We start from the raw sequence: 56,581 nt of genomic DNA, 5'->3' as shown, positions 1-56,581 counted from the left end.
CTTCGCCAACACGGTCTCAGCAATGCGCCCCGCCACTGTCTCGATCAGCTGCAGAGGCGGCCCCGTCACAATATCCGAAGCGATATCGCACAGCGTTCCGTAACAGACGGCCTGCTCGTAATCATCGCCCGCAATCGCGCCTGACAGATCGGCCCGGATCTCGATATCGACCACAAAGCGCTGCCCGATCCGCGTCTCCTCCGGCAGCACGCCGTGATAGCCAAACAGGCACAGATCCCGCACGAAAACGGAAGTCAGGACAGGAACGATCATCGGACATCCTTCAGAATCTGGCGCATTTTCAACGCATCCACATGCTCGCGCACATCATGCACCCGCAGGATCGCGGCCCCCTGCTCTACCCCATAGAGATTGGTCGCCAGCGTTCCCGCCAGCCGCTCGGACGACGCGCGCCCCAGAAAATGCCCGAACATCGACTTGCGCGACACCCCCAGCAGAACCGGCAGCCCATATTCGGACCGCAACTCCCCAAGCCGTGCCACGGCTTCAACATTCTGCGTCTGCGTCTTGCCAAATCCGACACCGGGATCGAGCACGATCCGCTCTTGCTCCAACCCGGCCCGCTCCGCCAGCTCCAGCGAGCGGTCAAAAAACCGCCGCCAGTCCGCGCGCAGGTCGAGCGCCGCATCCACCTCATGCCGGTTATGCATCAGCACGGCCACGGCATCCGAATCCGCCACCACGAATGCCATTTCCGGATCGGCCTGCAGCCCCCACACATCATTGATAACGTCAGCCCCGGCCTCAAGCGCCCGCCGGGCCACGAACGCCTTGGTGGTATCGACCGAAATGACGGCCCCTTCCGCCACAAGCGTCCCCACCACAGGCGAAAGCCGCGCCCATTCCTCTTCCGCCGGGACAGGCTCAAATCCCGGTCGCGTGGATTCAGCTCCGACGTCCAGCAGGTCGGCCCCATCTGCCAGCAACGCGCGTCCATGGGCCAGAGCCGCTTCAGGGCGCAGAAAACGGCCACCATCGGAAAAGGAATCCGGCGTGACGTTCACGATCCCCATCACTGCCACCGGCCCGTTTCCAGCCAGCTTCATCCGACTTTCCTTCATCCGTGCCGTTATCATACGGAGAGCCTCAACATCCCTTTCGGGAACTGCGGCAGCATGATCGTGTTTTCAGTTCTGCCCCAACCCAATCGCGCCCCCAGAAAGAAGGTACGCTTCATGTCCATCATCGATGACACTCCCTTCGAAGGCGAAGACCGCAAATACCAGGTCGCGACCGAACAGGCCGAGGCTGCTCTCCGCGCCCGGCAGATCGGGGACGACGCCTTGGCCGAACGCCTTCTGGACGCTGCCGAACGCACGGATCCCGAAGCGCTGGCCAATGTGCTGCAGCGCGACATTGACAGCCCCAACAGCCGGTCCCCAAACCACAGAACGCCTCCTGCCGCATCCGATGACGAAGTCGCCGCGATCACCCGCACGGTTCAGCCGGGTTCGGATGCTCCGTCCCGCGCCGGTATCCTTGACGGCAACGGGGACGCGGATGGCTCAGGCGCAGACAGCGAGAAACGCTGACCCCTTAAAGTGCCCCGATCAAAGTGTCCGGAGGCTCACGCCTTTCGGGCACGCTCCAGAAACGCATCCATCTGGTCCGCTTCGAGCGCACCCGGAGCCACGGCCGCCGTACCGAAAATGAACGTCGGCGTTCCGTCCAGACCAACGGCGCGCCCCTGATCCAGATTGGTGTTGATCAGCGCCACGGTCTGGGGAGAACTCATGTCGGCCGTCAGCTTCTTCACGTCGATGCCATTGGCCTGAGCCAGTTCGACGATCCGCTCCATGCTCGGCTTGGTGGTGTCTGCCATCAGCGCCCGACGCATGGCCTCATACTTGCCCTGTGCGCTCGCAGCGAAAATCGCCCGCGTATCGAGAACGCTGTTGTTACCCAGAACCGGCACGACCTTTTCGACCAGCCGGACATCCGGATGACGGCTGAGGAAACTGTCCACCTCGCCCATCATGGACCGGCAGTACGAACAGCGCGGATCATAGAATTCCACCACCGTGATCCTGCCATGCGGGTTGCCCCGAATGGCGAAATCGGGCGCAGTCTGAAGCTCGGACTGATGCGCCTTCACGGCAGCAAGCGTCGAATCCTGCTTCTGCTCCTCGGCCTTTTCACGGATCGCGCGGATGGCGTCCGTCAGGATGCTCGGATCGTTCTGCAGCGCATCACGCATGATGCCGACGATCTCGGCCCGCTGGGCAGGTGTGAAGGATGTCGCCGGAGCTGCCAGAGCCTGACCGCCCACAAGAAAGGCCATTCCGGCAACAACGGCAGACGCTGTGGCAAGCAGAGGGTATCTCAACGGAAAGCTCCGGATCAGCTGAAGGAAAGACAGGACATCAGGTCCATACGGCATAAAGAAGGTCTGTGGCAAAGAGAAGACACCAACTCGCCTCTCCCACAAACAACAGATTCCCGTTATGAGGGAACAACAACCGGACCAGGACCCACGGCGCAGACCCGTCTGCCCGCGCCCGCCATCCGCGAAGGCCACGAGGCCGGACAGTCGTGACCAGACATTGGAGAAACGCCAGGTGGCGCATCGACAGCACCAGATTTCCACCCCGGACGCCACACAGGCCCGTCGCGTCTCTTCCCGCCTGCCCGCCTCACTGATGGCGTCGGTCGCCTCGGGCCTTCTGCTGAGCGCCTGCTCGTGGATCCCGGGCTCCCATCTCGTCGGCATCAGCGAAACATCCGCTCCTGCAGGCGGCAGCATCGGCACGGTCGTCGCTGACGAACCGCAGGCTGCCCTGGTCGGCCATGACGTGCTGGCCCGTGGCGGCAACGCAGCCGATGCCGCCACCGCGACGGCCCTGGCGCTCGGCGTCACCCTGCCGTCCCGTGCATCTTTCGGCGGCGGCGGCGCCTGCCTCGTCAGCCGTCCCGGCGAAGTGGCACAGTCCATCACGTTCCAGACCCGCGCCGGCACCAGCAAGGGCGCCGATCGTCCGGCTGCCACACCGGCCGACTTCCGTGGCCTGTATCTGATGCAGCTCCATTACGGCACGGTCGATTTCAATGATCTGATCGCCCCGGCCCTCAATCTCGCCAGCACGGGCATCACTGTCAGCCGCACGCTGGCAGCCGATCTGGCCGCCGTGCGTCCGGCCCTTCTGGCCGATGACGGTGCCCGCGCCATCTTCGGCCGCGGCGACGCCTCCACTCTCGTGGCCGGTGACAGCCTGGCCCAGCCGCGCCTCGCAGGCTTCCTGGAGCGCATCCGGGTTGCCGGCGTCGGCGACCTCTATAACGGGGCTCTGGCTGACGTCTACGTGACCGCAGCCCAGAAAGCCGGGGGTGGCCTGAACGATGACGACATGCGCCAGACCCTTCCCCTCCAGACAGAAGCCCTGACGACGCGACAGGGCGGTGTGGAAGCCTCGTTCCTGGCCCCGCCAGCCGATGGTGGCCTTGGAGCAGCCGTCCGCTACACGACCGGCGCCTCCGCTCAGGGCACCGTCGCGGCATGGCGCGCCTCCGGCAACACATCGCTCGCCGCCGCCCAGGCGGCTCTCAACAGCGGCCGTTCCGGTGGTGGCTCCCTTCCGGCCCTTCCGGCTTCGACGTCCTTTGTCGTGACCGACCATTCCGGCATGGCCGTGGCCTGCGTCCTGAGTGACAACAACCTGTTCGGAACCGGCCGTATTGCGGGCAGCACCGGCGTCGTGCTCGGCGCATCTCCCGCCCGTACACCCCAGCCGCTGCTCTCCGCCGCCGTCCTGCGTGACCAGCGCAACCTGCGCGCTGTCATCGCGGCCTCCGGCCAGAACGAAGCCGCCGATGCCGTCGGAGACGCTGCCCGCGCTGCCGCACATGAAACCCCGATTCCGCATGAGGGCGCTGGCCGCATCAACGCCATCCTTTGCCAGGGCAACGATTCGTGCCGCGGCTCCACGGACCCCCGTGCCGCTGGCCTCGCCGCGGGCACGACGAACGACAGCAGGAACTGACGAAAAAAGCCCCGCCGATCTTCTGACCGGCGGGGCTTTTTCCTGACCGGGGCTCTACCCGGTAAAACTTCGCACCAGACTTCCCGCCACCAGCGACCAGCCGTCCACCACGACGAAAAAGATCAGCTTGAACGGCAGGGATACAGTACTGGGGGGCAGCATCATCATGCCAAGGCTCATCAACACGCTGGACACCACCAGATCGATGACCAGAAACGGCAGATAGAGCAGAAATCCCATCTCAAAACCGCGACGCAGTTCCCCGATCATGAAGGCCGGAACCAACACGCGCCACGGCGTATCCCCGATCTTCGCGGGTGGCTTCTCATGCGCGATGTTCAGGAACGTCGCCACATCCGCAGGACGTGCCGTCACCGCCATAAAATCATGGAACGGCTGGGCCGCGGCCGTAAGACCTTCCATTTCGCCGACACGCCCGGCCATCATCGGCTCGATCCCCGCATCCCAGGATTTCTGAAGCGTCGGCTGCATCACAAACAGCGTCAGAAACAGAGCCAGCCCGATCAGAACCGTATTGGGGGGTGTTCCCTGCGCCCCCAGCGCACTGCGCAACAGGGACAGGACGATCACGATCCGCGTAAACGCCGTGATCATTACCAGCAGGCTCGGCGCCAGAGACAGAACAGTGATCAGAGCCGTCAGCTGCACCAGCCGACTAGTCGTCCCCGCGCCACCAGAAGCACCATTCTGCCCCAGATCGATGCTTACGGCCTGAGCATGCGCCAGATGCGGAAAAGCCAGACAGGCCAGCAATACGAAAACCGGGACCAGCCCCCGAAGTACGGACAGACCCTTCCTCATGCCACGTCCTCCGCGCCAGAAGCGTCGAGCGCCGAAGCAAACGTGTCTCGCTCTGTCCAGTCCATCAGGATGTCCTGATTCCCACCCGTCAGGATCAAAACCTCCCGTGCGCCATAACGCACAACCGAAAGACGCCGTGTCCGGTCCAGCGCCATCTGCCCCACCAGCGAAAGTCCCGCCTGCCCCTCCCGAGCACCGCCCCTTTTCTGTTCCAGAAAACGCAGCAGGGGTCGGGCACAGAAAATCAGCACGATAATAAAAATCAGAGCGGCAATCGCGTTCACGCACTCATGCAGGGTCATAGGTCAGTCATCCTCATTCCCCTACATGATGCCCAAGACCGATTAACGACCGCTTAATTGCCCCTCGGTTTTGCCAAAGATGCTGTCCAAAAAGCAGAAAACCCCTGTCCTGAGCATGCTGTCCCTGTCAGAAATATTTTTCTGAATGTTTCTGCGCAGGACCAGACGTCGTGAACGCCCATCCCCAGACGATCCAGATTTTCCTTCCCTCCGGCGATCCACAGGGAATCCGTACTGCCTCCATCACCACCCGGATCGTGCAGGTTGTCGAAATTCCCCGCCTGCGACTGGAGGAATTTCTGAAGCGGCCCGAAGCCAACTCGGTCGGCATTTACATCCTGTTCGGTGAAAACGACGAAACGGAACGGCCGAAAGCCTATGTCGGACAGACCGGAAATTTCGGAAACCGCCTGAAGCAGCACAACGAGAAGAAGGGCCTCTGGTGGAACCGGGCCGTCGTCGCCTTCTCGCTCACCCAAAGCCTGACCGTCACACACGCGCACTATCTGGAATGGCTCGCCCTCAGCCATGCCGCACAGGCCCAGCGCTTTGAAATGGACAACGGCACAGGCGGCACAAAACCCCACACCCTGCCCGCGCTGGAAGCAGAATGTCGTGAAATTTTCGAAACAATCGACATCCTGCTGACGACCCTGGGATACCCGATTTTCGAACCCCTCATCCGCAACCGGAATCCTGTTACTCAGACAACTGAACCTGTTCTGGATTTACAGAAACAGTCCATCCCAACCGAATTTTATTGCCGTGCATCCGGCGTGGACGGACGTGCCCAGTATACGCAAGAAGGACTGGTGGTACTGGCAGGCTCTTATGGCCGCGCTGAAGTTTCTAGCAGTTTTAATTATGCTCAGAAGCGACAGGCCATGCTGGAGCAAGGTCTGTTACGTATTGAAGGCGACCGCATTTATTTCACCCGCGACGTACTGTTCAAAGCCCCAAGCCCCGCGGCCACCGTCCTGCTGGGACATTCTGTCAACGGCTGGGCGAAGTGGAAAGACAGCACCGGAAAGACTTTAGAAGAGGCTATGGATCGCTCTACGCCCGGTAACGACTGCGAAGCCTGACAAAGTCCCCTCACACCCCTCTCCCACAGCAGAATCGACGGCTCAGGCAACCATTTATTAAAGATTTCACGCCATCATGCGCTTCACCGGGATTTTTCCGGCACCTGCATGATGGAGACTGTCTCGATGCGTAACATCGACCCAACCAGCGCAGGCGGCACCGACCTTTTTTCTCTGGGCCGTGACCGCATGAACTGGCTTCAGGCGCGCCAGCAGGTGCTGGCCGGCAACATCGCCAACTCCGATACACCGGACTACCAGGCCAAGGACGTCTCCCCTTTCGAGGCGGCGATGGGCGAATTCGACATTACGCCCACCGTCACCCAGCCCGATCATATCGGTTACAACGCCTCAGGCACCCACACCATCGAGACCACATCCGAACAGTCCCTGGATGGTAATCAGGTTTCTCTGGACCAGCAGATGGAACAGGTCGCAGACGTGAACGACCAGCAGCATCTCGCCGTGAACGTCTATTCGAAATACCTGAGCATGTTCCAGACGGCACTCGGCAAGTAAGGAGCCTGACGGATGAACCTGTCCACCACCATCGGCATTTCCGCAAGCGGCATGGACGCACAGGCCCAGCGCCTGCGCATCGTCGCGGAAAACCTCGCCAATCAGGATACGACCGGCTCCCAGCCCGGCGCAGATCCCTATCGTCGCAAGACCATCACCTTCGCCGAACATGTAGACGACGAAACGGGTGCCTCGACCGTGGATGTCCAGAATGTCGGACAGGACATGTCGGACTTCGACACCCGCTACGACCCATCCCATCCCGCCGCTGATGAACGCGGCTACGTCAAGGTTTCCAACGTGGATTCCATGACCGAGATGATGGACATGCGTGAAGCCGAACGTTCCTACGAAGCCAACCTTAATGCCCTGTCGAGCACCCGGACCATGCTGTCCCGTACACTCGACCTGCTGAAGTAATCCAGATGCTCACATCCCTCACCCAGGCCCATAATGCCTACGCCGTCCAGAGTCTCCAGAGCCGCCTGCAGGGGCTTACGGACAATGTCGATGACGGGATACAGTCGTCCGCAGCGACCGCCAGCAGCAGTTCCGGTACGGATTTCGGCTCCATCCTCTCCCAGTCCGTCAGCAGCGTCATCGACAGCGGTCATGATGCCGAAGCCAAGGCCGCACAGGGCCTGACAGGCGGCGAAGACATGACGCAGATCGTCACCGCGGTGTCCAACGCGCAGCTCGCTCTCCAGACCACGACCGTGATCCGCGACCGCATGGTACAGGCGTATCAGGACGTGATGAAAATGACGATCTGACCATGCAGGCCATCGATCTCGGCGCCATTCTGGAACAGACCTTTCTCGTCGCTCTCAAGCTGAGTGCCCCCGCCCTCCTGACTGCCCTCGGGGTCGGCCTTCTGGTCTCGCTGGTGCAGGCGGTCACCCAGCTCAACGAGGCCACACTGTCCTTCGTCCCCAAGGTGCTGGCGATCGGGGCCGTCATGGTCATGGCCGGCTCCTTCATGACCGCAACGCTCATCAGCTTTACCCGACATCTCTTCGACCAGCTCATCCTCGTCGGTACCACCTGAGCCCTCCCCTTCCGGATTCGGAGTTGACTGACATGCCTGTGTCCGGATTTTCCGGTCTGAAAGACGCTCTGCTGTGAATGCTGGTCTTGCCGGTCCGGGCGGAGCAAGCGCGTTACAGGGGCTGGATCTCAGTGGACCGGCCCTGAGCGTCTGGGCCCTCGCCTTTGTTCTGGTCCTTTCCCGCACCGGGGCGGTCGTCATGGTCATGCCGGGTCTTGGCGAACAGTCCATGCCCATGATGATCCGTGCGGGATGCGCCATCACCCTCACGGTTCTCCTCCTTCCACTCGTCGCCCCCCTGCTGATGCAGGACCACCTGGATGCATTGGCCCCGCTGGGGCTCTGCGGCATGATCGCCGTCGAGCTCTTTGCCGGAATCCTGGTCGGCTGGATGGCGCGTCTGATCTGCATGGCCCTGCCGATTGCTGGGCAGATCATCGCGGTCTGCATGGGGATTTCGAGCGTTCTTCAACCGGACCCGGATCTGGGTTCGGGCAGTTCCGCGCCTGCCCGCTTCCTGAACCTGCTGGCGCCTCTCGTGCTTCTCGTGACCGGCGCATATATCCTGCCCGTCCGCGCGATCCTCGGCAGTTACAGCATCATTCCGCCGGGAGGAGCCCTGCTTGCCGCTGCTTCTCACGCACACTGGAACCTGCTGGGCGATTCCACCCAAGGCATCATCCAACTCACGGAACGCAGCTTCGCCCTCGGACTGGAGCTCAGTGCGCCATTTCTGATCCTGTCGCTTGTCTGGCAGGGCATGCTCGGCATCATGACGCGCCTGCTCCCCACCCTGCAGATCTATAATGCCGCCAGTCCCCTTCAGCTTCTCGGCGGCATCGCTCTTCTGGGCCTCACGCTGAGCACCATGGTCACCATCTGGCAGGGACAGGCTTTCGACGTCCTCCGCGCTCTTCCAGGACTTTGAAGCATGTCTGATTCCGACGACAAGACAGAAGCCCCGTCCTCACAACGCCTTCAGAAGGCGCGTGAGGACGGGCAGATCGTCATGTCACGCGAGGCCATGAATTTTGTGGTTCTTCTGGGCGGATTTGCAGGAATTTTCATGGTTCTGCCGTATCTGGTGACGGACTTTGTACACGTCATGCTGGTCCTTATGGCCAATGCCGGCACGGTCCCCATGGCACAGGGGGGCCTGCTCAACAGTACGGACCACGCCATTGAAGCCGGGCTGAAGCTGGCCGTGCCAATGGCAGCGACCGTCGCCGTGCTCTGCCTTGGGAGCGGGTTCCTGCAGACAGGGTTCCTCATCCATCCTGAATCCCTGCTTCCGAAATTCGAACGGATCTCTCCTCTGGCGGGTTTCAAGCGCATCGCCGGTGGCGGAACGCTTCCCGATACGTTCAAGGCCCTCGCGAAATTTGCGATTTTTGCCGTGGTCCTTTGGAATATCTCCAAAGGTGCCATCCCGAGCGCACCGCGAATGGTCGGGATGGAACCCGGCCCCCTCCTGAAAATGATGACGGATCTCGGCTTCAGGGCCGCATCCGCCATGATTCTGGCGCAACTGGTCATCGCCGGCTTTGATATTTTCTGGATGCGTTTCCGGCATATCTCCAAACTGAAGATGAGCCGCGAAGACCTCAAGGACGAATACAAGAACACGGAAGGCGATCCGCACGTCAAAGGCCGCCAGAAAGCCCTGCGCGCAAAAGCGGCCAGGCAGCGCATGATGGCGGCCGTCAAGACAGCGACCGTTGTCGTCACCAATCCGACGCATTACGCCGTCGCACTTGTTTACGAGAAGGGCAGCGGTGGCGCGCCAAAAATCGTCGCAAAGGGCATGGACGAAGTGGCGGCCCGCATCAGGGAAATCGCACAGGACAACCGCATCCCGATTGTGGCCAACCCGCCGCTGGCCCGCACACTTTTCACCCTTCCTCTCGAAAGCGAAATCCCTGCTGAACATTTCAAGGTCGTCGCGGCCATCATTGCCTATGTCTGGAAACTCAAACGCCCTGCCAGCCGTTCTGCTCCCCTGCGATAGACACAGCCGCCGGTCCTGAAAAAATCTTTCCTGGAAGCGACCAGCCCCCTTGGCGAAAGGGGGGTCAGGCATGATATGTCTGCACGAGAACATTTTGCGAACACAGGAAGCACAGGAAGCCGGCAATCGCGGAAATCGCGGCTCTTTGCGAGAGTGGCCGCCCGGTCTATCGTATCCTGGAAACGCCAGCCCCAACCTATTGCGAGGATTGAATGGACAAGACCAAGGCGCTTGAAGGCGCACTCAGCCAGATTGAGCGCGCCTTCGGCAAAGGCTCGATCATGCGCATGGGCCAGCGCCCGAAAGTGGAAGCCAATGTGATTTCCACGGGATCCATCGGGCTGGACATCGCTCTCGGGATCGGTGGCATGCCCCGCGGCCGTATCGTCGAAATCTACGGACCGGAAAGCTCGGGCAAGACCACTCTCGCCCTGCATGTGCTTGCCGAAGCCCAGAAAAAGGGCGGCACCGTGGCCTTCATCGATGCCGAACATGCGCTCGACCCGGGCTATGCCCGCAAACTCGGCGTCAACATCGACGATCTTCTCCTGAGCCAGCCGGATGCCGGCGAACAGGCACTGGAAATTGCTGACACGCTGGTCCGCTCCGGCGCCGTTGACGTGCTGGTCGTGGACTCTGTCGCCGCACTTGTGCCCCGCGCCGAACTCGAAGGCGATATGGGCGATAGCCATGTCGGCCTACACGCCCGTCTCATGAGCCAAGCCCTGCGCAAGCTGACTGGAACGGTCTCGCGCTCCAACACGCTCGTCATCTTCCTGAACCAGATCCGCATGAAGATCGGCGTGATGTTCGGCAATCCGGAAACGACGACCGGCGGTAACGCGCTGAAGTTCTACTCTTCCATCCGTCTCGACATCCGCCGCATCGGCTCCATCAAGGACAAGGACGAGGTCGTCGGCAACCAGACCCGAGTCAAGGTCGTGAAAAACAAGATGGCGCCCCCGTTCCGCCAGGTCGAGTTCGACATCATGTATGGCGAAGGCATCAGCAAGATGGGCGAACTGCTCGATCTGGGCGTGAAGGGCAACATCGTCGAGAAGTCCGGCGCATGGTTCTCCTTTGACAGCCAGCGCATCGGACAGGGTCGTGAAAACGCCAAGCAGTTCCTGCGCGAGCATCCGGAGATGGCCTCCGAAATCGAGCGCCGCATCCGCGCAGAAGCCGGCGTCCTCTCCGACGCCCTGATGACGGATCCGGAGCCCGACGCCGAAGGCACCCCGGAAGACTGAAACAAAAAAAGGGCTCCTTCCGGAGCCCTTTTTTATGCCGTTTGACTATCGAGAAGAGGATCGCTCAGGCGGCGATCTTGCTCCGGACCCGATCCCAGAGCTTTGCACCCTTGATGATCGCACGCGCTATCGCCGGCGTCGTCGTCGGCCGTAGCAGACGTGGATCATAACCGGAGAACCGGCGGTCATCCTCGTCCAGACAGAGCTGCATCAGGTCTGGAAGACTGATGTCCATCGTCGTCATGTCCTTGGCACCCGTGACCGTGAAATTGTTGTCCTGCGTGTGTTCTTCACCGTTCTCGTCGATCGAACGGGCCAGACCCATGCGCTCATAGGCCAGGAACAGCCACACTGCGATCACACGCAGCTCGAACCAGGGCCGCTTCCAGAACGGCATGGTCGCCCGGTGCCAGGCCAGCCAGTTCGCGAACAGCAGGATATGGCGGCACTCTTCCTGCATCACCGGCTCGAACGTCTCGATCAGTTCCTGCGGGAACAGCCCGGCCCGCTCGGCAAGCGCGAACAGACCAAACGCGAAGAAGCTGTCCACACATTCCGAGAAACCCGTGACCAGATACGCCCATTCCGTATCCTTCGGCGTCACATACGGAGGCTCCGGCGCCATCGGAATGTTGTAGGCCTCGACCAGCTTGGTCAGGACTTCCTTGTGCCGGTTCTCTTCCCAGGCATTACGCGACAGCGCATCCTTCATGTCCGGGTCGGTGATCATGTCCGCATAGGCGGCCATGCGCAGGCGGGCCTTACCCTCGGTCTGGACCGCAATATCCCAGATCGGCAGCGACGTGATGCGATGCAGCGTCTCCGGATCCAGCTTCGGCCAGTCGATCACGGACGGCTTGTACGGATTGAACGTATCACGGAACATCGCGGCGACGGCCCGTTTGTGCTCTTCCGTACCCGGCTTGAGCGGCCCCTGGATCGGGCTGCTCCAGTGGCGCGCTTCGTAATCAACGCGCTCGAGCGTCTTCTCCGACGGTGCGTCGGGAAGATGGGAATAGATTTCGGCCAGACTTTTCATAACTGTGTTCGCGGCATGCCGGAAAGGCACGCCGTGCCCCTTGGAGCTTGTAGTTTTTACTTGAGTTCGGTTGCCGAGTGGATGATGCGGTTCACGAGGCCATAGGCAATGGCTTCATGGGCCGACATCCAGTAGTTGCGGTCCGTATCCTTGGCGACCTTTTCGTAGGTCTGCCCGGTTTCCTTCGCAAATATCCGGTTCAGGCGCTCGCGCATCTTGATGATCTCGCGGGCCTCGATGTCGATATCCGTTGCCGGACCACGCACGCCACCCATCGGCTGGTGCAGCAGAAAGCGCGTGTTCGGCAGGCAGACCCGTCGTTCCGGACGGCCGGCAGCGTAGATCAGCGCACCAGCGGAGGCGACCCAGCCGGTCCCGATCATGTTGATCGGCGCAATCGAATCCACGAAACGGATCATGTCATGGATGGTGTCACCACTCTCCACATGACCGCCCGGGGAGTTCACATACACGTCGATCGGCTTGTCGGACGTCCCGGCCAGCGCCAGAAGGCGACCGGTGACATCACGGGCGATCTTGTCGTTGATACCGCCGAAGATCAGGACTTTCCGCTGATCGAACAGACGGCCCTCAAGCTCGCTGATCGGGCTGTTCAGCGTCTTGTTGTCGTCTTCTTTGGTTTCGGGCTCCGGAGCATCCGGCTCGTCGTCCAGATGGATCGGGTCCAGGCGGGTCGGGGTCATTCTGGTGATATCCATATCGTTTCCAGATCCAGCATGCATCTTCATACTCCCTATCCTGCGCTTCGTTTTCGTCGGTGCCAAGTCCTCCTTCGGATCGGGCTTCCGATCCGGACCGACAGGAACTCTCGCCATCCCTGCCACGAACCGCTAGTCTCCGCCGCATTTGGACATTCTACAGACGGCAGGAACGGCACAGTGGTCCCAGGGAACAGCAGGCAGCCCATGACAGCGGCGACACGCAGGACTGCGAGAAAAATCCCGTTTCTCCTGCTGATGACCGCGCCGCTGCTGGCGGCCTGCCAGCATCAGGACGCAACGGATACCGTAACCGGCTGGTGGCACAACTTTGAAGGCGGCGAGATTGCCAAGCTGCGCGCCCCACCGCCGGGCGAGAACCTGCGCTATCCGCATGTCGGCCGTACCCCGACGCAGGCCCCCGACCTTCCGACGCCCGAGGCACGTCTGTCACTGACGACACAGCTTGAAGCCCAGCGGAACCTGGCCCAGCGCGAAAGTGCGGCCCAGGGTGCCCTGCCGACCATTCCCCCGCCGCCCAAACCTGCCCCGGCCGCCACGACAGCCAATACGGAACAGAGCGGCATGACCATGACGACAGTCGGACAGCCGGAACCGGAGAGCCCTTCCGCCATCAATCCGGCTCCCGATCTGACGACGACATCGGTCCCCAATGCTTCCGCACCAGCAAAAAAGACGGCTCCCTCCGCCCCGGCGGCGGAAGCGGAACTTCCCGCCGTCGTTGCGAAATCCATCCCCCCGACCCCGCCGGGCCAGTTCCCGAAAATCGGCGATCTGCCTCCACCTCCGCCGCAGTTTCCGGGGTTCGACCTGCCGCGTGATGCAATGGTCAGTGATCCCGTCCGCCCGGATATCGACACATCCACGCCCCAAGGCACCCTGATCCGCTTCCAGCCCGCAACGGACCACGTCACGGGTGATCCGCAGGGTGATTACCAGCACATCGTTTCCCTGCGCGGGAACAAGCGCCTGACCATCCTTGGCTTCGGGGCCTTCATGAGCGCGGATGCAGCCCTTGCGCCCGCGGACCAGAACCGGGAAATCGCGCTGGGCCTGCTGCGCGCCCGCGTGGTCGCCCGCGCTCTGATCGCGCGCGGCGTGCCCGCATCCGCAATCATTCTCAAAGCCGAAGCCATTGGCGATGGCGTCCGGGTTACGATCAACCACTGACACTGCGAGCAGCCCGGAAGAGATCCCCTGGAAGACGACATTGTGAAATCAGGCGCAGTCAGGCTGTTCCACTCCTGAAAAAACCTGTCTATCGTCGCTGCTCCCTTTCACCCTCTGTCCCAGAGCTGGTCATGACCGAAGAGTTCCACCGCATCCGCCGCCTGCCGCCCTATGTGTTCGCTGAAGTGAACAAGGCCAAGGCCGCCGCGCGAGCCGCCGGTGACGACATCATCGATCTGGGCATGGGCAATCCCGACAGCGCGCCCCCGGCTCACGTCGTACAGAAACTGATCGAGACGGTCGGCAATCCGCGTGCGCATGGCTATTCCGTCAGCCGCGGCATCCCGGGCCTGCGCAAGGCCATGGCGAACTATTACGAGCGCCGGTTCAACGTCTCGCTGGACCCGGAAACCGAGGTCATCGCGACCCTTGGCTCCAAGGAAGGCCTGGCCAATCTGGCCGCCGCCATCACGAGCCCCGGCGACACGATCCTGGTCCCGAACCCGTCCTACCCGATCCACCAGTTCGGCTTCATCATCGCCGGTGCCTCCGTCCGTTCGATCCCGGCCACGCCGGATGAGGACATGCTCCGCGCGCTCGAACGTGCCGTCCGGCACTCGGTCCCCAAGCCGACGGCCCTGATCGTCAACTTCCCGTCCAACCCGACAGCCTTTGTCGCGAACCTTGATTTCTACAAGGAACTCGTGGCCTTCGCGCGCCGGGAAGAGATCTGGATCCTGTCCGATCTGGCCTATGCGGAAATCTATTTTAACGAGAACGAACCGCCCCCGTCCCTCCTCGCCGTTCCGGGCGCAAAGGATGTGGCCGTCGAGTTCACGTCCATGTCCAAGACCTATTCCATGGCAGGCTGGCGCATGGGCTTTGCGGTCGGCAATCCGCGTCTGATCCAGGCCCTCACGCGCATCAAGTCCTATCTGGACTATGGCGCCTTCACTCCCATCCAGGTCGCGTCCGTCGCCGCCCTGAACGGCCCGCAGGACTACGTTTCCGAAATCCGCGCCATGTACAAGGACCGCCGCGACGTGCTGCTGCGCGGCCTTCAGAGCGCAGGATGGGACGTCCCCGCACCGGCAGGCTCGATGTTCGCCTGGGCACCCATCCCGCCCGCTTTCGCCGAGATGGGCAGCGTCGCCTTCTCCAAGCTGCTTCTCAAGGAAGCAGGCGTGGCGGTTGCGCCGGGCCTCGGATTCGGGGAATACGGCGAGGGCTTTGTCCGGATCGGACTTGTCGAAAACACCCAGCGGCTGCGTCAGGCGACGCGGGCCATCAAGGGCTTCATGACCCGGCACGGCGCCGGGGCCGGAACCGCTGATCTTCTTGGAGCTGCATCATCGTGAAACCACTGCGGATCGGACTGGCTGGACTCGGGACTGTCGGGATCGGTGTCATTCGTCTCCTGCGTGAGAACGCTGACATGATTACCGCCCGGGCCGGCCGGCCGATCGAAGTCGTGGCCATCACGGCCCGGGACCGTACCCGCGACCGCGGCGTGGACCTGTCCGCCATGCGCTGGCACGACAGCGCCACCGCCGTGGCGCAGGACCCGGAGATCGACGTCGCCGTCGAACTCATTGGCGGTTCCGAAGGCCCGGCGCGCGACATGGTGCGCACTGCGCTTGAACGCGGACTGCCGGTTGTGACCGCCAACAAGGCACTCGTGGCCCTGCATGGCGACCGCCTCAGCCGCCTGTCCTCCGACAAGAACGCTCCCCTCCTGTTCGAGGCGGCCGTGGCGGGTGGCATCCCCGCCATCAAGCTCGTCCGCGAAGGGCTCGCAGCCGACCGTCTGCTCAGCGTGGGCGGCATCCTGAACGGGACCTGCAACTACATCCTGACCGAAATGCGCGCCACGGGCCGGGACTTCACCGAAGTCCTGACCGAAGCGCAGGCCAAGGGCTATGCCGAAGCCGAACCGTCAACGGACGTGGACGGCTGGGACACGGCCCACAAGCTGGCCATCCTCGCCGGTCTGGCTTTCCAGCCCGTCGCGTTCGACACCCTGTCCGTGCAGGGTATCCGCGACATCACCGCGACCGACCTGAAATTCGCCGATCAGCTCGGATACCGCATCAAACTGCTCGGCATGGCCCGGCAGGCTGAAAACGGCACCGTCGCCGCCTGGGTGCGTCCGTGCCTCGTCCCCACCGGCGCGCCCATTGCGAGCGTTGAAGGCGTCTTCAACGCTGTTTCCACGCAGGGTGTGTTCAGCGGCCCGATGACCATTTCCGGTCGCGGTGCCGGAGAAGGCCCGACAGCCAGCGCGGTCGTCGCCGATCTCATCGATCTGGCGCGGGGAACCGCCATTCCTGTCTGGGGCAGGAGCACCGTTCCGGCAGCCATCGACTGTGCCGATCTCGCTGATTTGAACAGCGCATTCTATTTACGTCTGAACGTTCAGGACCGTCCGGGCGTAATGGCTGACCTGACATCGGTTCTTCGGGACCACAATGTCTCTGTCCACTTTGTTTCCCAGCACGATGCTGCAACAGGATGTGCCGACCTGGCGATCGTAACCCATCAGGTTCCTGAAAAGGCCATCCACGCAGCTGCCACAGCGCTCGCCGTCCTTCCTGTCGTGACAGGAAAGCCGCTTGCGCTCAAAATCGAGGATCCCCTTGCGTGATCGACCCTCAGAATGTTCTCCCGTACCGCGTCACTGACCGCAATCTTGCTCTCGAGCTTGTCCGTGTAACGGAAGCCGCCGCAATCGCTTCCGCGCACTGGACCGGTCGCGGCCAGAAGAACGAAGCGGACGGCGCTGCCGTACAGGCCATGCGCGCCGCTTTCGACACAGTCGCCATCGATGGCGTCGTCACCATCGGTGAAGGCGAGATGGACGAAGCACCGATGCTCTACATCGGTGAGAAAGTCGGCTCTGGCGGCCCGGCCATGGATATCGCGGTCGATCCGCTCGAAGGCACGAATCTCTGCGCCAAGAGCCTGCCCAACGCCCTGACCGTCGTGGCCCTCGCCGAGCGCGGCAAGTTCCTCCATGCGCCTGACATCTACATGGAAAAGATCGTCGTCGGACCGGACCTTCCGGACGGGGTGGTGGATCTGGATGCCTCGATCGGCAACAACCTCCGCTCGCTGGCCAAGGCCAAGAAGCGCGACGTCTCGGACATGGTCCTCTGCGCACTTGACCGCGAAAGACATGAAGAGATGATCGCCCATGCCCGCGAAGCCGGTGCCCGCGTCATGCTGCTGAGCGACGGTGACGTGGCGGCCGCCATCGCCACCTGTATCGACGGCGGTGGTGTGGATCTCTATGCCGGTTCCGGTGGCGCTCCCGAGGGCGTGCTGGCCGCAGCGGCCATCCGCTGCATGGAAGGCCAGATGCAGGGACGCCTCCTGTTCGAGGACGATACCCAGCGGGAACGTGCACGTGAAATGGCCAACGGGCTCGATCCGGCCCGCAAGCTCTTCCTGCACGACATGGCTTCCGGCCACGTCCTGTTCTCCGCAACGGGCGTCACATCCGGCCCGCTGCTGAAGGGCGTGGAGCGTCCGAGCCCGACCAAGGCCCGCACACATTCCATCGTCATGCGTTCAAAATCCGGCACGGTGCGCTATATAGAAAGCCACCATACCTTCAAACCGAAGGCACAAGCCGCTTCCTGAACGGAGAACCATGCTCGCAGATGATACGGGTGCCGTCCTCGGCGTAACCCGAAGTGCAGGACACCGCCGCTGGATCTGGCGCGATCCCCGCCTGGCGGAAGCAGACAACCGCCTGGCTCTCGCCCTGGCCCAGCAGGCCGGTATTCCCGAACTTCTGGCCCGTATCCTCTCGGCCCGCGGCGTCGCTCCCCACGACGCCTCTTCGTTTCTCAATCCCCGTCTGCGCGATGCCATGCCCGACCCGTCCTGCCTGCAGGACATGGACCGGGCCGCCGAACGCCTCGCACAGGCCGTGCGCAACCACGAGCATGTCGGCCTGTTCGGCGACTACGACGTGGATGGCGCCTGTGGCACCACCCTCGTCTGCGACACGCTGCGCGAACTCGGCTGCACCGTCAGCACCCACATTCCGGACCGCCTGACCGAAGGCTACGGCCCCAATGCCGCAGCCCTTGAGAACCTGCTCTCCCAGGGCGCCACCCTTCTGGTCTGCATCGACTGCGGCACAGCGGCGATCGACATCCTCAATGGCCTGTCGGACCGCGCCGACATTATCGTGCTCGACCACCACAAACCCGACGGCGCGGCCTTGCCGAAAGGCATCGTGGTCAACCCGAACCGTCTGGACTGCACCTCCGGGCTGGGCAGCATCTGCGCCACAGCCGTCGCCTTTCTCACGATGGTCGCCACAATCCGCCACCTGCGCCGCACCAACTGGTTCGATGAAGGCCAGGCCATTCCCGACCTGCTCAAACGCCTCGACCTCACCGCGCTGGCCACCATCTGCGACGTCATGCCCTTGACCGGCCTGAACCGCGCTCTGGTCATGCAGGGCCTGCGCGTTATGTCCCGCGGCGAGCGTCTGGGACTGGCCACGCTGTCCTCTGTCGCGGGTGTGAAGGAAGAGGCCAGCGCCATGGCCTGCGGCTTCGCCCTCGGACCACGCATCAACGCTGGCGGCCGCATCGCACAGGCCGATCTGGGCCTGAAACTCCTGCTATCTGACGATGTCGTGGAAGCCCGCGCCCTTGCCGAACAACTCGACCGCGTCAACCGACAGCGTCAGACCGTCGAATCCACAATCCTCGATTCCGCCATGGAACAGGCGCAGCAGCAGCTCGATGCGGGCCACGCCGTCATCTTCCTGCACGGTGAAACATGGCACCCCGGCGTCGTCGGCATCGTCGCAGGCCGCCTGAAAGAGCGCTACAACCGCCCTGCCCTCGTCGCTGCCCTGACAGATGGCGTCATCAAGGGCTCGGCCCGCTCCGTCTCGGGCCTGGATCTCGGAACCGCCATTATCGCAGCCCGCCAGAACGGCCTGCTGCTCAGCGGCGGCGGCCACGCTATGGCAGCCGGCTTCTCACTTTCTGCCGATCGTGCCGACGAGTTCCACAGCTGGCTCGACACACAGCTTTCCGGCGCGCTTGCCCTCCCGAAACAGGATGCCCTGAAGCTCGACGGCATCATGACGCTGGCCGGCGCCTCCATCGCTGTCGCGGACCAGCTTGCCCGGCTGGAACCCTTCGGCCCCGGCAACGAGGAGCCGGTCCTCGCCATCAGCAATGTCCGTTGCGTCAAAAGCGAGCGTATCGGCAAGGATGGCAACACCCTGCGCGTCATCCTGCAAGGCGAGGACGGAGGTACACGCCTGCGCGGCCTCGTCTTCCGTGCAGCCGACAAACCCTTCGCCGCCCTGCTGGAAGACCGCTCCATGCCGCTGGTCCATGTCGCAGGCACATTGCGGGCCGAGACATGGCAGGAGAGAAAAAATCTGTCTTTTTTCATTTCTGACGCTGCCCCCGCTTGACGGACGCAGGAGCCGCCCCTATACACCCGCTCACGCCTCCAGTCCCGTTCGTCTAGAGGCCTAGGACACCGCCCTTTCACGGCGGCAACACGGGTTCGAATCCCGTACGGGACGCCACGGCTTTCAGCCAAAATTGAATTATCCACATGCGGCGTAATGGTCCACTTGGACCACTACAGTTCGAAATCGTCTGCGATCGAGCGCAGATATGACAGGTCGAATTTGCGATAAACCCTCCGCAACGTGTCCGGATCTGTGGCCAGCCAGTCCGCCGCCTGATCGATCGGCACCTTGTCCATGGCGAACCATGACGCAACGCTATGCTTCAGGTGGTGAGGTGTTGGCCGCCATGTCAGTCCGGCACGTTCACAGGCCTTGTTGAACGACCATCGCAACCCATTGGAAATCGGCTTACCGTGCCAGTGGACCACATAGTCGCCATTGCTCAACTTGAACGTCTCTTCCATCTCCTTCTGAAGCGCCTTGGTCATAGGCACGATGGCACGGCGCTTACCGGTCAGTGTGCGCCTTGGTTCCTGAAAGTCGATCAGTCCCGTCTGCCAGTGCACGCGATCCCATGTCAGGGCAAGGATCGATCCCTTGCGTGCGCCAGTATAAATGGCAAAGGCCATAAAGGTCCGGACATGTGGCGTTTCGCAGGCGTCGAGCAGCTTCTTTGCTTCTGCCTTCGTCAGGAACCGATCTCGCGGGGCGCTATCGCGTGGGGGCTCGATCTCTGGCGGCCTGACTAGGAACTCGTCCTTCCATGCGCGGCGAAAGGTGGCCCGTAGCACATTGAACTCACGCCGGAGGGTGCCAGGCAATACTAGGTTAGCCGTCAGCTTGCCGCCCTTCTTTTTGAAGCGAGTTGCAGCATACCGGTCCCATTCCCGTTGGTTGATCTGGTCTATGCGGAGATGGCCCAGCCCCTCATGCAAAGGAATGATCGCTTCCTCCAAGCGCTTGAGCGCTGACACCTTGCCGCGCCGACTGTCCACGTGGCGCTTCAAGCAATCGGCGAAGGTCATCTTGAGGGGAGCTTTTTCAAGCTCTCCCTCGAAATCGGCTAGCGCCTGGCGAGCGCTCTTCTCGCCCTCAGTGCCTCTCGAAAGTCGCTTCCGCTTTTCTTCTTCCCACCATCCATGTAATGCAAAGGGGGCGAGGGAACATGACTTGCGCGGCGTCGGTGGCCTTCTCACCTTCGCAGACGATAACTGTTTGCAGGCTCATGCCCCTGCGTCGTTGTCACTGCGTTCATCGTCTCAAGCCTTTCCTGCAATGATGGTGGAGTTGATTACCGCTGGCGCTGTACATAATCATCGCGACCGCATCGTTATCGTCGCTACGGAACGGCAGGACGTCGAGCCATTCGACGGCATGTGGGAATCAATGCCGTCCAGTTGCCACCAGCACAAATCAAGGCTTTCGCATTCTCCACGGGGAAGAGAGCGAAGACCGACCAGATCGACGCGAAACGGATTGCGCGCTTCATGGCGTTTCGCCCGGAGGCCGGCCGAACACTTCCCGATGAAAAACTTCAGCTTCTCCGGGCATTAACAGTTCGCAGAACGCAGATGGTAGACGCGCGCAAACGCGCTTTCTGCCCAGATTTCGGCGCGTCGCAAGCAGAGTGTAAGCGCTGAACTGGAGGATATAGACAGCAGTCTCAAAGCTTTTCTTGAGAGCCAGCTCGACGAGCTTGAACAACGGATTGAAAGCGTCATCGCAGAGGCAACAGAACTTTCTGTCAAAGCAGAACTTCTCCATTCCATTCCTGGTATCGGCCCGGTATCAGTCGCCATGCTTCTCGCAGAAATGCCAGAACTCGGTCGCATGACAGCGACCGAAGCCGCTGCCATGACCGGACTTGCACCAATGTCTCACGATAGCGGCGCGATGCGCGGGAAACGTGTCATTTCAGGAGGACGGATCTCTCCGCCATGTCCTGTTTCAAGCCGAATTGGCAGCTTCATGTCATGATCCGGTTTTGAAAGCTGTGGCACAGCGCATGAAACAGCGGGGTAAGCCACATAAACTGGTCATCATCGCGATTGCGCGGCGTCTCGTCACAATCGCAAATGCTGCCCTCAAAACAGGCCTGTCGTGGCGTATGAGCCCAGCCGCTTAAACACAGTTGCTAGTTAGTTTCAAATTGTTTGCCTCTGTCGATAAAACTTCCTCGGCGGAGACAGATATTACTGAAACAGGTGCCTGGCACTCAACCAACATGAAGGTCTGGGAAAACTGTCGTTTCACATCCCACCAAATCCCGTAACTTCCCGGTTAATCCCACTTCCTAATTCTTCCATACTGACTGTCTCCCTTCACTGAGCCTAGTGACGACGGTATCGGGCCGCGTGATAAACTCCGCATCGACGAGACGCCCGATAAGGCCGGGGGGCCCGACAAGCAGAACGCGCGTTGTCATCGCAGTATCAGATTTGTAATGGCATCGGTGAGCTTGCCGAATGGCGGCTTAAGCAGCATTGCCGCATTGAAACGCCCCTGCCGGTACACGCCACGGGCATGGGTGAGCGCGATGAAGCCTTCCTTTCCATGATACGCCCCGATGCCACTGTCCCCCACGCCACCAAACGGCAGATCGTCCTGCACATAATGCATCAATGTGCCGTTGATCGTCACGTTTCCTGAAACCGTGCGCTTCAGAAGTCTGTCGCGATCAACGCGGTTGTCTCCAAAATAATACAGGGCCAGAGGGCGGGGACGCGCGTTGATGAAAGCAATTGCTTCATCAAGGTTCCTGTAGGTCAACACAGGCAGGACGGGCCCGAAAATTTCTTCCTGCATGACCGCCATTTCAGGTTTGACGTTCAGTATGAGAACCGGCGCAAGGACATGGCTGGCGGCTGAATCGCTCCCCATCCGGATAATCTGGGCGCCATGCTCCTCAGCATCACGGATTAAACCGCTCAGCCGCTCATAGTGATGCTGGTTGAGAATGGCCGTATAATCGGGTGATCCTACATAACCGCCCGGATGCAGTTTTTTCACGGCCTCCTGCCAGGCTTTGGCAAAAGCGTCTTTGTCGTTTTCAGGAACCAATACATAATCCGGCGCGACGCAGGTCTGGCCGGCATTGGTCAGCTTGCCGAACGCCACGCGGTCCGCCACCCGCCCCATGGAAAAACCGGGCTCAACCACCACCGGAGACTTGCCACCCAGTTCGAGCGTGACGGGGGTGAGATTGCGCGCAGCAGCCTCCGCTACCTTCTTGCCAACTGCCGTGCTGCCGGTGAACAAGATATGATCGAAGGGCAGAGAAGAGAACGCGGCCCCCACATCGCCATCTCCCGTGACGACGGAAACCTGCTCCGGCGGAAAGACTGTCCGCACGATCTCGCCAATCACCGCCGATGTGACCGATGTAAATTCCGATGGTTTGAGCATGACGCGGTTGCCGGCGGCAATCGCCGTCGCCAGCGGAACAAGAGCGAGGGAGACCGGATAATTCCACGGCGCGATAATGCCCACGACACCAATCGGCTGACGGACCACCCAGGCGCGACCGCACTGGAAATAGGCCGAGACGTGGCGGCGTTCCGGTTTCATCCAGCGTCCCAGATGCGAAATCATGTAATTGATCGACTGCACCAGTGGGATGAGTTCCACGATGGCGCTTTCACGCTCGGATCGCTGGCCGAAATCCGTTTTCAGGGCACGCACGATGTCACCCCGCTGCTTCAGGATTTCGGCTTTCAGACGCCGCAGATCGGTCCGGCGCTGTTTCAGGTCAGGTGGCCCGACATTCAGGAACGCGGCACGCTGGCGGTCGAGAATACGGTGCAGGTCAGCAGGCGTAACATCGGACATCACGTCCTCCATGTTTACAGGAGAAACTTTTGCAGGCAGAATATGGAGCACGACGATCTGGTGTCAATGAAAGTTTCTTCTGTAAACATGAGCCTCACGAATGAGTGAAATCAAGGACCGCCCCTATCATCACGGTGATCTGCGCCGCGCCCTGATCGACACGGCGCTTGCCATGCTGGCCGTAGACCAGAACTGGACCTTCACCCTGCGAGAAGTGGCGCGGCGTACAGGTGTCAGTCACGCGGCGCCCTACAAGCATTTCCGTGATCGCGAGATGCTGTTGCGGGAACTGGCCTCAATCGGCTTCGTCAGGCTTGGGGAGACCATGACAGAGGCTATGTCCCCGGCCATGCCTTCCACGCGCGCGCAATTCGTGGCAGCAGCGCAGGCCTGTATCGGGTTTGCGTATCAAAATCCCGGTCTTTATCGCCTGATGTTCAGTTCCGATGCCGACAAGACGATAGACCCGCAACTGCATGACGCGGCCATGAGCACTTTCGGGATTCTTCTGGGGCTTCTGGAAAAAGGACAACGCGACGGAAGCTTCCGACCGGTTGCCGTCAGTGCCCTGGCGGCAGCAAGCTGGGCCCAGGTGCACGGCCTGGCCATGCTGGCGATCAGTCATCAATTGCTTGAAGAGAAAGTCGGGTCAGCGCCAGTTCCGGCCGCGCTGGACATGTTGCTGGATGGCATGTGTTGCACCGATTGATTGAGCTACCGCACCAGCTCCGCTTTACGTTCAAATTCTATTCGAAAACGTTCAGCTAGTCCGTGTCGAGCGACCTTGATAGCCTCTGGGAGAGTCTTTCCCTCTGCCAGCGCGGCGGCGAGGCCGCTGGCCAGATGACATCCTGTTCCCCTGAGATCAAACTGATAACGCGGAGAGCAGAAAGACAATGAAGGGAGGGCCTCCTGATAAAGAATATCCGTCGATAGCTCAGGATGACCGTCATGACCGCCTTTCACAAGAACGCTTTGGCAACCGCGCTCCAAAATTGCTTTCACGATATCAATATGCTCAGAGGCAGAATTCATTTGTAAGGCCGACTTCAATGCTGCCAGTTCAGGCAGATTGGGCGTCAGGACAGTGGCGCGAGGCAGAAGCAGATCAATAAGTGTTATAATAGCTTCTGGTTCCAGAAGAGCATGACCAGAGCTGGAGCAGACAACCGGATCCAGTACGATCGGCACATCAGGAAGGCGGCCCGCCACAGAGCGTATCAGAGCTGCGTTGCACAGAACACCAATCTTGACGGCCCCGATCCCACCTTCCAGTGCAGCGTCGATCTGGGCGGCAAGCATTTCCGGAGAGACGGGCTCTACAGCCAGAACTTCGCGATCCGTCTGGGCGGTGACAGCCGTTACGGCGATGCGTGCCGTCAATCCTGCATCATGAACAGCGAGCAGGTCACGTCCAAGCCCGGCCCCTCCGCTGGAATCCATTCCACCAATCAGAAGAACGGGCCGGGTCATCGCCCTGTTGTCGCAATAAACGCAGTTGCACCACTCCGCCCGGAAAAGCGTTTAGCAGCCCGCCAGGCCCGCAAGCCACTGGTACAGACGAACACGGTCCGGGCCGCCTTGATATCCAGCATTTCCGGATTCTCAACCGGCCCGCGAGCGGCCCATTCCACGGAAGGTGGGCCCGTCTCGTCCCGCTCCCGCAGATCGAACACACGATCGGCTTCAGTGATCTCTTTAAGCCCGAGAATGAAGGGTCCCTCCTCTTCCGGCGAAGGTGCGTCATCAAAACGGAAAGAAGAACTCCGCCAGTGCTCCAGATCCAGACTGATCATCTGACCCAGTGGGGAAGGCTGCATTTCCAGCAGGATCGACAATGTCATCTGCGCCTGTATGGCACCCAGCGCCGCCACGGCCGGCCCCAGCACTCCGGCCTCCGAGCAGGTAGGAAAGCTGGCAGGAATATCAGGAAAAACGGCGCGATAACCGGGAGCACCACCACAAAAGCCTCCGACATAACCGGACTGCCCCAATACTGAGGCGCTGACGAAAGGCACACTTGCCTCAAGGCAGAGGTCAGACAGCATATAGGTCACGGCCACACTGTCTGCTGCATCAACCACAACGGAAATACCCGGCAGAAAACGGCGTGCAGAAGCCGGTTCCAGACGCCGGGCGACAGGTATGATCTGGCAATCCGGATTCAGCCCTTCCAGTCGTTCTGCCACGCAGGAGACTTTCAGTCTGCCGATGTCTTCCATGCGGAACAGGGTCTGCCGATGAAGATTGCCTTCATCCACGCGGTCATGATCCACCACCGTGATCCTGCCGCACCCGGCTCCAACGAGTGCTGGCAGCACGGTCGCCCCCAGCCCACCGGCACCGACAACCAGAACATGGGCATCCAGAAGACGTTTCTGGTCGGCCTCACCCTGCGGGAAGAGGCCGACCTGCCGCAAGTACCGGCTCATCATACATAAGCCCGCGTCGCAGCAACCCATTCCCGGCAGCGGGCAACCGGGTCCTCCGCCATCTGGATATCCGTTACCACAGCTGCGCTGTCTGCCCCTGCGGCAAAGACCCTGGGGAGGCGCTCGGGCGTCAGTCCACCAATGGCGACAAGCGGTGTCTGACCGGCCCGCTTCTTCCAGTCAGCCACCCGCTCCAGCCCCTGAGGTCCCCATTTCATTTTCTTCAGAAGGGTCGGGTAAACGGGACCAAGAGCAACATAAGCCGGTTCATAAGCCAAAGCCCGTTCGAGTTCCGCCGGATCATGAGTGGACAGTCCGAACCGGATTCCGGCTTTCCGGAGCGCGGCAAAATCCGCCGTTTCCATGTCTTCCTGCCCGAGATGGACGAAATCGCATCCCAGTTCCCGCGCAAGGCGCCAGTAGTCGTTGATGACAAGCTGGGCACCATGCTGCTCACACAGATCACGGGCATGACGGATCTGGCGACGGATTTCCGCTTCCGGTTTGTCCTTGAGACGAAGCTGCACCAGCCGCACACCACAGGGCAGCATCGTCTCAAGAAGCCCCACGTCGCCGACAAGCAGATAAAACGGATCGAGCGTCATCACGCCAGCTCCGCCAGACCGAAAACGGGCGTCGAAGCACTGGCCATGTCCCGTTCAGGCATAAGACCGGCCTGATGGCCTTCCCGTCCCGCCTGTATGGCGCGGCCAAAAGCCCGTGCCATCCCCACAGGATCGATCGCCTTCGCCACGGCAGTATTGAGCAGCACAGCATCAAACCCCAGTTCCATGGCCTGCGCGGCCTGACTGGGCGCACCGATCCCTGCATCCACGACCAGCGGCACGTCCGGGAAGTGTGCTCTCATGGTCCGCAATCCCGCCAGATTTCGCAGCCCCTGCCCCGACCCGATGGGTGCACCCCAGGGCATCAGGACTTTGCAACCGGCCTCAAGCAGTTTTTCTCCCACGATCAGGTCTTCGGTCGTATAGGGAAAGACATCAAACCCCTCCGCACACAGCACACGCGCGGCCTCGACGAGCGCAAACGGGTCGGGTTGCAGCGTGTCGGCATGACCGATCACTTCCAGCTTGATCCACGAAGTTCCAAACACCTCGCGCGCCATCCGGGCAGTGGTCACGGCTTCCCGAACGGTATGACAGCCGGCTGTGTTGGGAAGCAGGCGGCACCGGCTTTTCGCCAGAAGGTCACGAAATGCCCCCCCGGCCGCCCCTTCGCGCCTCAGCGAGACGGTAATGACCTCCGCACCGGATGCCTCGATGGCCTCCAGCAAAACCTGCGGCGACGGATATTGCGCAGTCCCGAGCATCAGACGGGACGTCAGATCAACACCATAGAACATGGTCAGCCTCCCTGCATCGGCGACAGGACTTCCACCTTCACGCCATCACTCAACGGTGTTCCGGAACGAAGGGGACGGGCAATGAAATCACCATCCACGGCTGTGGCCACACAGGGGGATTCAAAGCCCTGCTCCGTCAGCAGATCCGCCAGTGTCCGGGCCTGCGTTTCGATGGTCTGGCCGTTCAGATCAATCCGCATGGACGTGAAGCTCCGCAAGTTCCGTGGCCAGTTGCTCTGCGCAGACAGGCGCCATCAGAAAACCGTGGCGATACATTCCGTTGACATGGATGCGGTCCGCTGCGTGCCGGATGGCCGGAATATTGTCAGGAAAGGACGGACGCAGCCCTGCGCCCAGTTCCAGGATTTCCGCTTCGGCAAAACCGGGATGAAGCGTATAGGCCGCCGAAAGCAGTTCCATCGCAGCGCGCGCCGTCACACCCCCGCGACGCGCACTTTCCACCATGGTCGCACCGATCATGTAGCGCCCGTTCTCGCGCGGTACGATGTAGCAGGGGAAACGTGGATGCAGCAGGCGAACGGGCCGCGTCAGCGCCACATCCGGCGCATGCACGATTAACATTTCGCCCCGGACCCCGCGCAAATCGGCCAGATCCTCCCGGGACGCCAGTCCCCGACAGTCCACGATCCAGCCCCGTGGCGCCCCGGTCCGGAACGACACGCCTCTGCTTTCCAGACGGCTTCGCAGACTGGCCAGTGCCTGACGCGGGTCCAGATGCGCTTCGCTCGAAAAGAACAGCCCCCGTGCGAAACGCCCTGCCAGATCCGGCTCCAGATCCCCGGGAGACACCCAGTCATGCTCCCGCGTCGCCCGTGCAAAGCGCTCCAGTTCGGAAACATCCCGCGGTGGTGCGACGACAAGCGTCCCCTGCCGCACGACACCCGGAACATGGGCAGCCCACCAGTTCACCGCGGCCTGACCTTTTGCCACGATCAGGTCCGGCGCACTTTCCCCTTCGCAGAAAGGCGCCAGCATTCCCCCTGCAAACCGTGATGCCGGTTCCGGGGCGCCATCCGGGACGATGACTTCCACGTCAAGGCCCCGGTCGAAAAGGGCCGTGGCACAACACAGTGCCGTAACCCCTTCCCCCAGGACGGAATGGATCATTCCGCCGGTTCCGTCACAGGAACATAGAGCTGCCCGCCTTCACGGAATTTCTCTGCCATCTGCTCCATTCCGTCCTGCTTTTCCGCTGCGGCACGGATGTCATGCGAAATCTTCATCGAGCAGAACTTCGGCCCACACATTGAGCAGAAATGGGATACCTTATGCGCCTGCTTGGGCAGGGTTTCATCATGCATGGAACGGGCGGTATCGGGATCCAGTCCCAGATTGAACTGATCCTCCCACCGGAACTCGAACCGCGCGCGCGACAGCGCATCATCCCGCATCCGCGCGCCCGGATGGCCCTTCGCCAGATCCGCCGCATGAGCTGCAAGCTTGTAGGTGATGACCCCCGTCTTGACGTCATTCCGGTCCGGCAGACCCAGATGTTCCTTCGGCGTAACGTAGCAGAGCATGGCCGTGCCGAACCAGCCGATCATGGCCGCGCCAATGGCCGAGGTAATGTGATCGTAACCGGGCGCGATATCGGTCGTCAGTGGACCAAGCGTATAGAACGGCGCTTCGTGGCAGTGCTCAAGCTGCTTGTCCATGTTGGCCTTGATCTTGTGCATGGGCACATGACCCGGCCCTTCGATCATAACCTGACAGTCCTTTGCCCAGGCAATTTTCGTCAGCTCGCCAAGCGTTTCCAGCTCCGCAAACTGCGCCGCATCGTTAGCATCGGCGATCGAGCCGGGACGCAGGCCATCCCCGAGCGAGAACGACACGTCATAACGGCGGCAGATGTCGCAGATCTCCTCGAAATGCTCGTACAGGAAGCTCTCACGGTGATGATGCAGGCACCATTTCGCCATGATGGAGCCGCCGCGCGACACAATGCCCGTCACCCGTCGGGCCGTCAGGGGAATCATATGCAGCCGGACGCCCGCATGGATGGTGAAGTAATCCACGCCCTGCTCCGCCTGCTCGATCAGCGTGTCGCGGAAGATCTCCCATGTCAGGTCTTCCGCAATCCCGCCCACCTTTTCCAGCGCCTGATAAAGCGGCACCGTCCCGATCGGCACAGGAGCGTTCCGGATGATCCAATCCCGGATGTTATGGATGTTGCGGCCTGTGGAGAGATCCATAACGGTATCCGCGCCCCAGCGGATCGACCAGACCATCTTCTCGACTTCCTCTTCCATGGAAGAGGTGACAGCCGAATTGCCGATATTAGCGTTGATCTTCACCAGGAAGTTCCGGCCGATGATCATCGGCTCCAGTTCGCGGTGATTAATGTTGGCAGGGATGATCGCACGTCCCGAGGCAATTTCCTGCCGCACAAATTCCGGTGTCACAAAATCCGGAATGCTGGCTCCGAAATCCTCGCCATCCCGCTCTTCCTTCAGCGCCTGCGTCCGGCCGATATTCTCCCGGATGGCAACGAATTCCATCTCAGGCGTAATAATGCCAGCCCGGGCATAGGCCATCTGGGTTACGGCACGATCGCCGACCGCCCGCAGGGGGCGGCGCTGGTTCGGGAATGCAGGCGTCAGCCGCTCCCCCTCGGCAAAACCGTTATCGGCTGCCGTAATCGTGCGACCGTCATACTCTTCCACGTCGCCGCGACGGCGCAGCCAGTCCCCGCGACTGTCCGCAAGGCCTTTCGCAATATCGATGCTGATGACGGTGTCGGTATACGGACCGGAACTGTCATAGACGTTCAGCGGACACTCCCCGGAGACCTCGATCTGCCGCATGGGCACCCTGATGTCGTGGAGCGTGCCTTGAACATGGACCTTGCTGGAGGCCGGCAGAGGCCCTGTCGTGATGGCTGGAATGGAAGCGTTCATATGGTGTCTCCTCAAGCGCACTCGAAAAGACCCAGGGAGAACGTGAAGCAGAAAGGGAGCCGCCGTCCCCTGTGCACACAGACACAAGCAGGGCCGGATCGGCCCGATAGACGCATCACCATACATCGATGGAAATGAGCGCCCTTCGGTCTTCCTACGCCAGTATCAACTGGGTCAGGTTCAAAGGGTCGCTTCACCGTGTCGCCGGTTGCCCGACAACACCAATCAGCCTCTCAGTCCCTTAAGGCGGGACCCCCCTGACGAGGCTCAAGCATGATGGAGAAACGAAAAAAAAGTCAACAGGGCAAAATGATTTTCTGTTTAGTCCCGGGATTTAATGGTGTGATATTTTCACGTGGGTGGAAGGCAGCCTTATGGGACAGGTACGTCATGGGAGCGCCACGACCACGCCCGCCGTGCGAGCAGCACTACAGCGATCGCAGGCTTCGCTCTCGGCGCTGAGCGAGAAGGGAGTTCGGGATTAACCCGAAAACCGTGGCAAAGTGGCAGAGACGTCAGACTGTAAAAGATCAGAAAAACGGTTGCCGGACATCGAGGGAGACAAGCCCCAACGACAGCGTTTCAAACGCTACCCGATTGGGTTCTTTCACATCGATATTGCGGAGGTCCAGACCGCTGAGGGTAGGCTGTACCTCTTCGTTGCCATCGATCGGACAAGCAAATTCGCTGTCACACAACTGGGCGGGAAAGCCGACCGGAAGACGGCCTGGTCACGTCCTATGCGCTTCGAGATGATCTGTGAAGCTCACGGGATTGAACACCGTCTGACAAAACCCAGTCATCCCTGGACGAATGGTTAAATGGAACGGATGAACCGGACAATCAAAGAGGCAACCGTCAAAACGATTCCATGGCGGCCTATAACCTCGGGCGAAGATTCAAGACCCTGAGCAGCCTCACACCTTACGAATATATCTGCAAAATCTGGACTTCAGAGCCAGAAAAATTCATCCTCAATCCAACTCATCAAATCTTGGGGCTAAACATCCAGGACCTGCACAGGACAGGTGCCCGCTTTGCGTCCCGTTTGAGCGCCGTAAGGAAGCAGCCCGGGGCGGTGCCACTTTCAACGGAGAGCAAAAGTGCTGGATGGCGCACCGGGAGAAACTCGATGCGCTGCAGCCTTTCAGGCCTTACCGTTTGCCGGGTCATAGTGGGATCATAATTCAGATGGGCCGCTGGCAGAACCACCTTCGTCTGTCGCACATGCAGATACTCGATCAGGTCCGGAGGCGAAACCGGCCTGCCCCGACCATTGAACCAGTATCCTGTTTCCGGATGCTTCCATCGGCCACCCGGCAAGACCTGAAAGCGATGCCCGTGCGGCCGACCGCAGCACTGCCCCCTGCCCGCTCGAACAGGACCTCTCGGCTCAGCTCGGGTCAGTTGGGAGGGTATGTTTCCAGGTTGAAACATGGTGTCTTGCCTAGACATCAAAAGCCGGGGGCCTTCATGCTAGGATCAGGGAATGACCCCCATGCCCCATCTCCTCATTGTCGATGACGATCAGGACATCCTGACGCTTCTGACCAGCTTTCTGCAGAGACACAACTATCGCGTTTCCGTGGCCGAAGACGGCGAAGCAATGTTCGGGATTCTCCGGGCGCAGAACATTGATCTCGTCATTCTCGACATCATGCTCCGGAACGAGGATGGCTTCAGCCTGTGCGGCCGACTGCGGGCTTCCTCGAAAATTCCGGTCATCATGCTGTCCGCCATGGCCGACCATACCGATCGCGTAGTGGGGCTGGAAATCGGCGCCGATGACTATCTGACCAAACCCTTCGACCAGCGCGAGCTTCTGGCCCGCGTCAAGGCCGTCCTCAGACGAACCGCGGAATCTGCCCCGGTGACGTGCAGCACCACGACGCGTCCCGTGCTGAAGTTCGGAGACTGGCAGCTCGACGTCGCGCGCCGCGAACTCCGCTCGGCTGACGACTCTCTGGTTCTGCTCTCCAGTGGCGAATTCGATCTGCTACTGTCTTTCGTCGAACACCCAGGACGCGTCCTGACGCGCGACCAGCTCATGGACATGGCCCGCGGCCCGGACCATGCAGCGTTCGATCGCAGCATCGATGTCCAGGTCAGCCGCCTGCGGCACAAGCTGGAAAACGATCCCAAAAATCCCGCCCTGATCCGCACGGTCCGCAATGGGGGATATATTTTCGAAACGACGGTGACCCGCCTGTGAAACGTCCGTTTTTTATGGAAGACACGATTGCAAGACGTCTCGTTGTCACTGTCACACTCTCGGCAGCCGTCACACTCATTCTTCTGGAACTGTTTTTCACCTTTGGCGGAAAATGGGCCAAGCCGGACATTCAGGAAGCCGGCGTGGTCAGTCAAGTCGGCGCTGTCATCCGGATCGTCGGGGCTGCCCCCGCTGCTGACCGGGAGCTTTTGGCGCAGGCCGCCAATACTGATGAAATCCATTTCGCCTGGTACGCTCCCAATTCCCCACAGGCACTGATTCTCCAGAACGGCCATTACAGCCCTCACGAGATCTCCGAAGGTTGGCGTTTCCTTCAGCCTTATCTGCGGCAACATCCCGACCGGATGGTTGTTTTCCAGGAAAACAACCCCGTCTCCCGTGCTGCCGGCCTTCCCTACGACAGAACCCGGTACGACGACGCCTATTTTGCCGGGCTTCAGCTGGATGATGGCAGCTGGATCCTGTGCGTAGCGCTACACCGGTTCTGGGGCATGTATGCGTTCGAGCGGTTCTGCCTCCAGTTCCTGATGTTCAGCCTGTGGGTCATTGCCGTCTCCCTTATCGCGTCCCGCCAGCTTTCCCGTCCGATCGAACATCTGGCAGATGGCGTGCGCAGTCTCGGGCTCCAGCCCCGCTCCGCACGGCTGGAACAGGACGGCCCGCGCGAGATCCGGCTGGTCGCGGAAACCATCAACGGCATGCAGGCCCAGATCCAGCAGTTCATCGAATATCGCACGACCATGCTGGCTGCCATTTCGCATGACCTGCGCACGCCCCTGACGCGCATCCGTCTGCGCGGTGAATTCATCGACTGCCCCGAACAGCAGAAAAACCTGTTCCGGGACGTGGACGAAATGCAGGCCATGATCGATGGTGCCCTGTTCTTTTTCCGCAACGATGCCTCGCGTGAAGACAGCATCATGTTCGATCTGCCGGGCCTTCTGCAGACCATCGCGAACGACTACTGCGATCAGGGCTTTCCCGTGGAATATGATGGCCCGGTAAAAGCGGGTTATTTCGGCCAGCTTTATGCCATGAAGCGCGTTTTTTCCAATCTGGTTGAAAACGCCATTAAATACGCAACGCCGCCGACCATCACCCTAAAGCCACAGGACGATGGCAGTTACATGATCTTCATCCGCGACAACGGCCCCGGTATTCCTGAAAATTCCTTGTCCGAAGTCTTCGAACCCTATTTCCGGCTCGACAAGTCCCGGAATCGCCAGACAGGCGGGGTCGGTCTGGGATTGACATCAGCGCAGACCATCATCCGGTCCAATGGCGGCGACATCACCATGCTTAATCGCCCCGAAGGTGGTCTCGAAGCCCGGATTCGTCTGCCGAAAATCCGGTAAAAATCCGCATGTTTCAGAACCGGCATATTTGAGACACATGCTGGAAAAAGACGACCCCTAAAGTGGCTCCAAGACGCAGCGCTCCCTCATAAACAAAGGCGACGCACTGTCCGGACCAATCCTCTTTTTTCGGAAAAGAGCCACACGCATGACCCCTTCGCCGCCCCACGCCCAGCCATACAGACCTTCCCGTATCCTGCCCGTCGCACCGATGCTGATTTCCTGCGCTTTCATCTTCTCGCTGACAGGTTGCGCTGGCCAGAAAACCACCCAGACGGGTTTCATCCCCAAAGAGACCTATGGACAGATGACCCATCAGAAGGACCATACGGATGATCTGGTCTATGTCTCCCCCAAGATCGGCATCACGAAATACCGCTTCATCGTCATCGATCCCGTCGTCTGGCATCCGGTGGCAAAGGCCCCGAAGCTGAACCCGAAGGCGGAAGCCCGGATGACCACGGCGTTCCACGACTCACTTGCCAAGGCACTGGCGCACGACTTCCAGGTTGTGACGCCAGAAGAATGCGGCACGGCCTGCGACAACACGATCCGGGTCCGCGCGGCCATTACCAATATCCGCCGCAGCAAGTGGTATTATAATGCTATTCCCGTCATCGCCGGATTTGCCGCAGGCGCAGCAGGGGGCGGGATGCCCCCGATCCCACCGCCGTTCCCGGGTGGCGCCAGCGAAGAACTTGTCGCCACGGATGCGGTAACGGGGGAAACGCTGATGGCAGTCGCGACTTATAACAACGGGATGCCGTGGAACGCACTGGGTCAGTGGCTTCCCTACGCTCACGCAAAGCGGGCCTTCCGCCTCGCATCTGAACTGATGGACGAAGAATTCCACAAAATCAAAAAGAACGACCCAACACAGCTCGCCTCCCGGAAACCGTCATAACTCTTCCAGGAAGCAGGAGTATCGATCAATGGGCCGGCTAAGAACCCAAATTCGCAAAAACTGGCCTCTTCTGGGGCTTGTCGTGAACCGTTCGTTCCTGAACGCTCTTGAAGCCTATCTCCCACTCGCGATTAGTCTTATTACAAACCACGGCAGTCGTAGGGCATAGTCATTTCCCAGCGTCTTCCTGCTCGTAATTTACAATACAAGTCTTGTCATGTGCCGCAAAGTGGGGGGATCGAAGAATCTTTTTTTGAACTCATGTTTCCTGATTTCAGAGTTATGGCGTTTTGATCCGTGTGGGGATATTGCCCCGCTGAGTTGCTATGCGGTCGTACTGATCCACTCCAGAAACAGAAAGCGGCGCATGTTGTAGACGATATTTGCCATCCCAATCCTCATGGTGACACGGGTGATACCCACTGTCCGGACAAACAGTCCCGTCTGTGCTTTCTGATCGGCAAAGACATGCTCGACACGGGACCGAACGACGGATTTTCCGGCATTGGACCGCTGGATATGCCGCGGCATGGGCTTGAGATGAGGCTTCTCCCTGTGAACTTTTGAGACAAAGCCGTGCTTTTCCATGAAGGCTTCATTGGCTTTTGAGCAGTAGGCTGTGTCTGCCCAGATATCAGACGCGGTATTGCTGCGGTCAAGCAACCCTTCTCTCAATCTCGCACCATTATTAGAGGCGGCATCAGTTGCCTTCCATTGAAGGATCAGCCTGAACTTTCGGTCGATGGAGACATGGGATTTATAGCCAAAGGACGAGAGGGCAAGATCCGTTGCCGGAAATGTTCCATCATCCTGTCGCTTTGCTTTGATGAACTTCAGCGTCCCGCGCGCATGCCTGTCCTTATGAGACAGCTTTGAGGGTTTGTCCTGCCAGTCTTGTGGGATCCGTCCTTCCCGGAGATCCGTCTTCTCAGCGTTTGTATTGCGCTGCTTTGGCGCCGCCAACGTTGCGTCCAGGATCTGGCCCGACATCGGCAGATAAGCGGCGTTCCGTAATGTGGTATTGAAGCGGTTGAACAGTCTTTCAATCGCACCGGCCTGCGTCAGCCGCTCACGAAACAGCCAGATCGTTTTGGCGTCGGGTACCTGATCCGACACGCCCAGACCAAGGAAGCCCATAAAAGATAGACGGTCATTGATCAGGTCTTCCATCCGCTCGTCGGAGAGCTTGTTCAGTGTCTGGATCACCAGGATTTTGAACATCAACACCGGATCAAACGGCGCTCTCTACCTTTGCGTCCATCCGAATAGGCAAGAGCCTTCTCCTGATCAGGTCGAAACATCTCAAAATCCACAGTCCGGGAAAAGGCTTCGAGCTGATCACCAGGCCCACTCAACCGAGCAAGCCGCTCTTCAACATCAAAGAAACCCGGCTGCTTCATGCCATCTATCCCTAATCCACGCAGGGAAAATAGAATTACAGAGACGCCCACAAAACCAACGGGTTTTTCGAACCCTCCACCTCACGATGCGGTGCTGCGGCGGCCAGAATATCACCGTGTCACCACATGCCATGAGAAGAATTCTAGTGACGTATGAGAAGGGATTGCAAGCATGGTGCGCATTACGCTGAAAGGCAGTTTCGAGCCTGTGAAGGTGGCGCTATATGGCCATTTCCACATGGGGCATTACGTTTTTCCTGTAGGCATGGAGTGAACTTCTGAAATCCGTCATGGGTCCGAACAACAGAAAAGGCCGCTCGCAGGAGCGGCCTTTTCCAAGTTCTGGTGGCAACCTGTAAAGTCCGTCCTTTATCAGGACAGGGTGCAGATTACCGTCCGGCCTTCACAAGACGAATCGCCTCTATCCGGTCTTTGTCTCCACCCGCAGGAGCCAGACCGTTGCCCAGATCCTCACCTACAATCCGCGCACAAAGTGCCAGCGAGAGTGCTCCTGCATCGGGATGCCCCTTACTGCGTTCGCCGTGCATTTTAGCGCGTCCCATCCGGGGCGACAGATCACGCGTGGCCTGCGCAGCCTCGTGAGACGCTTCCGCTCCCATGCGCCAAGCATCCACAAGTCCATGCCCCGCAGCCAGCGCCTGCTCCAGCGTTTCGACAAACGGCACCAGCGCATCCACGAGTGTCTTGTCGCCAGGTTTCGCACGGCCAAGCTCCATGATGCGCTCCATGCTGTTCCGCGCGCCCCCTGAAAGCTGTCGCGCATCGGGCAGACTGTTGTCATCGAGCGCCAGACTGAAGGCCCGCAGTCCCTCGCCCCAGAGAGCGCCAGACGTGCCACCAGCCCTGTCCGCCCAGGCGTCCGCCGCCGAGGCCAGAACCGTCGCAGGACCAGCGCCGGCATCTGCCGCCGCCCGCGCGACCTTCGCCGCCGCCGCCGAGCCACGGGCCATGCCCTGACCATGATCGCCATCACCCGCCACGGCATCAATATGCCCGAGGTCAGACTCCGCTTCAGCCAGTGTCCGGGCCAGATGATCCATCACCGCCGCCACACACGCCCCGCCACGACGGCCCTGCGCCGTTCCGGAGCGCATGTAGAGGATCTCGGTTTCCTCAGGCACTTCAAGCCGCGTAGTCCCGTCCCCGCTCAGCTGGCCATGGCTAAGCGCGGCAGATTCCACAGGCGAACGCCAGTACCGCTCAAGATCCTCATCGAGCCAGGTCAGCGTCAACGAACAGCCTGCCATATCAAGGCTTGTGACATACTCGCCCACCAGCGGCGCCACGAGCGTCAGACCTGCTTTTTCGAACATTGGCACCAGCCGGTCCCACAGAACGAACAGCTCTTCCTGCTTGGTACTGCCCAGACCGTTCAGCAGAACTGCCACCCGGCGCGAAGCCCCTTCCGGAAGCTCTGCCAGCAGGCGATCGAACAGGATATGCGCCAGATGCTCCGGGTCCGGGATATCCTTCTCGTCAATGCCCGGCTCCCCATGCACGCCCAGTCCGAGCGCCATGCGGTTCTTCGGAACCTCGAACAGCTTTTCCTTCTCGCCCGGCAGCGTACAACCATCGAATGCCACACCAAATGTGCAGGTCTGACGGTTCACCCGTTGCGCGACTTCCTCGACTTCATCGAGTGTCAGTCCCGCTTCGGCTGCGGCGCCTACGATGCGGAAGATTACCAGATCCCCGGCAATTCCGCGCCGCTTCTCCCGTGTAGAGGCATCCGAGCTGGCCACATCATCCGCCGTGGCCAGAACGCGAACGTCATAGCCCTCTTCGCGCAGCCGGTCCGCTGCGATCCCGAAATTCAGCACATCCCCGGCGTAGTTGCCGTAACCGAGAATAATCCCGCCTCCCAGATCGGCCTGGCGCGCAATGCTTTTGATGGCCTGCGTGGACGGCGATGCGAAGATATCCCCCGCCACTGCTGCATCGCCGAAGCCCGGTCCAACATAGCCCGCAAAGGCCGGATAATGCCCCGACCCCCCGCCGAGGACGACGGCAACCTTGCCGCGACGACCCGGCGTGGCCCGAAGCACACCGCCGCGCACATGCCGCACGAGATCGGGATGAAGCAGGCTGAAGCCCCGGAGGGCGGACGCTGCGAAAGTCGATGCGTCACCGCAGATCTTGGTCATGGAACGTCTCCCTTTTCAGATTTCAGACGGCATCACGGTTGAGGTAACGGCGGGCCAGCGCATCGAAGGAAATCGCCAGTACGACGATCCCCCCACTGACGACCGACTGCCAGTAAGGCGAGATGCCAAACAGAACGATGATGTCTTCGATGATGCCGATGATGACGGCGCCCAGAACCGCACCAATCGGGCTGCCAATGCCACCCGTTGTCGCCACGCCACCAATGACGGCCGCGGCAATCGGCCCGAGCACCCAGGTGTCACCGATGGAAGGCTGGGCCGTGCCCAGACGCGCCACCATCAGAATGCCCGCCAGCGCCGAAAGGAACCCGGCCAGCGCGAATGCACCCATGCGGATCGCATTGACCCGGATGCCCAGCATCCGCGCTGCATCGGGATTGCTGCCAATGGCATAGATGTAACGCCCGACCGGTGTGCGCAGCATGATGAATGCCACGATCGCCAGACAGACCAGCAGCACCAGGAACGGCACCGGCACGCCCATCACGAGCCCTCGCCCCAGAAACGTGATGTCCCGCGGCACACCCGTGATCGCAACACCCTTGGTCGCAACGAGGTTGGCGCCGCCATATACGCCGGCCATACCAATCGTTAGCACCAGGGAATGCAGGCGGAGCTGCGTGATCAGCGCCCCGTTCAGCAATCCGCACCCCCCACCCATCAGCAGGCACAGACCCAGCGACAGCCAGGGATTGAGCCCGAGCTGAACCATCAGGATGCCACCAACCACGCCTGCAAGCCCACCAATCGCACCCACGGACAGATCAAGCTCGCCGAGGATCATCAGGACGGACTGCCCGATCGTCACCAGCCCGATAAAGGCCAGCGCACGGGCAATGATCATCATGTTGAACGTCGTCAGGAAGTGCGGCGAAAGCGCACAGGACGCCCCGAAGATAATGACGAGCGCCGCAATCACGCCCCCCAGCGGATTTCCTGCCAGACGGGAGACGAGCGCCTTGAGTGGCGGGAGCTTCGGCGGCTGTTGCGAAGGGGCTGCCGGAACAGTGGTTTCAAGCGACATGACGGGTCTCCGGGGCGCCGATGATCGCGCCGACAAGCGTGTTGACGTCAGTAGTGGCCTGATCGAACGATCCCGTGATCCGGCCGGAATACATGGTGATGATCCGCGAGGCGCAGCGCTGGAGCTCGGTCATTTCGGACGAGACGAGAATGATCCCCACGCCCTCTTCCGCGAGCTGCTGCATGATGCGGTAGATCTGGAACTTCGTGCCGATATCGATGCCCTTGGTCGGCTCGTCGAAAATCAGCACACGCGGCCGCCGCGCCATCGCCCGACCAATGATGGCCTTCTGCTGGTTCCCACCCGACAGATGCGCGATCTTCTTGCCGGCCGAGGACGTCCGCACATCGAACTGGCGGATCGTATCGGCCACGACCTCGTTCTCACGCGCCGGAGAAATAATCCCGCCGCGCTTCATGCGGTCCAGAACCGAGAGGCTGATGTTTTCCCGCACACTCAGAAGCGGGAAAATGCCGTGATGCTTGCGCTCCTCGGACAGGTAAACCATCCCCAGAGCCACGGCCCGGTCAGTGCGGCCCTTCGGGATCTCCTCACCCTCAAGAAACGCATGCCCCCCCGTCGAACGCAGATATCCGAAGATCGTCTGCATCAGCTCCGAGCGCCCGGCGCCTACAAGCCCCGCAAACCCGAGGATTTCCCCCCGCCGCAGAACAAAGGATGCATCCGAGAACCCCGGCCCCGACATATCTTTAACGCTCAAGATGACGTCGGATTCAGACGCCGCCATACGCGGCTGGAACTTCTCCTCAAGCGAGACCGAACTGCCCGACATCAGCCGGATCAGGTGCACCTCCGTCATCTCCGCCATCGGATAGGTTCCCACGCTGCGGCCATTGCGCAACACCGTCACCGTGTCCCCAAGCGCAAAAATTTCTTCCATCTTGTGCGACACGAACACGATCGCGCAGCCTTCATCGCGCAGCCGGTGAATGATGCGGAACAAATGCTCCGTCTCATTGGCCGTCAGCGAAGACGTCGGCTCATCAAGGATCAGAACCTTGAATTCTTCACGGCATGCCGCGCGCGCAATCTGAAGGAGCTGCTGGTCCGGTACGCTGATGCGGTTTACGAGCTGCCCCGGCTTCGCATGAATGCCGAACCGCTCGATCAGTTCCGCCGCCGCCTTCTCCATTGCTCCGCGCGACACTGTCAGATGCCCGAACCCGGAACGGTTGAACGGCATGAACATGTTCTCGGCTACGGTCATCGGCCCGAACAGGTTCAGCTCCTGCGGGACATAGGCGACCTTCTCGAACAGTGTCCGGTCATGCAGCGCATCCTGTCCTTCGATCAGGATGGTTCCCTCATCCGGCACGACCAGCCCGGTCAGCGTCTTGATGAGCGTGGACTTCCCGGCGCCGTTCTCCCCGGCAAGAATATGGATCTTCCCGGGCTCCAGCGTCAGATCGACATGATCGAGCGCCACCACACCGGGATAGGTCTTCCGGACGCCTTCAATCTGAAGAACTGTCATGACCGTCACTCCCCTTCCTGTCCTGCTGCGTCAGAGGTTCTTGCTCGTCAGAAGATCGATGCCGGTATCGATGTATTTGGGCGTCTTCTGCCCCATCGCCCGCTGCCAGGCAGACACGACGGCCCAGTAACCCTGCATTTCCGGCCGGCTCGACGCAGAGGACTCAGCAACCCCATCCTTGATGAGCTGGATCATGTCATTGAGGTTATCGAGCCCCACTTCCTTGACCTTGCCCGTCTTGCCGCTCTCGCGGATGGCCTGGCCGACGCCCACCGGTCCGGAGGCATCGCACTCGACCCATCCGACCAGATCCGGATGCGCCTGCATGATAGCAGAGGCCTGCTTCTGCGCGGTCTCGATGCTGTCATTGTCCACGCCGGTCGCGACAACCTTCATGTCCGGGTATTTCGCAAAGACCTTCTTTTCGCACTCGGCCCGCAGGGTGTGGTTCGGCGCCGTCGGCACCCCCATCATGATCGCCACTTCGCCCTTCTTGCCGACCAGGTTCGCCAGCCGCTCGGCCGCCATCGTGCCCTGCTCGCAGAAATCCGCGCCCACAGCCGTGATATCCATGCCTTCAGGCGGCAGGGAATCAAACACCGTCATGGGGATCTTCTCGTCCACCGCCTCGTCCATGGTGGCGCGGTTGCCCTTCTCATCCAGCAGATCGAGGATCAGCCCGTCCGGATGGGTCGCGATGGCACGCTCGATAATGTCGTTCTGGGACGACACATCCGCCGTCTGCGGCGCGCGGTATTCGATCTCGACCTTCCGCCCCGTCGCCTGCGAGATCATCGCCGCAGCCGCCTGTGCCCCATTATTCGCCTTGTCGAACCAGGGATGCACGGTCTTGGGGATCAGCACGAAGCGCAGGGGTGCGCTGTTATCCGCTGCATGGGCCTGACCTGCTGCAAGCGGCGCCAGAAATGGCGCAGCCGTCAGCATTGCGGCAAAAGCAAATGCCGTTTTCATAAGTGTATTCTTTCAAAGAACCAGCCGGATCAGTTCCGGACCGGGAGTTTTACTTCAGCAACTTGCGCCGACAGGAGCCTGCTGGCGGTATTTCTTTCCGAGCGCATCAATGCCAGCCACATTCCGTGCCGAGGCACTGCGCGGATCAAACGTGCAGGCCAGCCAGGCTTCGGCAATGGATTTCGCCACTTCCGGCCCGATGACGCGCGATCCCATCGTGATGATATGCGCGTTGTTCGAGAGCGCCGCACGCTCTGCGGAATACGTGTCGTGGGTCAGCGCGGCCCGGATGCCCGGGATCTTGTTGGCGGAAATGCACACCCCGATCCCCGTCCCGCAGCACAGGATGCCCCGGTCGAATTCTCCATGCAGAACAGCCAGCGCCACACGCTCACTCAGTTCCGAATACAGTTCGGCCCGCTCGTCCTCGGGATGGGACATGTCAACGACGACATGCCGTCCCAGTGTCGAGAGATGTTCCACCAGAAGCCGTGCCAGGCCTTCGCCTGCACTGTCTCCACCAATCGCAATACGCATGACTGTTCTCCGTTTCTTTGACGTTCAGTCAGACTGTTCCGCTGCCGGAAACAGGACGTGATCCCGTGATGACCGTCATCACGCGGCAATTTTGCGGGACACAACCCCGCTCACACTTTCCACCAGCATCATGAAATCCGCAGGCTCCCAGGCCGCACGCCCGACAAACACACCGTCCACATCCGGCAATGCGACGTAGTCGCGGATATTGGCCTGCGAGACGCTGCCGCCATAAAGCAGCGGGATGCGCACGCCACTGTCCCCCGCCAGTTCACGCACGACAGCACGCAACCTGGTATGGATCCCGGACACGAAGGACGCCTCGGCCGGACGTCCCGCCGATCCGATGGCCCAGACCGGCTCATACGCAACCATGACCTGCCCCAGATCCTTTCTGGACACCCCATGCAGCGCAATTTTCACCTGCCGTGCCAGCGTCTCCTGCGAAACCCCGAACTCGAATTCATCCGACGTATCGCCAATGCAGATCAGCGGACGCAGACCGTGCCGCAGCGCAGCCCTCACCTTGAGGTTCACCGTCCAGTCCGTCTCGCCGAAATGCTGTCGGCGCTCCGAATGGCCGATTTCCACGATGGACGCTCCGCACTCGGCGATCATCGGCGCGGAAACCTCCCCGGTCCAGGCGCCACTGTCCTCCCAGTGCATGTTCTGCGCGCCCACCAGCAGCGCGCTGTCTTCCAGCACCGAGCACACATCCCGCAGGGACGTGAAAGGCGGGATCACGAACGACCGGATCCCTTCCGGCGGCTGGAAGGATTCAAGTGCCCGCGCCGCCGCAATCGCTTCGGCCGGTCCCTTGTTCATCTTCCAGCTCGTCCCGATCCAGACGCTCTTCTGATCCACAACCAACCTCCCGAAAGACTGACCAACTGGCTGAATGCTCATGACGATTCTCCCACCCCAATGATATCTAAACCACTTTATCGCTAAATTATAACATTAAAACTGTTATTATCATCAAAAATAACGATACATCCGAAAGGTTCCCCACCCTTCACGCAAACGTCACGCCGCCCGCTCCAGCAGGACAGTTTCCGTCACCACACTGTCGATCTCCAGATCGCGCCCGGCGACCAGTCCGCGTTTGCCCATTTTTTCATGATAGAGATGGGTGGCTTCCATGGGCGAGAGTGCGCCGTCCGTGACACTGCGCATGGCTTCGATCAGCAGGACGGGATCGTCCGCGTCCACGATCTTGCGGCCGAACAGGGCAGCACGGGCGCCGCAGCACTGGGCCTGATGCAGAAGTTCCAGACAGTCGCGGGTCGTACCGCTTCCGCCGCCCATGATGCCGACGATCACAGACGGGTCGAACTCGCAGAGTTCCGTCAGCGCCTCTGCGCCATTGAACGGCACCTTGAGGAAAACCGGCCGCTCTTCGCGTCGCAAACCGGCCAGACAGCGGACAATCATGTCATTGAGGAAGAAACCGTGATCCGCCCGGGAAATGCGCCCTTCATTGGGATTGAACACTTCCAGGAAATACGAAAAACGCCGCTCCGCCGCTTCTTCGCGAAACCGGGCGAATTCTTCCAGCGCCAGACTATCCTGCTCGGCATCGCCATTGAAGGTCATGGAATACAGGCCGAGATTGGTCTGCGCTTTCATCAGGGACGCCGAACGGAACGGAACCGATTTCTGGCTCTGATAGCTGCTTCCCCGGCCCCGCCACAGGTCCGTGGTGTCATTGGCGCGGATGGCCGACTGGATGCGCGTCCCGGCGAAGGCATCTTCCTGAAGCAGGGTCTCCAGGATCGAAGCCGAAGTCAGCATGATGTCCACGACGTCCTGATCGAGGATCGTCCTGATCACATCGACATAGTCGCGCCGGGTGCGGAAGCGCGAGCGCTTTTCCTGCATGGAGACCGGATGGCGATGCAGACCCGTGGCGCTGATTCCGGCCGCCATATCGGAATCCTTGGCATCCGCGAGGATGAAATCGGTCCGGCTGTCCTGACCCGCTACCATGCGGGCAATCTTTTCTTCGTAACGGTTCATGGTTCATGCCCTCAGGGCTGTATGTGAAAACGATGCAGCAGGAAGCTCACCTTTCAACTGATGGCGCTCCTGCCCTTCCCGCCAGGTCAGCAGACACTGCTGCTCTGTTTCCTGAGCACTCCACTCAAGGGCCTCCCCCACGATGGCCCCGGCTTCTCGGACGACGTCCGGCGTCAGAAGGCCGCTCAGCGCAATCGGCGTGCGGCGGAACAGCACATCTGACAGCGTGCGCACCAGTTCATCGGTGGCGATGAAGGCCAGTTCACGCCGCGTGTAGGACGGCAGACTGCGCAGCGGCGCATCCGGCTTTTCCTGACAGAACACGGCAAACGCCCGGGCCCGCGATCCATAACGCTCCAGAAGCAGGGCCGCCCGTGCTCTCGGCAGGCCGTGCGTGACGAAGAACTCGTCCAGATAGGCGGAATACCGTTCCGGCGGGGGATAGTCGCGGCCGCCACCGATCGGGAAGTCCCGGGTGGACAGGTGCCGTTCCGCTCCCAGCATTTCCAGCACCCTGTCTGCCGTTTCTTCCGCCAGCCCACGAAACGTCGTCCATTTCCCGCCAACCAGCGACAGGAGCGGTATGCCGTCCAGAACGTCTTCATGGATGATATGATCGCGGCTGATGGCTCCTGGATCGGCGGCATTGGTCGCAGGCAACGGGCGTACACCGCTGTAGCGGTAGATCACATCCTCCGCGCTGAACCGGAAGCCCGGGAACAGGCCGCCGAGCATACGCAGCATGTAGTCCTGTTCTTCATCGGTGCAGACGGCGGTGTCAGGATCATCAATCCGCAGATCGGTCGAACCGACGAGCACATGGCCATAGAACGGATAGGCCAGGCAGATGCGTCCGTCCGGCGTTCCGAAATACATCATGCGGCCACGCAGCTCCTGCAGAAGCCCCTCATGTCGCAGGAGCAGATGGCTGCCTTTCGTTCCGCCGATATAACGGGTTTGCTGACCCAGATCAGCGTTGATCCGGTCGATCCATGCTCCACCCGCATTGACGATGAGCCGCGGACGGACATGGCGCGTCTCACCGCTTTTTTCGTCCCGCAGCTCCAGAACCCCATCTGCAAAAGACACCGGCGCCGTGTAGGTCGAAACCGCGCAGCCCGTCCCGACATCCAGGCCGTCGCGCACGCATTCATAACCGAGACGTTCCGGCTGGGTGATGGAGGCGTCATAATATTGGGCCGTCGCCATGACATCCGCCGCTATATGCGGCCACTCCTGCCGTGTCTGGCGCCTGAGAAAAAGGCTGTGACGCGGCATCACCCGGGCATGGCGCCCGAGGAAATCGTAAATCTGCAGCCCGGCTTCCAGAACGAGCGCACCGCGATCCGTCATTTTGCCGCCCAGCCTCAGAAATTTCCGGAACGACGGCACGATGCCGCCAAACCAGGAACGGATCGGCAGGACGGTCGGCAGAGGCTTGACCACATGGGGTGCATTCCGCAGCAGCAGGTTGCGCTCCAGCGTGGACTGCGCCACGAGCCGGAATTCGCCGGTCTCGAGATATTTAATGCCCCCGTGGATCAGGCGTGAGGGCGCGCAGGACGCACCGGAGCAGAAGTCACTCCGGTCCACCAGAAGGACACGCAGGCCCTGCAGCGACAGTTCCCGGAACAGGCCAGCCCCATTGATCCCGGCCCCGATGATCGCGACATCGAACGTAGCATTGTCCGGTATGGTGGCGAGCCCCTTCATGGTCTGGCCTCCTGCGGCATGAAGCCCATTGCGGCATAATTCAGGACAGCGCCTGTCTCCACGTCGGCCGGCTCTGCAACGGGCTCTGCCTGAGCCGGGCCACCATCATAAAGATCCGACCAGAAAGGCCGCATGGCCTGGGTCAGAGCGACATAACGCCGGTAAATCCCTTCATAGACGCGACGCCGTTCGGTCTGGGGCCTGTATGTCTGCATCGGAATGATCTGGGAGAATACGGCTTCTTCCAGATCGGCGTATCGTCCGATAGAGACACTGGCTGTCAGCGCAGCTCCCAGCGCGCCTGCTTCACGCACTTCGGGTATTTCAACGTCTGCTCCCAGAATATCGGCGAACATCTGTGCAATCACCGGCTGGCCACTCCCGCCGCCCGATACGCCGATCCTGCGGACCGGGCCTGTCTGGCGCAGGGCATCGACATGCTCGCGATGATTGAAGATCGTTCCTTCCACCATGGCCTGGAACAGGTCAGCCCGGTCGTGCCAGGACTGGACCCCGAATAGCGAAGCACTGGCCGGCGCTTCATAGGGCGAGCCGAACAGGAAGGGATGGTACAGCGGAACCTGATGACGTCCGCCCGGCTTTGACAGGCGGCTTTCCATTTCCGCTGAGAGCTGCCGGGCCGCGTCCTGTTCGTCGGGCTTCAGAAGCTTGGCCAGCCAGTCAAGATTACTGGAAGATGCTGGCGAAATGGCCATGCAGTTCCACAGGCCCCGCCGATATCCGGCGCGACAGGCCCAGCCCTCCCCGATGACCGGCCGGTCCCGGAACACTTCATTGATTGAGAACGTACCCGCCGTAATCGAAAGATCCCCGGCCTGCGTATGACCCACACCGACCGCAGCGGCCGTGACATCATGCAGCCCGACCGAAACAGGCGTTCCAGCCCTCAGGCCGGTCCGGGAAGCAGCCTCAGGCGTCAGGACGCCACCGCTTTCACAGGACAGGCGCATCTCCGGCAGCGCCTTTCGGATGCCCTGCAATCCCAGGATTTCCAGCAGTTCATCGCTGTAGTTCTGTGTATGCAGATCCGTGAAAGACGTGCTGGCTTCCGTCAGATCCGTCGCAATCTCGCCCGTCAGGCAGTACCGGATCCAGTCCTTGGCGAAGATGACGGACCCGATCGCCGCATAACGTTCCGGTTCGTTTTCCCGGATCCAGGCCAGAAGCGTGTTGGCCGAATAGGCATAAGGACGCTGGCCGGCCACCGGAAGCACCAGATCGGACAGGCCGTCGCGCTGCCAGCGCTCATGGAGCGCCGTAGCACGGCTGTCGAGCGACATGATCCCCCGCCCCAACGGGCTACTTGAGCGGTCAAGCAGAAAAACACCGTCCCCATGTGCAGTCAGCCCGACGGCGGCAACCGCCGAACCATCGATCCCTGCATCCGCCAGTGCGTCCTGAACCGAACCGATGACGGCCTCCCAGGCCTCATGCATATCCCGCTCAACATGGTGCGGCCGGTCCATATGCTGTGGAACACGACGACGCCCCGTCCCTGTGATCGCACCAGTCGGCGAAAACACGACAGCTTTGGTCGTCGTGGAACCACTGTCGATTCCGATGGTGAAATCCTGGCGCATTGAACACCCTCCAGACAGCGTGGCAGCTCATCGAGCGATAAGAACGATGAGCCCTCATAACACAATAAATGATATGTTTAACACATTTATATGTGATTTATCATAGATAAATGTGATATGTTGTGTGACATCTCTGGAGCTTTCCATCACCGAAGGAGAAGACGGCTATCTGGATGCCGATCTTTTCAATCAGTTCGACGCCTGGGTCTGGTTTGATAAAATAACCGCCTTTCATCCCCTGCCGAGGTGAAGGAAGTGAGAGGCAGTCGAAATCCTCACACCATGCTTTTTTAGGCTTAGGACCTATTAACTCATTGAGATGAGAGAGAGAGTTATTGTGATTCACAGGCCTACGATGGAGGGGGACAGTCAGTATGGGAGAATTAGGAAGTAGGATTGTCCGGGACGTTGCGGGATCTCACGGGATCTAAAACGGTGCTTTCCTGGGATCGGTATGCAATTCGCCCGGAAACAGAGTGATTGATCCAATCCGCCCTTACCAATGAGGTTTGGTGTTTGGTCCCGGGGTTTGATGGTGTGATATTTTCACGTGAGTGGAAGGAAGCCTTATGGGACAGAACCGTCATGGGAGCGCCACGACCACGCCCGCCGTGCGAGCAGCACTACAGCGATCGCAGGCTTCGCTCGCGGCGCTGAGCGAGGAGTTCGGGATCAACCCGAAAACAGTTGCGAAATGGCGGAAGCGTCAAACTGTCGAAGATCAGAAGACGGGACCAAAAGAGCCTCGATCAACGGTCCTTTCCGAGACGGACGAAGCAATGATCGTGGCATTTCGCCGCCATACGTTGCTACCGCTGGATGACTGCCTTTATGCCCTGCAGGCCAGCATTCCCCATCTGACACGCTCGGCCCTGCATCGCTGCTTTCAGCGTCACGAGATCTCACGACTGCCGGACATGGAGGGAGACAAGCCAAAACGACAGCGCTTCAAACGCTACCCGATCGGGTTCTTTCATCTTGACATAGCGGAAGTCCAGACCGCTGAAGGTAAGCTGTACCTCTTCGTTGCCATCGACCGGACAAGCAAATTCGCTGTCACACAACTGGTCGGGAAAGCCGATCGGAAGACGGCCTGGGAATTCCTCGAATATCTCCTGAGTATGATCCCTTACCGGATTCATACCATTCTGACCGATAACGGCATCCAGTTCGCTGAACAGCCCCGCAATCGCAATACGGCGTGGTCACGTCCAATGCGCTTCGACATGATCTGCGAAGCCCACGGGATTGAACACCGTCTGACAAAACCCAACCATCCCTGGACCAATGGTCAGGTTGAACGGATGAACCGGACTATCAAGGAAGCAACCGTCAAGCGCTTCCATGACGACAGCCACAAGCAGTTAAGGACACACCTCAGCGATTTCATAGCAGCCTATAACTTCGGGCGAAGCCTCAAGACCCTGAACGGCCTCACCCCTTACGAATACGTCTGCAAAATATAGACTTCAGAGCCAGAAAGATTCATCATCAGTCCAACCCATCAAACCACGGGACTAAACAACTAGGCGACATGGACAAACAGTCTGGAACCGGAACTGGCGTTTAGGCTTCTTGGCTCAGTACCGTTTTAAGGAGCGTTTTAAACCGTCTTAAAACATTCTCACCGGATGCTTCGCCTGAAACACTGATCATCGGTATGAGCCGTAACAGCCGAACATGATCGGGTCAGCCCCGGGATCGTTCTGCACAGTCACTGCTTCATCGTGATCCCGTTGACGCGCTCCCTGAAGCAGGGATCACTCCTCAGGGCTCAGCCCCCTCAGTACCCGTCTTCATGGTCCAGGCGGTGGCCTGAGGGGAAACCATGCGTCCGGGCCTGCCATGTGATCAAGAAACCAACGGCGGCGAGACCTGCCACAGCCCAGGGGAACGAGGCTGCTCCCCAGATATCCAGCATGATCCCGCCCAGCAGGCCGCCGCCCGCGATGGCGCTGTTCCAGGCGACGACATTCATCGACAGGGCGACATCCGCACCATCACCGGCCGCGTCCGCGAGGGCGGTCTGAAGCAACGTCGCAGCACCACCGAAAGTCAGGCCCCATATCGCCACACCGACCAGGATCACCGCAGGCGATGCGGATCCAATGGCAAACACACCTGCGACAGCGGCGAAAATGGCGAGACTGGCCAGAACGGATAGGCGCAGGGCATGATCAACCGTGCGGCTGGTCAGCCAGATGCCGGCAAGGGCGGCGAGACCGAAAAGCAGCAGGATGCGATCGGCCTGTCCCGCCAGTCCGGCGGGTGCGATGAACGGCACGATATAGGTGTAGAGCACATTGTGCGCGAGCATCCATGCCATCACGACGCCCAGGACAGATCGCACACCGGGCGTTCGCAGGACATGCCCGAACGGCAGGCGCTCATGATGCGCCAGGCCGGGAAAATCAGGCACTTTCGCCAGAACCCAGACGATCAGCAGCAACGTCGAGGCCGACATGACCCCGAAGGCCAGTCTCCATCCCACGGCAGCGCCCAGCCATGTTCCCGCCGGCACGCCCAGCGAGAGCGCGATTGGCGTGCCGACCATGGCGATGGCCAGGGCGCGTCCCTGCTGGGAACGTGTCACCATCCGGCGCGCATAGGCCGCCAGCAGGGCCCAGGCGAGCCCGGCCGCCGCACCGGCGCCATAGCGGGCCACAAGGGTCAGACCGTAATGCGCTGAAAATGCCGTGACGGAATTGAAGACCACAAAGCCGATGATTGCCAGCAGCAGGACCCGCCGTCGCGGCCATCGCTGCGTGGCGAGTGTCAGCGGGATCGCGGCACTCAGGGAGCCCAGGGCATACGCCGTGACCATCTGTCCTGCCAGCGCGGGGGAAACGTGTAGCCCGGCCCCGATCTGGGGCAGCAGACCGGCCGGGAGGGTTTCGGTCATGATGCAGATGAAGCCGGTCATGGCCAGTGCGAGCAGGCCGGAGACAGGCAGTCCGTCATCGGGGCTTTGGCGGGGAGATGTCGTCTCGGGGGTCATGCGGCTCTCATATATGGATCGATTGGTACATATATGAGAGCCGCAAAATCTTGGCAATCACTTCTGGATCACTTAATATGGAAGTCTTTTCGGAAGGAGCGGCATCATGGCGCGGACAGGGCGTCCTCGGGAGTTTGACAGGGACAGGGCCATTGACGCCGCCATGGCGCTGTTCTGGTCGCAGGGCTACGAACCGACCTCCCTGACGCAGCTCAAGTCCTGCATGGGCAATATTTCGCCTGCGAGTTTCTATGCCGCGTTCGGCTCCAAGGAAGCCCTCTTCCGCGAAGTTGTGCAGTATTATCTGGCGACTTACGGGCAGGTCATGGCGCCTCTGGGGGATGAAAGTCTGGCGCCGCGTGATGCGATCGAACGGACGCTGCGCGGTTCGGCGCGCATGCAGTCGGCCCGGACGCATCCCTGCGGCTGTCTGATCGTCGCAGGTGCCAGCAACTGCTCGCCCGAAAACGAACCCGTCCAGGCGCTGCTTGCCGAAGAGCGGCAGCGGACACGCGCCGGATTCATGGCCTGCGTGAAACGCGCCATTGCCAGCGGGGAACTGCGGGATTGCGCGGCAACACAGGTGCTGCCTGATATTTTCACGACCTTCCTGCATGGCATGACCTGCGAAGCCCGGGACGGGGTAACGTCGGACAACCTGGATGCGGCCATCACCTCTCTCCTCACGCTGTGGGATGCCAGTGCCGTGATGTCCGGAACAGGAAAACACCCGAAAAATTCCTGACGCCTTGCGGCAATCGCAGGCGCCGGAGTTCCATAATCCTTTTCCGTATCGTCCGATCCATAATTCCTTGACGCTATCCTGTGCGCATATTATGGACTGATCGATACGGAAATTGAATTCCGGAACATATCGCCGCACTCGGTCAAGGAATCCGGTTATGAGCAGACAGGACATTGCCTTCGTCACGGGGGCCAATCGTGGCATCGGATACAGTATCGCAAAGCATCTGATCGCCTCGGGCATCGACGTGATCGGGACCTATCACTCCAATGAAGACGAGGCGAAAGCGGCAGAAGCCGCGCTGGACGGTGAGAGTGCGAAACTGCGGATGCTTCGGCTGGATATTGCGGATCATGCCTCGTTCGCAGCGTTTGCCGGGCAGGTCGAAACGCTTCTTGCCCGTGAGTTCGGACAGCAGACGCTGCGTTATGTAGTGCAGAATGCGGGCAACATCATCCACACCCGCTTCGATGCCGCGACGTCCGAGCAGCTCGACAACCAGTACAACATCCATTTCAAGGGCCCCTATCTGCTGACGGTGGCCCTTCTGCCCTTGATCCGGAATGGCGGGCGTATTCTCAACATCACCTCTGCCGCGACCCGTTTTTATCTGACGGATCATGGTCCCTATTCGGCCATGAAAGCCGCGACCGAAGTCATTTCGCTCTACATGGCGAAAGAGCTGGGGGAGCGCGGGATTACCGTCAATGCCGTCGCACCTGGCGCGGTCGCATCGGATTTCGGCGGGGGGCTGGTTCGCGACGATGCCACGGTCAACAAAAGCCTCGCAGAGATCACGCCGCTGGGACGTGTCGGGCAACCCGATGATATCGGAGCCGCGGTCAGGGCCCTTCTGTCCGACGACATGGGCTGGGTGAATGGTCAGCGCATCGAAGTGACGGGAGGGCAGTCGCTATGATGGCCGGACAGATACGATCGGGAGACGCGTCATGATCCATGTGATGGCCAGCAGCGTTCTTCCTGCCTCCGTTTCGTCCGTCTGGGGGCTGATCCGGGATTTCGGCGCTCTTGGGAACTGGTTGCCAGGTGTGAAAAGCTGCGTAATCGAGGGCGATGAGGCCGGTGACCGGGTGGGCGCGATCCGCCGTCTTGAAATGGGCGACGTTGGTGTGATCCGGGAACAGCTTCTCGCGTTGTCCGACGTGGATCATGCGGTGACGTTCTCGATTATTGAATCTGCCCTGCCGATTGGGAACTATCGGTCGACGATCAGCCTTCTTCCCATAACGGATGGCGACCGCACGTTCATTCAGTGGCGGGGGCAGTTCGAGGCGCCTGTCGAACATGCCGCCAGTATGGAGGCCCGGATGCCGACACATATCTATCAGCCAGCCTTCGACAGACTGGCAGAAATTCTGGCGTCGCGGAAGACGCAGTCATGAGCGGTTTTGAGGGCAGATCCGTCCTTGTGCTCGGTGGCAGCCGCGGGATCGGGGCCGCCATCGTGCGTCGTTTTGCTTCGGATGGAGCAAAAGTCCTGTTCACGTATTTGTCTTCCCCGGACGATGCCGAAGTTCTGGCTGCCGAGACCGGAAGCGAGGCCCTGCGTGCCGATAGTGGCGACCGTGACGCTCTTATCGCGCTGATCGGCTCACTTGGTCCTCTCGACGTTCTGGTCGTCAATTCCGGCATTCTTGGCGCGGGCGATCCGCTGGATATCCCCCCGGATGAGATCGACCGGCTGTTTCGCATCAACATCCATGCGCCTTATCACGCGGCCGTTGCTGCCGCCCGAACCATGCCTGACGGTGGGCGCATCATCTTTATCGGTTCCGCCAATGCCGACCGTATGCCAATGGCCGGGCTTGCGGCCTACAGCGCCAGCAAATCGGCTTTACAGGGCATGACCCGGGGGCTGGCGCGGGATTTCGGCGCACGCGGGATCACCGTCAATGTCGTCCAGCCCGGGCCGACCGATACCGACATGAACCCTGCAGAGGGTCCGCTGAAGGACGTGATGCATGGTTTCATGGCCATCAAACGCCATGCCAAGGGCTCGGAGATCGCGGGGCTGGTGGCGTATCTTGCCGGACCCGAGGCCGGCATCATCACGGGCGCTGCATACAACATCGATGGTGGCTTCGCAGCCTGACGGAATGGCTGCTTTCCCCTGCTGGAAACAAGGACCGAGGACCATGACCAATTCAGCTTCCACTGCCTCCCGATCCGGCACATTCAGGATCGGTGGCGATCTCGAGATCAACCGGCTTGGTTTTGGCGCCATGCGTATTACGGGGCCGGGGATATGGGGTTCGCCCACTGATCATGATGAGGCCATCCGCACGCTAAGACGTCTTCCCGAACTCGGCGTCAACTTCATCGACACGGCGGATTCCTATGGCCCGGATGTCTCGGAATGGCTGATCCGGGAGGCGCTGCATCCGTATCCCGAGGGGCTCGTGATCGCGACGAAGGGCGGTCTGACCCGTTCCGGACCGGATATCTGGAAGCCGGTCGGGCGGCCGGAATATCTGCTCCAGCAGGTGCACAAAAGCCTGCGCAATCTCGGCGTCGAACAGATCGATCTGTGGCAACTGCACCGGATCGACCCCAAAGTGCCGGCGGACGAGCAGTTCGATGCGATCAGATCCTTCATCGATCAGAAACTGATCCGTCATGCGGGGCTGAGCGAGGTCTCCGTCGATGACATCAAGGCGGCGTCGAAGTTCTTTGACGTGGCAACTGTCCAGAACCGCTACAATCTCGTCGACCGCACCAGTGAGGACGTACTCGATTATTGCGCGGCACAGGACATCGGATTCATCCCGTGGTTTCCACTTGCGGCCGGTGATCTTGCGAAGCCGGGGTCGATCCTGGATGTCATGGCCCGGAAATATGAGGCTCACCCGAGCCAGATCGCACTGGCCTGGATTCTGAAACGCAGCCCAGTGATGCTGCCCATTCCGGGCACGTCCAGGATCGCCCATCTGGAACAGAATGTAGCCGCCGCCGGCATCACACTCTCCGACGAGGACTTCGCGGCCCTGGATGCGGAAGGCCGCAAGGCGTTCCGCTCCACACCGTAGGGGAGCGCTTGCGGAAAGTTACAGCCCCAGCGCCGAAAGGCCGGGATGGTTGTCTGGACGTCTCGTTTCAGACCAGTGGAACAGGCGGCTGGCGGCTGAAATGGGCTGGTCGTTGATGGACGCGGCGCGGTAACGCATCAGCCCGTTTTCATCGAACTCCCAGTTCTCGTTTCCATGGGATCTGAACCACTGCCCGGACACATCCCGCCATTCATACGCAAAGCGCACCGCGATCCGGTTATCCCGAAAAGCCCAGAGTTCCTTGATGAGGCGATACTCCTGTTCGCGCTGCCATTTCCGCGTCAGGAACGTCACGATCTCTTCCCGCCCCAGGATAAAGTCCGAGCGATTGCGCCAATGGCTGTCGGGCGTATAGGCCAGTGACACTTTCTCAGGGTCCTGGGTATTCCAGGCGTCTTCCGCGAGACGGACCTTCTGGACAGCGGTTTCGGCATTGAAGGGGGGGAAAGGGGGTCGGGACATTGGGAAATTCCGCCTCTGGTTCGGAAATGGATCACGGGCTGACCCGGTGCCTGTCAGTGTTTTCCACAAGAGCATTTGACGAAAGGACAATGATCCCTCATTTCAGGCCATGCCCATACGGATCGGTCTCCTGCTTTATCCCAACTTCCAACTGCTCGATGCAGCCGGCGTCACTGCGGCTTTCGAAATCGCCGGGACGCTGGGAGAGGCTGCGTATGAGATGACCCCCCTGTCGCAGCATGGTGGGCTTGTCCGGTCATCTTCCGGCATGGCGCTCGAAACCGTTCCCTTCGCCACAGCGCGGTCCTTCGACACGCTCGTCGTTGTCGGAGGCGAGGGTCATGTAACGGCCATGGACTGTCCGGAGTTGCAGGGTTTTATCCGCCATCACGCCGGTACGGCACGGCGGATCTGCAGCGTGTGTACGGGTGCTTTCCTGCTGGCGGCGGCCGGGCTGCTTGATGGACGTCGGGCAACCACGCACTGGCAACAGGCCGGAGCCCTGAAAGCACGGTTTCCAAAAATCAGGGTCTCGGCAGAGGCCATTCATGTTCAGGATGGTCCGGTCTGGACGTCGGCTGGCATCAGCGCAGGTATTGATATGGCGCTGGCGCTGGTGACCGAAGATCTCGGGGCGGATATCGGACGTCGTACGGCGCAGCAGATGGTGGTGTTCTATCATCGCCCCGGAGGGCAGTCCCAGTTCTCGGCCCTTCTGGAAATGGGCAGCACCCAGGATCGCTTTTCCGGGCTTCTGGGATGGATCCGGTCCAACCTTCAGCAGCGCCTGACCGTGGATGTTCTTGCCAGTCAGGTCGGTATGAGCCCGCGGAATTTTTCACGCAATTTCCGGGGCGCGGTGGGTATGAGTCCCGCCAGAGCCGTCGAGAAACTGCGTCTGGAAGCCGCGCGCGAGCGGGTCGAGCGATCCACACTCCCCATCGAAGCCATTGCCGTCATGACCGGCTTTCATGATCCCGAGCGGATGCGCCGCGCCTTCCTGCGCGAGTTTCACCAGCCGCCTCAGGCTGTCCGGCGGAATGCCGCGGACAATTTAGGCTGAAACACTCTCGCATCGTCAGCGTTCGGCAGAAATCTGCCGACCTTTTGCAAAAAACTTTCGACGAAAATAGTAACCACCCAGCCAATTCTACGTTGCGCTTTAAATGGATTACTTCGACAGCGCCCAAAAGCATGTAATCCGTTATTATATTTATAAAAATAATAACGGAAATCAATAGATCCGAATTTTATTTTCCGAAAATCACAGAAAATACAGCCTACCCGTTCTCCGATGCTTCCTACCTCAAGGACCTGCAGATATGGCCAAGTTTTTCGGAAAAAATTCCCGGGATTCGTTTCGGATTCATTCCGGAAAGATCATCCGCTCTGATCTTTTCAGTGAAGACCGGCTTCTGCAGCATTCCCAGAGCCTGGCGGAAATTCATGGCGATATTCTGCTCGCCACGCAGAACAACATTTTACCGAACCGGCTGAATGACAATGCCAGGGTTCTTCTTGAGGCTAACATCCTTTTATCTCAGGCCTCTGAAAATGGTGAGCAGATTACTCCGGCAGGCGGGTGGCTGATTGATAATTATTACCTGATGGACGCACAGATACAGACCATCCGGTTTGATCTTCCACCGGGATATTACAAAGACCTTCCCGAGCTTTCCAGCGGGCCTTTTGCCGGTCTGCCAAGGGTTTTCGAGATCGCCTGGGCTCTCGTGGCGCATACGGACAGCCATATCGAGCCGAAGACACTCTGCCAGTTCCTGCGCGCCTATCAGGACCGCAGGCCTCTGCTGATCAGGGAGCTCTGGGCCATTCCGACCCAGATCAAGATCGTCCTGATCGAGAATCTCCGGCGGGTGGCGGACAAGATCTGC

General features: G+C 60.4%; 56 protein-coding genes, 1 tRNA gene, 3 pseudogenes and 1 riboswitch (2 of these 61 only partly in view). Of the genes and pseudogenes, 32 read left to right on the top strand and 28 right to left on the bottom strand.

The window, feature by feature from the left end; genetic code table 11:
- Positions 1-273: the beginning of a 2-amino-4-hydroxy-6-hydroxymethyldihydropteridine diphosphokinase gene (gene folK / locus HKD31_RS04885; RefSeq protein WP_194264334.1), read on the bottom strand. 627 nt of this gene lie to the left of the window's left edge; the window shows 273 of its 900 coding nt (coding positions 1-273); its start codon is at positions 271-273; the stop codon falls past the left edge of the window.
- Positions 270-1,067, bottom strand: a complete 798-nt coding sequence (folP, locus tag HKD31_RS04880; protein ID WP_228120233.1) for a dihydropteroate synthase — start codon at positions 1,065-1,067, stop codon at positions 270-272. The genes folK and folP overlap by 4 nt, the downstream gene beginning before the upstream one ends.
- Positions 1,068-1,196: 129 nt before the next feature.
- Here folP and HKD31_RS04875 point away from each other — a divergent pair, with 129 nt between their 5' ends.
- Entirely contained in the window at positions 1,197-1,553 is a 357-nt protein-coding gene (locus HKD31_RS04875) for a hypothetical protein (RefSeq protein WP_228120232.1), read from the top strand.
- Between the two features lie 35 nt (positions 1,554-1,588).
- Here the strand turns inward: HKD31_RS04875 and HKD31_RS04870 are convergent, their stop codons facing one another.
- Positions 1,589-2,347 carry a DsbA family protein gene (locus HKD31_RS04870; RefSeq protein ID WP_226986551.1) on the bottom strand — a complete coding sequence of 253 codons (759 nt, stop codon included), beginning with the start codon at positions 2,345-2,347 and terminating at the stop codon, positions 1,589-1,591.
- A 232-nt stretch (positions 2,348-2,579) separates the two neighbouring features.
- Between HKD31_RS04870 and HKD31_RS04865 the strand changes: the two genes are divergently transcribed.
- Positions 2,580-3,998, top strand: a complete 1,419-nt coding sequence (locus tag HKD31_RS04865; protein ID WP_194264337.1) for a gamma-glutamyltransferase — start codon at positions 2,580-2,582, stop codon at positions 3,996-3,998.
- Between the two features lie 54 nt (positions 3,999-4,052).
- Here the strand turns inward: HKD31_RS04865 and fliP are convergent, their stop codons facing one another.
- Positions 4,053-4,820: a flagellar type III secretion system pore protein FliP gene (gene fliP / locus HKD31_RS04860; RefSeq protein ID WP_194264338.1), complete on the bottom strand. Its 768-nt coding sequence runs from the start codon at positions 4,818-4,820 to the stop codon at positions 4,053-4,055.
- The gene (locus HKD31_RS04855) at positions 4,817-5,122 is read right to left on the bottom strand and encodes a flagellar biosynthetic protein FliO (protein WP_194264339.1); all 306 of its coding nucleotides are present in this window, start codon (positions 5,120-5,122) and stop codon (positions 4,817-4,819) included. Before HKD31_RS04855 ends, fliP begins: the two co-directional genes overlap by 4 nt.
- Positions 5,123-5,292: 170 nt before the next feature.
- Between HKD31_RS04855 and HKD31_RS04850 the strand changes: the two genes are divergently transcribed.
- From HKD31_RS04850 to recA, 8 genes are all read left to right on the top strand, one after another.
- Positions 5,293-6,207: a DUF4357 domain-containing protein gene (locus tag HKD31_RS04850; RefSeq protein ID WP_194264340.1), complete on the top strand. Its 915-nt coding sequence runs from the start codon at positions 5,293-5,295 to the stop codon at positions 6,205-6,207.
- 126 nt (positions 6,208-6,333) lie between these two features.
- Positions 6,334-6,726 carry a flagellar basal body rod protein FlgB gene (locus HKD31_RS04845; protein ID WP_194264341.1) on the top strand — a complete coding sequence of 131 codons (393 nt, stop codon included), beginning with the start codon at positions 6,334-6,336 and terminating at the stop codon, positions 6,724-6,726.
- A gap of 12 nt (positions 6,727-6,738) precedes the next feature.
- Complete coding sequence (gene flgC / locus HKD31_RS04840) at positions 6,739-7,146, top strand: flagellar basal body rod protein FlgC (RefSeq protein ID WP_011253054.1); 408 nt, start codon at positions 6,739-6,741, stop codon at positions 7,144-7,146.
- Between the two features lie 5 nt (positions 7,147-7,151).
- Positions 7,152-7,499 carry a flagellar hook-basal body complex protein FliE gene (fliE, locus tag HKD31_RS04835; RefSeq protein ID WP_194264342.1) on the top strand — a complete coding sequence of 116 codons (348 nt, stop codon included), beginning with the start codon at positions 7,152-7,154 and terminating at the stop codon, positions 7,497-7,499.
- Between the two features lie 2 nt (positions 7,500-7,501).
- Entirely contained in the window at positions 7,502-7,774 is a 273-nt protein-coding gene (locus tag HKD31_RS04830; RefSeq protein WP_011253052.1) for a flagellar biosynthetic protein FliQ, read from the top strand.
- 73 nt (positions 7,775-7,847) lie between these two features.
- Positions 7,848-8,702: a flagellar biosynthetic protein FliR gene (locus tag HKD31_RS04825; protein ID WP_194264343.1), complete on the top strand. Its 855-nt coding sequence runs from the start codon at positions 7,848-7,850 to the stop codon at positions 8,700-8,702.
- Between the two features lie 3 nt (positions 8,703-8,705).
- Complete coding sequence (locus tag HKD31_RS04820) at positions 8,706-9,782, top strand: EscU/YscU/HrcU family type III secretion system export apparatus switch protein (RefSeq protein ID WP_194264344.1); 1,077 nt, start codon at positions 8,706-8,708, stop codon at positions 9,780-9,782.
- A 212-nt stretch (positions 9,783-9,994) separates the two neighbouring features.
- The gene (recA, locus tag HKD31_RS04815) at positions 9,995-11,032 is read left to right on the top strand and encodes a recombinase RecA (protein ID WP_194264345.1); all 1,038 of its coding nucleotides are present in this window, start codon (positions 9,995-9,997) and stop codon (positions 11,030-11,032) included.
- 64 nt (positions 11,033-11,096) lie between these two features.
- Here recA and HKD31_RS04810 read toward each other — a convergent pair whose 3' ends face one another.
- Complete coding sequence (locus HKD31_RS04810) at positions 11,097-12,071, bottom strand: ferritin family protein (RefSeq protein ID WP_194264346.1); 975 nt, start codon at positions 12,069-12,071, stop codon at positions 11,097-11,099.
- Positions 12,072-12,127: 56 nt separating this feature from the next.
- Positions 12,128-12,775, bottom strand: a complete 648-nt coding sequence (locus HKD31_RS04805; protein ID WP_228120230.1) for an ATP-dependent Clp protease proteolytic subunit — start codon at positions 12,773-12,775, stop codon at positions 12,128-12,130.
- Between the two features lie 222 nt (positions 12,776-12,997).
- Here HKD31_RS04805 and HKD31_RS04800 point away from each other — a divergent pair, with 222 nt between their 5' ends.
- The 6 genes from HKD31_RS04800 to HKD31_RS04775 all read left to right on the top strand — a co-directional run bounded on the left by HKD31_RS04800 (position 12,998) and on the right by HKD31_RS04775 (position 19,550).
- The gene (locus tag HKD31_RS04800; protein WP_194264348.1) at positions 12,998-13,981 is read left to right on the top strand and encodes a hypothetical protein; all 984 of its coding nucleotides are present in this window, start codon (positions 12,998-13,000) and stop codon (positions 13,979-13,981) included.
- 131 nt (positions 13,982-14,112) lie between these two features.
- Positions 14,113-15,339: an LL-diaminopimelate aminotransferase gene (locus HKD31_RS04795; RefSeq protein WP_194264349.1), complete on the top strand. Its 1,227-nt coding sequence runs from the start codon at positions 14,113-14,115 to the stop codon at positions 15,337-15,339.
- Entirely contained in the window at positions 15,336-16,625 is a 1,290-nt protein-coding gene (locus HKD31_RS04790; RefSeq protein ID WP_194264350.1) for a homoserine dehydrogenase, read from the top strand. The genes HKD31_RS04795 and HKD31_RS04790 overlap by 4 nt, the downstream gene beginning before the upstream one ends.
- Complete coding sequence (gene glpX, locus HKD31_RS04785) at positions 16,622-17,623, top strand: class II fructose-bisphosphatase (RefSeq protein WP_194264351.1); 1,002 nt, start codon at positions 16,622-16,624, stop codon at positions 17,621-17,623. The genes HKD31_RS04790 and glpX overlap by 4 nt, the downstream gene beginning before the upstream one ends.
- A gap of 10 nt (positions 17,624-17,633) precedes the next feature.
- Positions 17,634-19,433, top strand: a complete 1,800-nt coding sequence (gene recJ / locus HKD31_RS04780) for a single-stranded-DNA-specific exonuclease RecJ (RefSeq protein WP_194264352.1) — start codon at positions 17,634-17,636, stop codon at positions 19,431-19,433.
- A gap of 41 nt (positions 19,434-19,474) precedes the next feature.
- Positions 19,475-19,550, top strand: a tRNA-Glu gene (locus tag HKD31_RS04775).
- A 56-nt stretch (positions 19,551-19,606) separates the two neighbouring features.
- Here HKD31_RS04775 and HKD31_RS04770 read toward each other — a convergent pair.
- Positions 19,607-20,461 carry a tyrosine-type recombinase/integrase gene (locus HKD31_RS04770; RefSeq protein WP_194264353.1) on the bottom strand — a complete coding sequence of 285 codons (855 nt, stop codon included), beginning with the start codon at positions 20,459-20,461 and terminating at the stop codon, positions 19,607-19,609.
- A 351-nt stretch (positions 20,462-20,812) separates the two neighbouring features.
- Here HKD31_RS04770 and HKD31_RS16020 point away from each other — a divergent pair, with 351 nt between their 5' ends.
- Together HKD31_RS16020 and HKD31_RS16235 are read left to right on the top strand one after the other, a co-directional pair.
- On the top strand, positions 20,813-21,076 hold the full coding sequence (locus tag HKD31_RS16020; RefSeq protein WP_338085535.1) for an IS110 family transposase: 264 nt from the start codon (positions 20,813-20,815) through the stop codon (positions 21,074-21,076).
- 157 nt (positions 21,077-21,233) lie between these two features.
- Positions 21,234-21,413, top strand: a complete 180-nt coding sequence (locus HKD31_RS16235; protein ID WP_231100624.1) for a transposase — start codon at positions 21,234-21,236, stop codon at positions 21,411-21,413.
- 444 nt (positions 21,414-21,857) lie between these two features.
- Here the strand turns inward: HKD31_RS16235 and HKD31_RS04760 are convergent, their stop codons facing one another.
- Positions 21,858-23,264: a coniferyl aldehyde dehydrogenase gene (locus tag HKD31_RS04760; RefSeq protein ID WP_228120228.1), complete on the bottom strand. Its 1,407-nt coding sequence runs from the start codon at positions 23,262-23,264 to the stop codon at positions 21,858-21,860.
- A 100-nt stretch (positions 23,265-23,364) separates the two neighbouring features.
- Between HKD31_RS04760 and HKD31_RS04755 the strand changes: the two genes are divergently transcribed.
- Positions 23,365-23,973 carry a TetR/AcrR family transcriptional regulator gene (locus HKD31_RS04755; RefSeq protein WP_194264354.1) on the top strand — a complete coding sequence of 203 codons (609 nt, stop codon included), beginning with the start codon at positions 23,365-23,367 and terminating at the stop codon, positions 23,971-23,973.
- Between the two features lie 5 nt (positions 23,974-23,978).
- Here the strand turns inward: HKD31_RS04755 and HKD31_RS04750 are convergent, their stop codons facing one another.
- The 7 genes from HKD31_RS04750 to thiC are packed head-to-tail and all read right to left on the bottom strand — an operon-like array spanning position 23,979 to position 29,977.
- Positions 23,979-24,737: a hydroxymethylpyrimidine/phosphomethylpyrimidine kinase family protein gene (locus HKD31_RS04750; RefSeq protein WP_194264355.1), complete on the bottom strand. Its 759-nt coding sequence runs from the start codon at positions 24,735-24,737 to the stop codon at positions 23,979-23,981.
- Positions 24,734-25,699, bottom strand: coding sequence for a HesA/MoeB/ThiF family protein (locus tag HKD31_RS04745; protein WP_228120226.1), 966 nt, complete (start codon positions 25,697-25,699; stop codon positions 24,734-24,736). Before HKD31_RS04745 ends, HKD31_RS04750 begins: the two co-directional genes overlap by 4 nt.
- Positions 25,696-26,301: a thiamine phosphate synthase gene (locus tag HKD31_RS04740; RefSeq protein ID WP_194264482.1), complete on the bottom strand. Its 606-nt coding sequence runs from the start codon at positions 26,299-26,301 to the stop codon at positions 25,696-25,698. Before HKD31_RS04740 ends, HKD31_RS04745 begins: the two co-directional genes overlap by 4 nt.
- The gene (locus tag HKD31_RS04735; protein WP_194264357.1) at positions 26,301-27,059 is read right to left on the bottom strand and encodes a thiazole synthase; all 759 of its coding nucleotides are present in this window, start codon (positions 27,057-27,059) and stop codon (positions 26,301-26,303) included. The genes HKD31_RS04740 and HKD31_RS04735 overlap by 1 nt, the downstream gene beginning before the upstream one ends.
- Positions 27,060-27,061: 2 nt before the next feature.
- Entirely contained in the window at positions 27,062-27,259 is a 198-nt protein-coding gene (thiS, locus tag HKD31_RS04730; protein ID WP_194264358.1) for a sulfur carrier protein ThiS, read from the bottom strand.
- The gene (locus HKD31_RS04725) at positions 27,249-28,187 is read right to left on the bottom strand and encodes an FAD-dependent oxidoreductase (protein ID WP_194264359.1); all 939 of its coding nucleotides are present in this window, start codon (positions 28,185-28,187) and stop codon (positions 27,249-27,251) included. The genes thiS and HKD31_RS04725 overlap by 11 nt, the downstream gene beginning before the upstream one ends.
- Positions 28,184-29,977, bottom strand: coding sequence for a phosphomethylpyrimidine synthase ThiC (gene thiC, locus HKD31_RS04720; RefSeq protein WP_194264360.1), 1,794 nt, complete (start codon positions 29,975-29,977; stop codon positions 28,184-28,186). The genes HKD31_RS04725 and thiC overlap by 4 nt, the downstream gene beginning before the upstream one ends.
- Positions 29,978-30,111: 134 nt before the next feature.
- Positions 30,112-30,246: riboswitch (TPP riboswitch) on the bottom strand.
- Between the two features lie 105 nt (positions 30,247-30,351).
- Between thiC and HKD31_RS04715 the strand changes: the two are divergent.
- From HKD31_RS04715 to HKD31_RS04700, 4 genes and pseudogenes are all read left to right on the top strand, one after another.
- Positions 30,352-30,986: pseudogene (locus HKD31_RS04715) on the top strand (integrase core domain-containing protein); the annotation flags it as partial.
- Between the two features lie 480 nt (positions 30,987-31,466).
- On the top strand, positions 31,467-32,189 hold the full coding sequence (locus tag HKD31_RS04710; protein ID WP_081107360.1) for a response regulator: 723 nt from the start codon (positions 31,467-31,469) through the stop codon (positions 32,187-32,189).
- Positions 32,186-33,565, top strand: a complete 1,380-nt coding sequence (locus tag HKD31_RS04705) for an ATP-binding protein (protein ID WP_194264361.1) — start codon at positions 32,186-32,188, stop codon at positions 33,563-33,565. The genes HKD31_RS04710 and HKD31_RS04705 overlap by 4 nt, the downstream gene beginning before the upstream one ends.
- 148 nt (positions 33,566-33,713) lie before the next feature.
- Positions 33,714-34,469 (top strand): DUF3313 family protein, encoded by a 756-nt coding sequence (locus HKD31_RS04700; protein ID WP_228120224.1) that lies wholly within the window; start codon positions 33,714-33,716, stop codon positions 34,467-34,469.
- A gap of 324 nt (positions 34,470-34,793) precedes the next feature.
- On the opposite strand, the pseudogene HKD31_RS04695 reads toward HKD31_RS04700, so the two are convergent.
- The 10 genes and pseudogenes from HKD31_RS04695 to HKD31_RS04650 form a co-directional block, all read right to left on the bottom strand.
- Positions 34,794-35,869 (bottom strand): annotated as a pseudogene (locus HKD31_RS04695) (IS5 family transposase).
- Positions 35,870-36,258: 389 nt separating this feature from the next.
- Positions 36,259-38,034 (bottom strand): dihydroxyacetone kinase family protein, encoded by a 1,776-nt coding sequence (locus HKD31_RS04690; RefSeq protein WP_194264362.1) that lies wholly within the window; start codon positions 38,032-38,034, stop codon positions 36,259-36,261.
- 22 nt (positions 38,035-38,056) lie between these two features.
- Positions 38,057-39,079 carry an ABC transporter permease gene (locus HKD31_RS04685; RefSeq protein ID WP_194264363.1) on the bottom strand — a complete coding sequence of 341 codons (1,023 nt, stop codon included), beginning with the start codon at positions 39,077-39,079 and terminating at the stop codon, positions 38,057-38,059.
- Entirely contained in the window at positions 39,069-40,574 is a 1,506-nt protein-coding gene (locus tag HKD31_RS04680; protein ID WP_194264364.1) for a sugar ABC transporter ATP-binding protein, read from the bottom strand. Before HKD31_RS04680 ends, HKD31_RS04685 begins: the two co-directional genes overlap by 11 nt.
- A gap of 30 nt (positions 40,575-40,604) precedes the next feature.
- Positions 40,605-41,546, bottom strand: coding sequence for a substrate-binding domain-containing protein (locus HKD31_RS04675; RefSeq protein ID WP_062455916.1), 942 nt, complete (start codon positions 41,544-41,546; stop codon positions 40,605-40,607).
- Positions 41,547-41,600: 54 nt separating this feature from the next.
- The gene (locus tag HKD31_RS04670; protein ID WP_062495040.1) at positions 41,601-42,083 is read right to left on the bottom strand and encodes an RpiB/LacA/LacB family sugar-phosphate isomerase; all 483 of its coding nucleotides are present in this window, start codon (positions 42,081-42,083) and stop codon (positions 41,601-41,603) included.
- Positions 42,084-42,161: 78 nt separating this feature from the next.
- Positions 42,162-42,989: a triose-phosphate isomerase gene (locus HKD31_RS04665; RefSeq protein WP_194264365.1), complete on the bottom strand. Its 828-nt coding sequence runs from the start codon at positions 42,987-42,989 to the stop codon at positions 42,162-42,164.
- A 120-nt stretch (positions 42,990-43,109) separates the two neighbouring features.
- A complete protein-coding gene (locus tag HKD31_RS04660; protein ID WP_172493376.1) occupies positions 43,110-44,102 on the bottom strand; it encodes a beta/alpha barrel domain-containing protein in 993 nt (330 codons plus the stop codon).
- Positions 44,103-44,105: 3 nt separating this feature from the next.
- Complete coding sequence (locus tag HKD31_RS04655; RefSeq protein WP_194264366.1) at positions 44,106-45,815, bottom strand: glycerol-3-phosphate dehydrogenase/oxidase; 1,710 nt, start codon at positions 45,813-45,815, stop codon at positions 44,106-44,108.
- Positions 45,812-47,416: an FGGY-family carbohydrate kinase gene (locus HKD31_RS04650; protein ID WP_194264367.1), complete on the bottom strand. Its 1,605-nt coding sequence runs from the start codon at positions 47,414-47,416 to the stop codon at positions 45,812-45,814. The genes HKD31_RS04655 and HKD31_RS04650 overlap by 4 nt, the downstream gene beginning before the upstream one ends.
- Positions 47,417-47,540: 124 nt before the next feature.
- Between HKD31_RS04650 and HKD31_RS16230 the strand changes: the two genes are divergently transcribed.
- Complete coding sequence (locus tag HKD31_RS16230) at positions 47,541-47,666, top strand: hypothetical protein (RefSeq protein ID WP_255520126.1); 126 nt, start codon at positions 47,541-47,543, stop codon at positions 47,664-47,666.
- A 319-nt stretch (positions 47,667-47,985) separates the two neighbouring features.
- A pseudogene (locus tag HKD31_RS04645) lies at positions 47,986-48,879 on the top strand (IS481 family transposase); the annotation flags it as partial.
- A gap of 320 nt (positions 48,880-49,199) precedes the next feature.
- Here the strand turns inward: HKD31_RS04645 and HKD31_RS04640 are convergent.
- A complete protein-coding gene (locus HKD31_RS04640) occupies positions 49,200-50,414 on the bottom strand; it encodes an MFS transporter (RefSeq protein ID WP_194264369.1) in 1,215 nt (404 codons plus the stop codon).
- A gap of 106 nt (positions 50,415-50,520) precedes the next feature.
- Between HKD31_RS04640 and HKD31_RS04635 the strand changes: the two genes are divergently transcribed.
- The 5 genes from HKD31_RS04635 (at position 50,521) to HKD31_RS04615 (ending at position 54,206) form a co-directional block, all read left to right on the top strand.
- Entirely contained in the window at positions 50,521-51,159 is a 639-nt protein-coding gene (locus HKD31_RS04635) for a TetR/AcrR family transcriptional regulator (RefSeq protein ID WP_194264370.1), read from the top strand.
- A gap of 157 nt (positions 51,160-51,316) precedes the next feature.
- A complete protein-coding gene (locus tag HKD31_RS04630; protein ID WP_194264371.1) occupies positions 51,317-52,078 on the top strand; it encodes an SDR family NAD(P)-dependent oxidoreductase in 762 nt (253 codons plus the stop codon).
- Between the two features lie 31 nt (positions 52,079-52,109).
- The gene (locus HKD31_RS04625) at positions 52,110-52,562 is read left to right on the top strand and encodes an SRPBCC family protein (RefSeq protein ID WP_194264372.1); all 453 of its coding nucleotides are present in this window, start codon (positions 52,110-52,112) and stop codon (positions 52,560-52,562) included.
- Positions 52,559-53,272, top strand: coding sequence for an SDR family oxidoreductase (gene bdcA / locus HKD31_RS04620; protein ID WP_194264373.1), 714 nt, complete (start codon positions 52,559-52,561; stop codon positions 53,270-53,272). Before HKD31_RS04625 ends, bdcA begins: the two co-directional genes overlap by 4 nt.
- Positions 53,273-53,315: 43 nt before the next feature.
- On the top strand, positions 53,316-54,206 hold the full coding sequence (locus HKD31_RS04615) for an aldo/keto reductase (RefSeq protein WP_194264374.1): 891 nt from the start codon (positions 53,316-53,318) through the stop codon (positions 54,204-54,206).
- 18 nt (positions 54,207-54,224) lie between these two features.
- On the opposite strand, the gene HKD31_RS04610 is transcribed toward HKD31_RS04615, so the two are convergent.
- Positions 54,225-54,689, bottom strand: a complete 465-nt coding sequence (locus HKD31_RS04610) for a nuclear transport factor 2 family protein (RefSeq protein ID WP_194264375.1) — start codon at positions 54,687-54,689, stop codon at positions 54,225-54,227.
- 109 nt (positions 54,690-54,798) lie between these two features.
- On the opposite strand from HKD31_RS04610, the gene HKD31_RS04605 reads away from it, so the two are divergent.
- Both HKD31_RS04605 and HKD31_RS04600 read left to right on the top strand, forming a co-directional pair.
- Entirely contained in the window at positions 54,799-55,752 is a 954-nt protein-coding gene (locus tag HKD31_RS04605; protein WP_194264376.1) for a GlxA family transcriptional regulator, read from the top strand.
- A 259-nt stretch (positions 55,753-56,011) separates the two neighbouring features.
- Positions 56,012-56,581: the start of a GH36-type glycosyl hydrolase domain-containing protein gene (locus HKD31_RS04600; protein ID WP_194264377.1), read on the top strand. 7,953 nt of this gene lie beyond the right edge of the window; 570 of the gene's 8,523 nt are visible here — the first part of the coding sequence; the start codon lies at positions 56,012-56,014; its stop codon lies off the right edge, out of view.

The sequence above is a fragment of the Gluconobacter potus genome (assembly GCF_015244705.1).
In the GTDB taxonomy this organism is placed as follows: Bacteria; Pseudomonadota; Alphaproteobacteria; order Acetobacterales; family Acetobacteraceae; genus Gluconobacter; species Gluconobacter potus.
The sequence above is the reverse complement of the archived record's forward strand: the minus strand, read 5'-3'. Positions and strand labels throughout refer to the sequence as shown.

Bases quoted from the DNA above. Each gene is read 5' to 3' on its own strand.
- folP (WP_228120233.1), bottom strand. From the start codon at position 1,067: ATGAAGCTGGCTGGAAACGGGCCGGTGGCAGTGATGGGGATCGTGAAC.
- HKD31_RS04875 (WP_228120232.1), top strand. From the start codon at position 1,197: ATGTCCATCATCGATGACACTCCCTTCGAAGGCGAAGACCGCAAATAC.
- fliP (WP_194264338.1), bottom strand. From the start codon at position 4,820: ATGAGGAAGGGTCTGTCCGTACTTCGGGGGCTGGTCCCGGTTTTCGTA.
- HKD31_RS04855 (WP_194264339.1), bottom strand. From the start codon at position 5,122: ATGACCCTGCATGAGTGCGTGAACGCGATTGCCGCTCTGATTTTTATT.
- HKD31_RS04845 (WP_194264341.1), top strand. From the start codon at position 6,334: ATGCGTAACATCGACCCAACCAGCGCAGGCGGCACCGACCTTTTTTCT.
- flgC (WP_011253054.1), top strand. From the start codon at position 6,739: ATGAACCTGTCCACCACCATCGGCATTTCCGCAAGCGGCATGGACGCA.
- fliE (WP_194264342.1), top strand. From the start codon at position 7,152: ATGCTCACATCCCTCACCCAGGCCCATAATGCCTACGCCGTCCAGAGT.
- HKD31_RS04830 (WP_011253052.1), top strand. From the start codon at position 7,502: ATGCAGGCCATCGATCTCGGCGCCATTCTGGAACAGACCTTTCTCGTC.
- HKD31_RS04820 (WP_194264344.1), top strand. From the start codon at position 8,706: ATGTCTGATTCCGACGACAAGACAGAAGCCCCGTCCTCACAACGCCTT.
- recA (WP_194264345.1), top strand. From the start codon at position 9,995: ATGGACAAGACCAAGGCGCTTGAAGGCGCACTCAGCCAGATTGAGCGC.
- HKD31_RS04810 (WP_194264346.1), bottom strand. From the start codon at position 12,071: ATGAAAAGTCTGGCCGAAATCTATTCCCATCTTCCCGACGCACCGTCG.
- HKD31_RS04805 (WP_228120230.1), bottom strand. From the start codon at position 12,775: ATGACCCCGACCCGCCTGGACCCGATCCATCTGGACGACGAGCCGGAT.
- HKD31_RS04800 (WP_194264348.1), top strand. From the start codon at position 12,998: ATGACAGCGGCGACACGCAGGACTGCGAGAAAAATCCCGTTTCTCCTG.
- HKD31_RS04795 (WP_194264349.1), top strand. From the start codon at position 14,113: ATGACCGAAGAGTTCCACCGCATCCGCCGCCTGCCGCCCTATGTGTTC.
- recJ (WP_194264352.1), top strand. From the start codon at position 17,634: ATGCTCGCAGATGATACGGGTGCCGTCCTCGGCGTAACCCGAAGTGCA.
- HKD31_RS04770 (WP_194264353.1), bottom strand. From the start codon at position 20,461: ATGACCTTCGCCGATTGCTTGAAGCGCCACGTGGACAGTCGGCGCGGC.
- HKD31_RS16235 (WP_231100624.1), top strand. From the start codon at position 21,234: ATGCTTCTCGCAGAAATGCCAGAACTCGGTCGCATGACAGCGACCGAA.
- HKD31_RS04760 (WP_228120228.1), bottom strand. From the start codon at position 23,264: ATGTCCGATGTTACGCCTGCTGACCTGCACCGTATTCTCGACCGCCAG.
- HKD31_RS04755 (WP_194264354.1), top strand. From the start codon at position 23,365: ATGAGTGAAATCAAGGACCGCCCCTATCATCACGGTGATCTGCGCCGC.
- HKD31_RS04750 (WP_194264355.1), bottom strand. From the start codon at position 24,737: ATGACCCGGCCCGTTCTTCTGATTGGTGGAATGGATTCCAGCGGAGGG.
- HKD31_RS04745 (WP_228120226.1), bottom strand. From the start codon at position 25,699: ATGATGAGCCGGTACTTGCGGCAGGTCGGCCTCTTCCCGCAGGGTGAG.
- HKD31_RS04740 (WP_194264482.1), bottom strand. From the start codon at position 26,301: ATGACGCTCGATCCGTTTTATCTGCTTGTCGGCGACGTGGGGCTTCTT.
- HKD31_RS04735 (WP_194264357.1), bottom strand. From the start codon at position 27,059: ATGTTCTATGGTGTTGATCTGACGTCCCGTCTGATGCTCGGGACTGCG.
- thiS (WP_194264358.1), bottom strand. From the start codon at position 27,259: ATGCGGATTGATCTGAACGGCCAGACCATCGAAACGCAGGCCCGGACA.
- HKD31_RS04725 (WP_194264359.1), bottom strand. From the start codon at position 28,187: ATGATCCATTCCGTCCTGGGGGAAGGGGTTACGGCACTGTGTTGTGCC.
- thiC (WP_194264360.1), bottom strand. From the start codon at position 29,977: ATGAACGCTTCCATTCCAGCCATCACGACAGGGCCTCTGCCGGCCTCC.
- HKD31_RS04710 (WP_081107360.1), top strand. From the start codon at position 31,467: ATGACCCCCATGCCCCATCTCCTCATTGTCGATGACGATCAGGACATC.
- HKD31_RS04700 (WP_228120224.1), top strand. From the start codon at position 33,714: ATGACCCCTTCGCCGCCCCACGCCCAGCCATACAGACCTTCCCGTATC.
- HKD31_RS04690 (WP_194264362.1), bottom strand. From the start codon at position 38,034: ATGACCAAGATCTGCGGTGACGCATCGACTTTCGCAGCGTCCGCCCTC.
- HKD31_RS04685 (WP_194264363.1), bottom strand. From the start codon at position 39,079: ATGTCGCTTGAAACCACTGTTCCGGCAGCCCCTTCGCAACAGCCGCCG.
- HKD31_RS04680 (WP_194264364.1), bottom strand. From the start codon at position 40,574: ATGACAGTTCTTCAGATTGAAGGCGTCCGGAAGACCTATCCCGGTGTG.
- HKD31_RS04675 (WP_062455916.1), bottom strand. From the start codon at position 41,546: ATGAAAACGGCATTTGCTTTTGCCGCAATGCTGACGGCTGCGCCATTT.
- HKD31_RS04670 (WP_062495040.1), bottom strand. From the start codon at position 42,083: ATGCGTATTGCGATTGGTGGAGACAGTGCAGGCGAAGGCCTGGCACGG.
- HKD31_RS04665 (WP_194264365.1), bottom strand. From the start codon at position 42,989: ATGAGCATTCAGCCAGTTGGTCAGTCTTTCGGGAGGTTGGTTGTGGAT.
- HKD31_RS04660 (WP_172493376.1), bottom strand. From the start codon at position 44,102: ATGAACCGTTACGAAGAAAAGATTGCCCGCATGGTAGCGGGTCAGGAC.
- HKD31_RS04655 (WP_194264366.1), bottom strand. From the start codon at position 45,815: ATGAAGGGGCTCGCCACCATACCGGACAATGCTACGTTCGATGTCGCG.
- HKD31_RS04650 (WP_194264367.1), bottom strand. From the start codon at position 47,416: ATGCGCCAGGATTTCACCATCGGAATCGACAGTGGTTCCACGACGACC.
- HKD31_RS04640 (WP_194264369.1), bottom strand. From the start codon at position 50,414: ATGACCCCCGAGACGACATCTCCCCGCCAAAGCCCCGATGACGGACTG.
- HKD31_RS04635 (WP_194264370.1), top strand. From the start codon at position 50,521: ATGGCGCGGACAGGGCGTCCTCGGGAGTTTGACAGGGACAGGGCCATT.
- HKD31_RS04630 (WP_194264371.1), top strand. From the start codon at position 51,317: ATGAGCAGACAGGACATTGCCTTCGTCACGGGGGCCAATCGTGGCATC.
- HKD31_RS04625 (WP_194264372.1), top strand. From the start codon at position 52,110: ATGATCCATGTGATGGCCAGCAGCGTTCTTCCTGCCTCCGTTTCGTCC.
- bdcA (WP_194264373.1), top strand. From the start codon at position 52,559: ATGAGCGGTTTTGAGGGCAGATCCGTCCTTGTGCTCGGTGGCAGCCGC.
- HKD31_RS04615 (WP_194264374.1), top strand. From the start codon at position 53,316: ATGACCAATTCAGCTTCCACTGCCTCCCGATCCGGCACATTCAGGATC.
- HKD31_RS04610 (WP_194264375.1), bottom strand. From the start codon at position 54,689: ATGTCCCGACCCCCTTTCCCCCCCTTCAATGCCGAAACCGCTGTCCAG.
- HKD31_RS04605 (WP_194264376.1), top strand. From the start codon at position 54,799: ATGCCCATACGGATCGGTCTCCTGCTTTATCCCAACTTCCAACTGCTC.